Source organism: Sphingomonas faeni (genome assembly GCF_003053745.1).
Lineage (GTDB): Bacteria > Pseudomonadota > Alphaproteobacteria > Sphingomonadales > Sphingomonadaceae > Sphingomonas > Sphingomonas faeni.
Genome location: NZ_QAYE01000013.1, coordinates 1 through 53,985, shown reverse-complemented (window position 1 = coordinate 53,985; position 53,985 = coordinate 1). Strand labels below are relative to the sequence as shown.

Genomic DNA, 53,985 nt, shown 5'->3' with positions numbered 1-53,985 from the left:
CCACTGCCGCCATCAATCCGGTCGAAGCCCGCATCCGGCTTGATGCCGGCAACACCGGTGACCGTGACGAGAGTATCGTCGCCCGCACCACCTGCGATGACGTTATTGCCGGCATTGCCAAGTATATAGTTCGCACCGTCATTGCCGGTCGCATTGATCGCCGCAGAGCCGGTCAGCACCAGGTTCTCGAGATCGGCACCGAGCACGTAACTGATACTGGACATCACTGTATCGATACCACCACCGCCGATTTCGCTGATCTGATCGCCGGCATTGTCGATCACGTAGATGTCGTCGCCCGCCCCGCCATTGAGCATATCGCGGCCCATGCCACCGTCGAGGAAATCGTTACCTGAACCGCCATGGAGGGAATCGTTGCCGTTGCCGCCATAAATCCGGTCGTCGCCGCCATAGCCCCATAGCGTATCGTCGCCGGCCGTGCCGTACAACGTTTCCGCCCTGCCCGTGATGTCGATGATCTGCAGAAGGCCGGTGTCTATGTCAGTCGCCACAAGATGGCGTCCATCCGCGGCGACAAGCATTGCATTGCCGTAATTCGCCGTACCGCTGTTGATCGTGGTGGTCGCCGCAGCGAAACGATCAACCTCGTTAAACGTCACGGAATCGTATTTGACGACCGCTCCGCTGGCCAGATATCCATAAACGAACTTGCCGGTCGGATCGAAGGTCATGCCCGCGATCGGCTCACCGATATTGACCGTCCGCTGATACTTCAGCGTGAGATCGTAGATGTTGATTGCGCCATAGTAGATGAACTGAAGGACTTTACCGGCAGCCTCGCTGATTGCTTGGCTTCCATAATTGAACCCAGTGCTGCTCGATCCTCCACCGCCTATCGTCTGATAATTATCGCCCCTGGCGACGATCCGCCCTAACCGATCGTCGTAGATCGCAAGCGGACCATTTGAGATCCCCGTCTCACCAAGCAGCGTAAGGTGGGTGTCTTCGGTTAGAACTGAATTTCCGCTGTAATAAGCACCGTTCGTCAGCGGCGTACTGGTATTTGTCTTGAGGTTCAGAAGGACGGGATTGCTGCCGGTCAGGATCGCCGTGTTTTCGTCAACGATCTCGATGTCACGAAACGCGTTGCCGGTGCCGATAAACGTGTTGATCACCTGACCGGTCGCACTATCCACCCGGTATAGCAATGGCTGGCGAGGGTCGGATACCAACAGGTACGATCCGTCAGCCGAAACCGACACCGCGCCCAACGTGGTTCCGATATGCCATGTCGCAATCTTCTGCTGCGTCAACACGTCAAAGACGTCAATATCACCGGTCGTGAGTGTCGCATACACACGTTGCTGGTCAGGACTGAACGCAACGTCCGCCGTCTTGCCGGTTTCGATCACAACCGTCTTGTCGCTCTTGTCAGGCATCCGCTTATCCCCCTTTAAGTCCTTCTTCACGCCATTCCGTAAAGACCGTTAGCATCTATGGCTAGCCGTCGAAGCCAACCTTCCCACCCGAGCTATTTTGAATCACACTCAATCGCGTTCGTTTTGAGCATAATTTATACATACGCTTAAATTTATATCGACGGTCATTGTTTTCCGCCAGGGCTGGGCAACCATCACATAGTGTAAGCGGTCAACTTTTACAAAGTCCTACTGGCAAACCGACCGATCGCGTACACAGTGCTGATGGACGCGTGCCATTTTCGACGCAGACATGACCACATGTCTGACGCCTTGATATCTTGTGGTAAATTATAAATCACGTATCGACAGCAAAACCGTCGTCAAAACACCGCAATCGGTTTTGGACGCCAGCTTTATGATCCGGGTTCCGCAACAAAGCTTGCATTTGACGCACAGCGCACAATGTTGGTATCATTGGGCGTTAGCTTGGTGTCACGAACCATGACTTGAGTCTGGGTGTACCGCTTCTTCGTGACGGATCGCACAGCATATTCTACTTGGGGGTCCGTACCACTTGAAATGATATATTCATTTGTTGAACCGGATGTCGGCTGCACGCCCATTAGGCGCCCAATGCAGGCAGCCACAGCTGCCGGCTCTTGCTGTGTGAGCGCCACGGCCGAATAATTCGGCAACGGATCTGGGTAGCTGGCACCGCCACCGGTAAAAGGTATGCAGCCCGAGAGAGCTAGCACGGCGGTGAATCCGAGAGCGATTTTTAACATTTGACTCTGCTGCACGGCCGCGATGATTCTGGCAAGTCAGGGAGGACGTGCCGTACGATCCGGATGACGACAGGCGGATCGTACGGCAATCAACAGCACTAAAATGCCGCGTGTTTTACGTCACGGCGTCAACTTTTGAAGGCCGAGCCGCTTTGACCAGCCTCGAGGCCTGAGGAACGCTGACGCCAAGCCGGATAGAGATCACCTCGATCGTCAGTCCTTGATCTCGAAGATCACCGGCTCTTTTTGATTTATCCTCTCTTGGCATAGTGTGCCTTTACTCGTGCACCTGCCGCCCGCGACTGCAAATCGTCGCTTACATCATGGAAGCAGGCAAGCCGTGGCTGAAACGCCGATTTACGCACTTTGCGATCCACGCAGGCGTTGCTGAAGGTCCGCCCAGTCTAGCGCTGCTTGAGCTTCCTCAAGACGTCGTTTCTGGCTTCGCTGCAACTGCATCTTCTGCTGTCGTCGTGAACGTATCACGATCAGACCCAGCCCAACAATACAAGCAGCACTCACCCCCAGTGCAATTTCCAACCAAGGCATCAAATCCCCCCGCGCCTGAATTTCGCAGCCGCGGTAGCAGCCATGCCGCCCTAAATCATCGCTAAAGTAAGGAAGTCGATCACGGCAATCGTACCGTCGCGAGACGTAACAGGCGCTGGAGAAGGGTTGAATGCCCCCTGCATCTAGTCGGATCTAAGGCGCCCACGCCCCATACCTGATGCACGCGCGTTCTGGCGTTTGGGCGGAGCGTTCGTGATCGCCTGGTTTCCAAGGTCGTGGTCATCGCCTTGGAATGGCCCGGCGCTACGGGCTCGTTCGCATCCTACGTTACCATGCCGAAACAGCGCGCATCGCCAATCGGGCACTATTACCTCGTGATTTTCGAACACGTCCTGTCCCAGCACGTCGAACCATATCTCGCCCTCGATCGGCATCCCCCCCCCCCTCGTTGACGGACTTTAGTGTCCATCGCAAAATTCGGTGAGCGGGATCAGCCATGGTTCTCCGGCTTCGCCGCGAGCGCCTTCTATTGCGCGAGAGCCAGATTGCGCACGTTCGTAATAGGTCAGGGCGCGGCACCTGCGGTTACGCCGCAGGTCATGGCGTTGAGGCTGCGCCCTACCCCGGTCCGCTTCCTGCACAACATGGCCCTAACACCTGGGCCAGACCTCCGTCGGGTTGAACCAGTTGTTCCCCGGCTTTGGAGTTGAACCACCCTCGATGATGGTCTCGGTCTCACCGCCGAGTCCGCAAGGGTAGGCGTCAAATCAGCAAGATTAACCAAGCTCTACTACAGTCCTGCACAGCAAGGTAATTACCCATAATATATTACCAGCGATTTTTCCAAATTACTTACTATGGTAGTCCTTATACCATTGTACAAAACGCGGAACACCATCTGCGATAGTTGTTCGTGGCGCGAAACCCAGATCACGCTGGATCGCGTCGATGTCTGCAAACGTATCGCGCACGTCACCCGGCTGCATCGGTAGCAGGCGGCGTTCGGCGGGGCGGCCGCACGCCTGTTCGATCAGCGCGATCATCTCGCCAAGATCCTCCGAGCGGCTGTTGCCTATATTGTAGATCCGGTGCGGGCTAACGCTGCCGCCCGCCTTGATCCTGCCGTCGTCGATGGGCGGATTGTCGAGGCACGCAATGACGCCGGCAACGATGTCGTCGATATAGGTAAAGTCGCGCCGCATCCGGCCCTCGCCGAACACCTTGATCGGCTGGCCATCCAGAATGGCTTTGGTGAACAGCCACATCGCCATGTCAGGCCGCCCCCAGGGGCCATAGACAGTGAAGAACCGCAAGCCGGTCTGCGGCAGGCGGTAGAGATGCGCGTAGGTCTCGCTCATCAGCTCGTCCGCCTTCTTGGTGGCGGCGTAGAGCGACAGGGGCTGGTCGACACGGTCCTCGACACGGAACGGCAACGTGTCGTTGCCGCCATAGACCGAGGACGACGACGCGTAGACGAGATGCTCGACCCGACGGTGGCGTCCGATCTCGATCATGTTGAGGTGACCGGCGAGATTGGCCTGGAGATAGGCGCGCGGATTCTCGATCGAATAGCGGACGCCGGCCTGTGCGCCGAGATGGACGATGCGGTCGAACTGCTCCGCCTCAAGCGCGGCGTCGAGCGCGACGTGATCGGAGAAATCCACCTGCTTGAAGGTGAAGCGCCCGTTCGAATTGGCACCATCCTTGGCGAGCTCGGCCAGCCGCGCGTGCTTGAGTGTGACGTCGTAATAGTCGTTGAGGCTGTCGATACCGAGAACCGTGTCGCCGCGGGCAAGCAGGTGACGACTGACATGGAAGCCAATGAACCCGGCCGCGCCGGTAACGAGAACGCGCATAAGGTGTCTCCCTGTATCACCCGGGCCTTACGGAAGGACCGTGTTGCCCGGCAAGGCGCATCGACAGCATCCCAAGCAAAAGAACCGTTTGGTCAACCTGCCTTGCCAAGGCGTGGGGGCAAGGCTCAGGCGCTGCAGTATATTGTCTCGATCAAAATTGCCCCAATCCAAAGCGCGAAAAACTCGCCTGCCAAAGAGCGAGGTATCCCGTGCGACTTCCGGGTTTGTTGTCGACGCTGTCAGGACCCGTTTGCCGACGCCCCACCCCGCCCCTTCTTAAAAGGGGGCGGCTAACGGATAACCTTGGCACGCCAGGTGGTAATGTAGTCGATGTTACCGCGGCATTCGCTCATGTCCGCTTGCTCGGAGAGGCGAAAGCGCGTGGCGTCCCAGACGAAGCTCTGGCGCGAGCCGCAGTCACCCAGGCCGCGGCCCTTGGCATAGCTTGTGAGGACGCCGTCCTTGAACTCGCCGTTGATGACGCTTTTCACAGAGGTGCCAGTGTCCGCACCAGTTGCTTCGAAGCCTGAACGGGCGTCGAGTTGGGCGGGGGTGATCTTGGTGCCGTCGACGATGAAGAGCGCGCTAATCAGATTGTAAGCGCCGGTCGAGCAAGGAAGGATGACCAGCGACTTGCCACCGCCGAGGGCGTACGTTTCGGGAGTGGTGATCGACTCATCAGCGCCGTGAGAGAAGCTGTCGAGACCGCAGGTAGCGCGTTTGCGCATCGTTGCGACTTGGGCACCACTGAGCTTTGCGGGGGTGCCGGAGGGAGCGATCGCGGTGATGATCGGCAGCGACGGTATGGGCGCGCTCGAGGGCGCGGGGCCCTTAGCGACGATCGCGTCAATGCTGCCGGCGCGGCCTTGTTGCGCATCAATGTAGCGGAGCGCAGCGGCTGCGCCTTTCAGCGAGAGGGTGGCCAGCGTGCCACCCTTCGCATCGAGGATTTTCAGCGACTGGGCATTGGCGATGGCTGCAGCGAGCGTAGCGGCGTCGTGCAGGGCTATACGCTTGCCGTCGACCGCAAAACTGGCGGGCGGGCGCTTGGTGGCCTCAACGTCGTTGCTGGTTTCCAGCGCCAACGAAATCTTGCCGCCACGAGCTGTCACGGGGCCGGGCTCGCGCGACAGGTTGAGTGTAATCATGTCTTCACCGCCCATCTCGGGAAGAAGCGAGCCAAGCGTACAGAGCCGCGTGTTGTCGCAGCCGACGGTCCAGTCAGTGAACGTTTTCAGCTCGCCTGGTTTTGGACGCGTATGAGAGTCGGTCGCGGGCTTTGACTGGGACGTTGCCGAGACGACGACCGCTGGCTCAGGTTTTGGTACCGTCTTAGCCCGGGGCTGAGGTGCGGGCTGGCTTGGCGAACAGGCTGCGAGCGGTAGCATGGCGAAGGGCGCGAGGGCGGAAAAGATCGGTTTGCACAGCATAGTTGCAGCCTAGCGGTCTGGCAGCGCGGGGAAAAGCGGCTAGGGAGAGGCAACAAATCAGGAGAGTGATGTGCAGACGATCGGCGTGATTGGTGCAGGGCAGATGGGCGCAGGGATCGCGCAGGTATCGGCGCAGGCGGGGTACCGCGTGCTGTTGGCGGACGTGTCGCTGGACGCTGCGAGCAAAGGCAAGGCGGGGATCGCCAAGGCGCTCGCACGGCTGGTGGAGAAGGAAAAGATTGCAGGCGACGTTCGCGATGCAGCCCTTGCGCTGATCGAGCCGATCGCAAGCGTGGCAGACATGGGCGACTGTGCGATCGTCGTCGAGGCGGCGACCGAGCGCGAGGGCGTCAAGCGCGCGATCTTTGCCGAGGTCGGCAAGGTACTGGGAGGGGACGCAATCCTGGCGTCGAACACGTCGTCGATCCCGATCACCCGGCTGGCGCAGGCTGCCCCCGATCCGGCGCGGTTCATGGGCGTGCATTTCTTCAATCCGGTCCCTGTGATGCGGCCGATCGAGCTGATCCGGGGTCTCGCGACATCGGATGCCACGGTAACGGCTGTCGAGGCGTTTGCGGAGAAGCTCGGCAAGCAGGTGGTGCATGCGAACGATGCGCCGGGATTCATCGTCAACCGCGTGCTGATGCCGATGATCAACGAGGCGTGCTTCGCGCTGGGCGAAGGTGTGGCTAGCGTACGTGACATCGATCTGGCGTGCCAGCTCGGGCTGAACCATCCGATGGGGCCGCTGACGCTGGCAGACTTTATCGGGCTCGACACATGCCTTGAGATCACGCGCGTGTTGTTCGAGGGAACGGGCGATCCCAAGTTCCGGCCGGCGCCGGTACTGGTGAAGTATGTCGAGGCCGGGTGGTTCGGGCGGAAGACAAAACGCGGCTTCTACGATTATTCGGGCGCGGAACCTGTGCCGACCCGGTAATCATCGCAGGCACCCTGTATCAGGCGGGTGAACCCGCCCTACGATCCAAACCCATGTCCCAGGCCGTGCTGCAGCCTGGGACGTGCGATCGACGATCAGGCGTTGGTACCCCGATGGCGATGACGGGCTATTCCGACCGGATCGGCGATGTGGACCAGCTACGGCGACTTGAGCCGATGATGATTGGCGGAGTGTGGCACCGCTGCTGACGTTGCACCCGCCTCCCCTCGGCTTCACTGCTACAAAATTCAGTAATGGCAGCGAGTTGCAGCAACGACACGACTAGGTCGCTTACGGTTTGGACGGACTGCCATTTAAAACAGTACGTCCGGAATAAAGTGCAGTCATTGCTACCTATTGCAACAAGCAAAATGCAAAGCGCCATACCACCTGTTAATTTTCGAGATATTGGTATTGTTTTGATATTGCGGACGTGACAGCATGTGCCTGTCCGAGGGTCCGGATGGTACTGCCGAACAGTGTCGACAAGGTCACGGGGCAAAAGATCCCGATGAACGAGCGGCATAGCGTTCACCGATTGCTTCCGAACAGGGTCGGCAGCATTCGATATCGCGCGGCATCATCCATGCGACCCGATCGGCAGCACAGGGGGTGATCGAATGGTGTTGTTCAAGGGGTTGATGACCACGACATGTTGCGTGGCCGCGTTGGTCGCGTTGCCGGCTCAGGCCAAGGCTCAGTCGTCGGATACGGGAACGTCGAATACGGGCGTGAGCGACGTCACGCAGGACGGCCAGACCGCAATTGGTGATCCCGTCGCCTCCGCCAAGCTGGCTGCAGACACGGCACGCACCGGAGAGCGCGAAGGGTCGGACATCGTCGTGACCGGCACGCGCATCACGCGCCCGAACAACCGGTCCGCCGCGCCGATCGTAACCACGACCGCCGCAGAAATCGCAGCGCAAGGCGCGACGACGATCGAGGAGGTGCTGAACCGCCTGCCGCAGGTCCAGGTGAACTCGGAACAGAATTTCAGCGATTCCGAAGGTCGCCAGCGGATCAAGCTCCGCAGCTTAGGGTATGAGCGGACGCTGACGCTGATCGACGGCCTACGGGTCGGACTTGCCAACACGGTCGACGTCGGCATCATTCCCAACGCGCTGGTCGAGCGGATCGACGTGCTGACCGGTGGTGCCTCGTCCGTCTACGGCTCGGACGCGGTGTCGGGCGTCGTCAATTTCGTCCTGAAGAAGAACTTCGAGGGCATCCGGGTTGACGCGAACTACAGCTTCTTCAATCACGACAATGACAGCAATGCCGTCACCGACGCAGCGGGTCGCGCCGGGTTCAACGCCAAGCGCGGACTGACCAACGATGGCGGACGCTCCGACGTCAGCCTCGCGGCAGGCACCAACCTGTTCAACGACCGGGTGAATATCACCGGATTCGTCAATTATCGCCAGTCCAATCCGGTCGAGTTGGTCGATCGGTCCTATTCTGTCTGCGAGGCGGTCCAGCCGACCAACACCTCGCCGCTGGGCTGTTCGCGCGCGAGCTTCACGCCAGCGGGCACGATCATCCCGCAGTCGGGGCCGCGCGCCGGGCAGATCCTGGTCAACAATCCCAATGGCAATGGTACCTTCATCCCGATCAACAGCGGACCACCGGGGACGTCGGCCAACCCTTATGACAATTGGGCGGTGCAGCGCGCGTTCAACCGCATCAACGTTGGCGGTTTCCTGACCGCGAAGATCAGCGACGACATCGAGCTTTACGGCAACGGGCTGTTCTACCGCGACAAATCCTACAATACACAGCTCAACCGCACCTTCAACTTCGGCGCGTACGGCACCGATCCGTTCCGGGTGAATTGCGACAACGCGTTCCTGTCGGGCGCGCAGGCACAGGATCTGTGCGGCGCCAATGCCGGCGTCGCCGGGCAATATGCGCCGATCGACGTACGCTATCGCTTCGACGGACTGCCGCTGGTCCAACAGCGCTTCACCAACGAGGGGTATCGCATCGTCGCGGGGCTTCGCGGGCGCGGGCTGAACAACGTGTGGTCCTACGATGTCGCGGGCATGATCTCGCGCGCGCGGCTCGACACCATCGACGTGCCGTTCGCGCGCTACGACAACATCAACCGCTCGCTCGACGTCGTCCGCGTCAACGGCACGCCGACCTGTCGCGCGGTCGTCAACGGCACCGATCCGTCCTGCGTGCCGTTCAACGCGTTCGCCCCGTTCAACCAGGACGCCGCGCTCAACCAGTATCTCTATGGCGGCGCGACCGGCGGGATCAGCACGCGCATCCCGCGGCTGTTGCAGTTCGTCGGCACCGTCAGCGGTGATCTGGGCAAATACGGCATCACCTCGCCGCTCGCGGAACAGGGCATCGCGATCGCCCTCGGGGCGGAATATCGCGAGGAAATGGAACGGACGATCGTCAACGAGATCTTCCAGCAGAACAATGGCGGCGAGAACCAGCGTTTCACGCAGAGCATCCTGGAGGCCAACGCCGAAATCCAGGCGCCGCTGATCGAACACCGCCCGTTCGCTGAGCTGTTGCAGGTCAATGCCGGCTACCGCGTGTCGAAATACAACCGGCTCGACGGCAAGTTCGATACCTGGAAGGTCGAGGGCCTGTGGGCGCCGATACCCGACATCACGCTGCGCGCGTCCTACAACAAGTCGCAGGCCGCACCGGGCGTCAGTACCGCACAGGGTGCCGCCAACATCTTCTGGAACCAGGGATTCTATTCCGATCCTTGCGCACCGCGGGTCGATCCGTCGAACCCCAATGGCGGGCGCCTGGCGCCGTCCGCAACGTTGCAGCAATGCCGCAACACCGGGCTTGCCGACAATCTGTACGGCAGCGCCTCACTCATCTGCCCCGACGATCGGTGTACGGTGCGCGAAGGCGGATTCGAACTGAAGCCGGAAAGCGCCTATACCAAGACGTTCGGTGTCGTGCTGCGTCCGCGCTTCCTGCCCGGCCTGACGGTGTCGATCGACCGTTGGCTGATCGACCTGAAGGACCAGCTCGACTTCCTCCAGCCGCAGAACATCATCGGCGAGTGCCTGGCCACCGGGAACGATTATTTCTGCCGAGGCATCGTCCGCAACCCCGGCACCGGCACGCTGTCGAGCTCGCCGGCGACCAGCCCGGCGACGGGTTGGGTGGCTCGCGGCTCGGCCAATGGCTACAAGTCGCAGTCGCACGGCTGGGATTTCCAGGGGCAGTATAACGTTGGCCTTGGCGGTGCCGGGCGGCTCGACATGAGCTTCAACGGCACGCTGATGACCCGCGTCGGTTCGCAGTCGTCGCCGACCATCGAACCGCGGAACTGCGTGGGGTATTTCGGCAACCTGTGCGGCGAAAGCATGCCGCGTTGGAAGCACCAGCTCCGCACCACCTGGACCGCGCCTGACCGCTCGACCAGCCTGTCGGTCAACTGGCGTCACCGCGGCGCGATGCCGCTCGACAACTATGCACCTACGGACACCGGCATCCCGGCGCAGGATGCAAGCGCACTGCGCGATCAATATCCAGGCGTCGGCTCATACAATTGGATCGACGTCGCGCTCAGCTTCGACATCAACAAGCAGATGACGTTCCGGCTAGCCGCGAACAACGTGTTCGACCGCGATCCGCCGCTCATTCCGGACAGTCGTTCGCGGATCGGGCTGCTCCGCGGCAATACCGTGATGGGGTATGATCTGCTCGGACGGCAGCTCGTCGCAGGCGTCTCGCTGCGGCTGTAACAACAGCGGGTGCCCGATACTGGGGTCCGGATCCATCTCGATCGGGACCCCAGCTATATTTGATCTTTCGCTGTGGCACTCACCGGCTACCCACGCATAGATGCGACGCGTAGGCGCATTGCGGGTTGTAACAGCGAAGACCCCGGAAAACGGGGATGGCCGCGTTCATCAGGTCATCCCAGCATCGCGAGTAGCACAAGGCCGGGCGCCAAGGCATGGGCTGCGTCACGATGCAACGGTCGAGACGGACGCGTATAGAGAGCGTCAGGACGCTAGGTTTATAGCCAACGCAGCCCCACAATGTTCGAACGGGACGATTGCCGGCAATTCGACCGGCAGCATTGTCGTCAGCTCCGGCCAGATCCTTTCGGTCTCGGCTACCGTGAACAGCCGGCTGGCCTCGCCCTCGTCGACGTCAAGCGCGAGCACGAACATCTCACCACCGCCGCGCGCTGCCATCCGCGACGACAGAGCCGATCGTCAACCAAGATGCCGCGCGATCGCGAGTAGCAAACCGGCTTGGGACACCGCTTTGACAGCGTTGTGCGCTGCCACCCCGGGCAACGTGCGGTGCACTAACACAGCGTGACGCCGCGGAACGTGGCGTCGCCAACGATGATCTCCACGACACCGGCTCCGACGATGGGGTTCGTGCGACTGAGCGCGGTTTCAATCGCGTCACCGGGGAAAGTGATTTGACGACGTGCCTATCAGCGGCTGACCGACCGTCGGCCTCGAGGACGATTGGCTACCGGACGATCGACGTAATAGAGAATTACGGGTGCTAACCCCGTCTCCTACATACGACAAAGGACATTATAGTATGTAATTTCCGTCACTTTGAGGTGAAATGCCAGCCCTTCCAGGCCTGCCGTTTTCATCGCTTGGAAAGAATGAACGTGCGCTTCATTGTGCAGATGCAGCATATACGCGTTGACGGGCCTCACGGTAATGCAGATGACAACGCTACAAGGCGGCGGGGGCCAAATGACGAGAATAAGCGAGAGATCGGGGACACGACAAAATACATTCCCGCCATCCTTCCACGATCAAGAATGGGTCAGATCGCTATGAAGATCGCAGTCTTTGGTCTCGGTTATGTTGGTCTCTCCAACGCCGTTCTTCTGGCGCAGCACAACGAAGTGATCGCTGTCGACATTACGGCTGCGCGCGTCGAGATGCTTAACGCGCGTAAGTCGCCAATCGTCGACGCGGAATTGGAGGATTTTCTCGCCACCAGACGGTTGAACCTCACCGCCACGGTCGATGCACAGCGGGCACTTGCCGAGGCCAACTATGTGATCGTCGCCACGCCGACGAACTACGACGCGGACACCAATAAGTTCGACACGTCCTCGGTGGAGGCTGTGATCCAAACGACGATCACCGCTAACCCCGAAGCGACGATCGTGATAAAATCCACAGTCCCAGTCGGTTTCGTGATTGATGTCCGAAAGCGTTTTGGCACCGATCAGGTCATCTTCAGTCCGGAATTTCTTCGCGAAGGCAAAGCCCTCTACGACAACCTGCACCCCTCCCGGATCATCGTCGGCGAGCGTTCGGAACGAGCACGGATATTTGCCGACCTGCTCTTGGATGGCGCGATGAAGAAGGATGTTGAAATCCTCTTTACCGATGCCAACGAGGCGGAAGCAATCAAACTATTCGCCAACACCTATCTCGCCATGCGCGTTGCTTTTTTCAACGAACTCGACAGCTATGCGATCGCTGGAGCTATGGACACGCGCCAGATTATCGACGGCATCGGCCTCGATCCGCGCATTGGCAGGCACTACAACAATCCTAGCTTTGGCTATGGTGGCTATTGTCTACCTAAGGATACGAAGCAGCTGCTAGCAAACTATTCCGAGGTGCCTCAAAACCTGATACGCGCAATTGTCGATGCCAATCGGACACGTAAGGACTTCCTGGCTGACCAAATAATTGCAAGGAAGCCCAATAGGGTCGGGGTTTTTCGTTTGGCAATGAAAGCGGGTTCCGACAATTTCCGCCAGTCTTCGATTCAAGGTATCATGAAACGAGTTAAGGCTAAGGGTATCGAGGTCGTGATCTACGAGCCGACAATGGGGAACAAAGAGTTTTTCGGCTCCAGCGTGATTTGTGACCTCGATGCTTTCAAACAAAATTGTGACGTTATAATAGCAAATCGCATGTCGGACGAGCTCGACGATGTGATGGGAAAGGTCTTTACGCGCGACTTGTTTGGTTCAGATTGAACATTCAGCCGACGCGAAACCAGAAGAAGGGTAAGAACAATGAGCGAAAAAAAAGTAGCCCTGATCACCGGCGTCACAGGTCAAGACGGGTCGTATCTGGCTGAGTTTCTAATAGAAAAGGGCTATGAGGTTCACGGCATTAAACGCCGGGCTTCGCTGTTCAACACGCAGCGCATCGATCACATCTATCAGGATCCGCACGCGCCGCACCCCAACCTGAAACTGCATTACGGCGATCTGTCGGATACCTCAAACCTCACGCGCATCCTGAGCGAAGTGAAGCCCGACGAGGTCTACAACCTCGGCGCGCAGAGCCATGTCGCCGTTAGCTTCGAGGCACCCGAATATACCGCCGACGTCGACGGCCTCGGCACGCTGCGCCTGCTCGAAGCAATCCGCTTCCTCGGGATGGAAAAGAAGACGCGCTTCTACCAGGCCTCGACGTCCGAGCTCTACGGCTTAGTTCAGGAGACCCCGCAGAAGGAAACGACGCCGTTCTATCCGCGCTCGCCCTATGCGGTCGCCAAGCTCTATGCGTACTGGATTACGGTCAACTACCGCGAGGCGTACGGCATGTACGCCTGCAACGGCGTCCTGTTCAACCACGAGAGCCCGCGTCGCGGCGAGACGTTCGTCACCCGCAAGATTACCCGCGGCCTCGCCAACATTGCACAAGGGCTGGAGACGGGCCTGTTCATGGGCAATATCGACTCCTTGCGCGACTGGGGCCATGCCAAGGACTATATCCGCATGCAGTGGATGATGCTGCAGCAGGAGCAGGCGGAAGATTTCGTCATCGCCACCGGCGTGCAATATTCGGTGCGCGAGTTCATCACCTGGTCGGCTGCGCACCTCGGCATCACGCTGCGGTTCGAGGGCGAAGGCGTTGACGAGATCGGCATCGTCGACAAGGTCGAGGGCGACGATGCACCGGCGGTGAAGGCCGGCGACATCCTCGTTCGGATCGACCCACGCTATTTCCGTCCGGCCGAGGTGGAGACGCTGCTCGGCGACCCGACCAGGGCGAAGGACCGGCTTGGCTGGGTCCCCGAGATCAGCGTGCAGGAGATGTGCCAGGAAATGGTCGCAGCCGACCTTCACACGGCCAAGCGTCATGCCCTTCTCAAGACCCATGGCTACGATCTTCCCGTTTCGGTCGAAGGCTGATGGAGCAACATCCGATGCGCATCTATGTGGCTGGTCATCGCGGGATGGTCGGCGGAGCGATCTCGCGCAAACTGCGCGAGCGCGGCGCCGACGTGATCACGCGCACGCACGCCGAACTCGACCTGACCGACCAGGCGGCCGTGCGTGCCTTCTTTACAAGCGAGAAGCCTGACGGCGTGGTGCTGGCGGCTGCCAAGGTAGGCGGCATTCATGCCAACAACACCTACCCGGCCGACTTCATCTACGAGAACCTCATGATTGAGGCGAACGTGATCCATCAGGCCTACGTCGCCGGCGTGCAGCGCCTGCTGTTCCTCGGCTCCTCGTGCATCTACCCTCGCGCCGTCGAACAACCGATGCGCGAAGACGCACTGCTCACCGGCGTCCTCGAGCCGACCAATGAGCCGTATGCGGTTGCCAAGATCGCCGGCATCAAGCTGTGCGAAAGCTATAACCGCCAGTATGGCACTGACTACCGTAGCGTGATGCCGACCAACCTTTATGGACCGGGCGACAATTTTCACCCGGAAAACAGCCACGTGATGCCGGCGTTGATCCGCCGCTTCCATGAAGCGGCTGCAAGCGGCGCTGAAGAGGTGGTGATCTGGGGTACCGGTACCCCGTACCGCGAGTTCCTACATGTCGACGACATGGCTGAGGCCTCGCTGTTCGTGTTCGATCTCGACAAGGAAACGTACGAAGCGAACACCGAGCCGATGCTCAGCCATATCAACGTGGGCTTTGGCGAGGATGTGACAATTCTGGAGTTGGCTCGGCTGATTGCCCATGTGGCAAGATTTAAAGGAAATATTGTCTTCGATGCCAGTAAGCCTGATGGAGCCATGCGGAAGCTTATGGACTCCAGCCGCCTAAGATCGATGGGTTGGAAGCCGTCCGTTTCCCTAGCCGAAGGGATCGGAAAAACTTGCAAATGGTTTTTACATAACGTGGCGTCATTAGAACGACTTGGGCCCGGGAGGCACTAAGCTAATGAAAGCCGATCTACCAGGCAGAGTGCGCCACGCCATACAGGCCAAGATTATACGACTTGAGATAAAACAATGAACGTTCTGATTCTTGGAATCAACTACTCTCCTGAGCTGGTGGGTATCGGTCCGTACACCGCCGGGATGGCACAATTTCTTGCTGCAGCGGGCCATGCGGTTAGCGTAATCTGTGCCAAGCCCTATTACCCGCAATGGAAATCTGATCCGGTCTTTGCTGGTGGTGGAAAGCGGGTCTCGGTTGAACAGAACGTCCGTGTTGTTCGTGTACCAACTTACATCCCAGCCAATCCTGACGGCAAGCGGCGCTTGATCCATCACATGAGCTTTGCCGCTCGCGCAGAAATAGCAATGTTGGAGGAAATCCGTAGGAGCAAGCCGGACGTAGTTATAGGTATCGCGCCCTCCCTAATTTCTGCTGTCGTTGCCCGCAATGCTGCGCACCGGACAGGTGCAAAGTTGTGGCTACATATTCAGGATTTTGAGGTCGAGGCGGCTTTCGCCACCGGATTGCTTAAAGACGGCGGCATAATAGCTAAGGCCGCACGCCAATTTGAAACATGGGCGCTCAAAGCGGACCGGGTAAGCACAATATCGCCTCAGATGTGTACGAAACTTGTTCAAAAGGGAGTGCCGTCGGAAGCCATAATAGAGTTTCGCAATTGGGCTAATGTCGACGAGATCATTCCTCTTTTAAAACAATCGACTTATCGGTCACGATGGAAGATAGACAGACGTCACGTAGCGCTTTATTCCGGTAACATTGCTAACAAACAAGGCATTGAGATCGTTGTTAACGCCGCATACATCCTCCGAAATCGGAAAGATTTGACGTTTATAGTTTGCGGAGATGGACCTAACCGGGAGAAACTTGTACAGCAGGCTGCTGGACTAGATAACATCCAGTTCCACGATCTTCAACCACGCGAAAGTCTTTGCGATCTTCTGGGTTTGGCGTCAATACACCTCCTTCCTCAAATCGGTGGAACAGCCGACCTAGTGTTACCATCTAAGCTAACTAATATGCTTGCCTCTGGAAGATCTACTGTAGCTACAGCATTGCCAGGAACAGGACTGGCGCAGGAGATTGAAGGCTGTGGTTTAGTTACCCCCCCAGGTGATTCCAAAGCCTTCGCGCAAGCTATAGAATCTCTACTGGACAATACTAGTTTAAGACAAAGTACAGCTCATGAAGCGCGTGAACGCGCAGTTCAGCGATGGAGTAGAGGAACAATCTTACATCAGTTTCACAAGGAGTTAGACAGAATGCTTTCGCTGTCTGAAGAGACATAGAGCATAATATTCAACAGAGTTAAATTGAATACTGGAGTTTTGTCACGCACCGCACAGACTAGATGCTGCTGACAAGCACTTCTGTTAGCCGGCGCGCGGACTCCTTCCACTTGAACTTCGCGACGCAAGCTAACTTGAATTTTTCAAACCGCGAGATCAACTCTAGCTGATCCATTTCCGCAAGCTCTGTCCGAATTGCCTGAATTTCGATAAAGGAACTAACTCGGCGAATAAAAATACCGTGATCGGTCAGGTCACAATAGTCCTGCCCTACATCTGACATACTCAAAACTACGCAATTGTTAGCTATGTAGTAAGTGACTTTAAGCTTGAAGCCTGACGAGAATGTGTCGGGTACTAGGCCGAATCTCAAAGCCGGAAGCCACTTTGAAGGATCAACATTCTGGCCAAGCAACAATGGCGAGACCGATGCATGCGGCGGATGATCCCAACCAACCTTCCATTCCGAACTTTTCTCAGAAAGTAATTTAACCGCAGCAGCGGATAGGTCTCGCCTCTTGGGATACCAGTCATAGGTGCCGGATATGAATATCTCTGGCATGATCACTGACATTGGCATGGGGGCAAGCGGAGGGGCACCAGGACTTACTATTTCAACTCGTTTATTAGGCACCAACGCTTTTATAATCCGAGCATCGCGCACAGAAAGGGCTATTATCGCGCTAATTTGGGGAAGATTGTAAAGGCGGCGCTCAAAGCGGCGCACGTACGAAGCGTAGGCCCGCGCAATACGCGTTTTATTAAACACCTCAACCACAGCATCGCTTGTAATGTTGTGCAGCAACAAGACAGTCGGCAATTCGATTTGCTCAGCGAGAACGTCGAACGGTTCCCATGAGATAACCACCACGTCGGGCAGCGTAGTGCAAATGGCGTTATGCAGATTGTCGGTATTATTGCGTGACCAATACGTTGCTCGATACAGCGGCACGCCACGAGCAAGATTCATCAGCTTCTTAGTTCGGCTGACTGGAAGTGGTACGAATTGAATAATTTCATGCTGCGGGTCAATGCATTGTAAAAGCTTGCGGTCGTATACCTCATCACCGCCTAAGGCTCCCGTTCCGCCGCCTTTGCCGATCCATAAGATACGCATTAGTTATTCTCGCTTGTTTCTTACGTCGCCATACTACAAATCGATGTGAAAGTCATACCGCGCGGCATTAAACAAGCTACGCATATCGTTGACGTGGTGACAGCACCAATTGCTCAAACATTAGGTCACCTTATAGGGGCGGTCGCTTACTGGGCGGTTTTAGACCGGATCGCCATGATATCATGCAAGATAGTATTGATTGCCAAACGGTAGTCGCGTTGCGTTACCTTGCCTTGCATTGCATCCGGAGATATGGGTATACCATCCCAAGCACGTTGAAGTGCAGAGACCATCCCACCGTTTGACAAATTATGTGCGAAAAGCAGACCTGTTTTGTCATTTACAACCGATTGCCTTAGCCCCCCTACGCTCGCGGCAATTACAGGCAATCCGTGCTGGTAGGCCTCTACTACAACAAAAGGGTTTGGGTCCGGCCAGATCGACGGAACCACCAAAGCGTCGACGGAGTCGAAGAAGGCGTGGGGCTTCATCACGCCAGCGTAGCGCACCCCAGACATGCTATCTACTCGAGCAATTTGTGCGTCGAAGAAGGGTCCTTCACCGCCACCGGCTATGATCAGTTCCGCTGACGAAGCGTCGTCTGCCGACAAGTTGTGCCGAAATCTCGCGAAGCCGTCAAGCAACTCCGTAATACCCTTTTCTTTTACAATACGGCCTAGGAAGCCAAAGCGCCGAATTGGTCGTTTGACATATGGGCGCTTGATCTGTCCGTCCAAATCGAGCGGGGGCTCGATTACCTTAGCAATTGCCCGCGGGAAAAAACCACGGCCAATATGATAATCCAAGATATATTCACTAGCACCGTAGACAATGTCTACATTTGCGCTCATGCGGCGCCGACCGTCAGTTAACAGGCGGCACGACGCGCAAGGCGTCAAACATTCCGTTCCGTTGCGCATGATCGAGGACGCTGTGCACGCGAGCTGGTAGTCATGAATATAATGCGCTTTGATCAGATCAGCCGACCGGTTCTGTAACGACCAGACGCCGGTGGAAAATCCACGCAGGTTATGTGAAAAGAGTACAGTTGCGTCATCAATTAAACCGATACGCCGTGTGCGTTCAACAGCAAGTGGATTCCAGTTCTCAAGAATATGAAACGCAATCTTAGACATAGTGCGATGGTTACGTTCTGGGTATGGGAAATATACGCTTGAGCTTCGTATCTGCTGCGATGTTGTTTCGCTGGTTTGCGTATGGGACCCTGGGGGTAGTATCGACAGCATCCGTGTAGCAATCTCTTCAGCCTCGAATCCCTGCCGAAGCAGACGAACTACCTTCTCGGCGCCAGCGTCGAAGCGTGTCGCGTTCAGAGTATTCAGGAACGCTACAACTTCCGGCATCATTATCCCTCGCAGATTTACGATTCAGCATCACTGACCGATGCTGACTTCACTAGCCATAGCATGCGGCGGTGGCTGTATCATATAAAAAGCGCCGCTGCATCGCACGGCAGGACACGTTATTGTCTATCGTGCTCCAATCCGGCAAAGCCTCATTATGGATCGTCGAACTGTCGTATCGCTGGCGCTTGGCGCTCTTCTTCCCAATGCGGGCGCGATTGATGCCCGTGAGGCGGGGACGCAGTCTCCGAAACGCAATCCGGTCGACACAACCTGGCTACCTTCAGGTTGGGTTTCGCCAACCCAATTTTTCAAGGGTAATTGGTCTAGTCCAGAGGCGGACCATACCGAGGCTATGCAAGCGGCATTCGACAGCGGCTCGTCAGTTTCGCTTCCCAGCGGAGATATCAAAATCAGCCGAGAGCTTAGAGTAAGGAAATGCTCCGGCATTGTAGTCCGTGGGGCGGGCCGTGGCGCGACACGGATTGTTCAGCATACTATTGGAATGGGGGTACTACTTATATGGGGAACTCGACTGCGTTTCGAGGATTTTGAAATCGGATGGGCAACGCCGCAACTTCCGATTCATAATTCCAGCTTCGGTCTAAAGGCTTGGGAGCGTGGCGATGGCGCAATTCTTGCAACAACGCTCTTTCGAAACATACAGATCAGAGGCGCTGGGATCGCGATCGATCTACGCAACTCGATCGGCTACTCAAATAGCTATGAGGATATAGGAATTTCGTCCTTTGCCGTGGCAGCTTTGTCTTGTGACGATCGTACAGCACATACGCAAAGTCGATTTGACGCTTGGCACGTCAGCAACCAGCCCTTCCCGTATAGGTCGGGACGATCGGCGGGCGGAAGCACTTCCACCGTTCGCATCGTGGAGCCTCTCGACACCGGGAACAGCTATCTCGGCTCTGCGATTGTCTTTACGAGCGGCGAGGATGATACCTCTAGGGGCGTGGTACAGTGGATCATTGGCCATGACGCCGTAAGCGGGCTTTTAACGTTCTATCCTCCGCTGAAGCATCCAGTTAAGGCAGGAACCCACTTTGAGATATCGTATCTCGGACAAGCTACGAAAGAGTGCATAGCCTTTCGGGGCTTTACTGATTTGCGAATCGGTATGCTCGCGATCGAGTTCCATAGACTTTCATCGACGGTTCCGGCACCGATTTTATTTGAGAATTGCAACGTCGTCTCAATTGATTTACTTCGCTTCGAGCGCATCTCCTTCGGTGCATCTTCGTCTGCGTTAGTAAGCGCCGCCGGTCGCTGCACGGTCCGTATAGGAGCTATGCAAACGCAATACATCGCCGCTTTAAAGCGGCTGGGTTGCCTCCATGTTTTTATTGGTCGAGTTTTTAATGAGGCACGTATCAGCGTTGACGCGATCGAGTGCGATCGCTGGAATGCGACCGCGTCTACGAGCTGGGCACATAGCACTGGCTTGAACCGTGGCGAGGGGACGAGTGGCATCGATTTCCGCCAGCAAATTACAGGTGATCAGAGCTTTGTCCCTAACGGCCAAGCTTACGACCGCTTAGGAAAAGCTCGGCAGACCGCGATCGTGGGGAGACCGCCGCGTGAATCCCGCGGCGCGAGTTTGGATGAAGGCGCACCGGTATCTTATATACACAATCTCATGCGATCGCCGGACGTAGTACGTTTCAACAGTTCTCTGCCGAACAATATCTACTTCGACCTAGATATAATTAACCAAGTCAGCGGTGCAGAGGTTGTGGTAGTACGTGGCCCCCACGCCGGCGGAAACGGTATAATTACTATCCGGGCTGGACTTGATACTTTAATGCTAATGACACATCAAAACGAATCTGTGCGCCTAATATGTAATGGTGAAGGTTATGCTGTCGTTCGCCCAACATCAGAATGTGCAGACGAACTCGGATTGATGGTTCGGTGACCCGCGCGATTATATGATACCGATCTCGGCGGATCTTGAGGTATCTGGCAAGCCCCACGGTATTATAAACAATATTACGAGCATTGCTTGGAAAGGGCTACCTTGAAGACCGATCGACGCCATGCAGAGAACTGCGGCCATGACGTCGCCGCCTCCGGAACGCGAACGCTTCATCAGTGCGATAATGATGAAGGCATATATGCCTATCCCGACTAACCCACTTTCAATAAAAACATTTAAAGGGAGAATTGCGGCCCCCATGCGACCAATTAAATGCTCAGTGATATACGATAACCCCATGCCGGTAAGTGGTGCCCTGGTAAATGTATCACGCAGATACGTGATTGGTGCCACAAAGCGCGACATGCCTGAGCCATAATCTGTCGGGTTAAGAATTTTCTGTAATTGACTGTCCCCTTGGATGTCTAGCGCAAAAGGAAGCGCAAGATAGATTAGAACGCATAGGACAAGAAGAGCAATAAATGTCGCCCGCCCGGCTAAGCTACGGGTGCTTAAGAATGTCAGTCGAAAGAAAACAAGACATGCCATCGCTAGTCCTATCGAAGAACCACTTAAGACGCTCGATAGGGCAAGTAGAAGAGCCATTATCTTTGCAGCGATTGACTTGCTTTTTGCTAAGAAGTAGGCGAGTGCCGAGGCTGATAGCGCATGCCATGATGGCTCAGAGTAGATGCCCGATGGTCTCATATCTAACTGCGCTTTGAAACCAGCTGTTTCGAACCAGCGAACAAAACCGATCGTTTTCAGCGACAACACGCCAGTGTAGTCTAACATAAATGCAATGATGATGCCCGCGCCAATCGCATGTAGCACCCACGGCATCCGCTCGCTAAGTTGGCGAATGCTCGTCGGGGCAAATGCCATTGTTAACAGAAAAAGCAGTGTTCCTACCGCAGCTTTCAATATCTCCGGCTCGGGCAAGGCGACCGGTGAAAACAGGCTAGTTGTAAAAAGAAGCATTGATGCCGCGATTGCAAATATTCCCATCAAATATTCGCTGATATTACGGCGGTCAATTACAATTTGTAAGCTAAAACCTATACCCGCTAATAGACAAACCGGCAAGCTCCCAATGAAGGTACTTGCAAGCAGGCTTACTACTAGGCTGATGGCGCCGATGCAGTCGCCGGCACGGGTTACCAGACTACCTCTCGTAGATACAGGATACTGGACGACATCAATCAACTGCCATTTTCCTTAACCTGTACTATCCATTGACGCGTCCGGAGCGCAGACAAACCAATTAGAGCTGAAGCTCCAGCCACTATCGTAAACCAAGATATACTTACATAACGCTGCGCAATCATAATCATTACCCATGCAACTAGCAAAATAGCTAGCTCTCGAATAATGATGTTGTATGCGCGTAGCGCGGTCAAAATGTTTTGCAGCACAGTGCGATACCCCCAAACGAAGAAGATAAATGCCATGGCGAGCGCTGCGGATGTTACGTGGCTACCAGTTAGTCGAGTCCAAAGAGCAATTCCGCCGGCTGCCAATATCAATATAATTGCCGCTGTTGCGGGATAATAGCGGTCACTTAATCTTATTACGTGTCTAGCCGCTTTCGGATTACTAGCGATCGCACGGAAAGCAAGAGTGTTTACGACTTGAACGATCATCTGTAATCTATCGAATATAGCCCAGCAAACTGCCAGATCAGCCGCAGCAACCCCTTGACTCCCCTGAAACATCGATAGCATTAGGCGATATACTATTATGTAAAGCGTACCAGCAAGCCAGCTTGGCCCTCCGAAGCGCCTAACAAGTGGCAAACTAGGTAGATAGCGAGATGGATGACTTTGCCAGGACCAACCAGATTTAGCCTTCGACATAAGACCGGACATTACGAGGTAGGCTAAGAACTTGACGAGGGCTATAAGCGCGTAGGTCAGGTTAAGGTGAAACGAGTCATTCATGTGGTCAGGAAAGGAAAAAACGATAATAAGGAACGCGAAAGCGCCGCTCACCTCGATGACGGTATAAAGCGAAAAGCGTCCTTGACCTAGCGCAAGACCGCTTATTGATGTCGACAAGGTAAAGGATAGTGCGAAGAACGCGAGCCACAAGGATCCGACTGATGGCGTCCAAGCTTCTGCGATAGCTGATCCGAGAAGACATATCCCAGCGCTAATCGGTGTCCACGCGAGCATTTGCCACAGCGACCATCGAGCTAATCTATTTGACCTGCTCGCATAAAACATTAATATTGAATAAAACCCGATTGAGGCAAATCCAGATATAATGTAGCAAAGATTCTGAACTTCTACAAATCCAGCAACTACGAATTTTCCATCTAATGTAAGAATAAGTGTAATTGTTAGAAAATATAATAACGATACCACTCCAGTTCTGAATAACAGCAGAGCTGCGCGATGACCGCCGTTAATCGCCCTTATCAATTTTTGGCTGTAAGACTTTGCGGTCATACGGATAACGTGCCTCGATACTGCGCCTCTAGCTCATCAATTCGACGCGGCCAGGATAACCATTTCGGCGATTGCCGCTCTCTGGTGCCATTCTCGATTGTTGGAACCAGCGCTGCAATGTAGGGTTCGATCTTTGCTTCTGTACGGTAACGCTCTTCCTCGACTTCAAACATTCCAGGCTCGCCAAACCTGCTTACCTCGACCCTGCTGCCGAGGTAATTATCCGAGAAATTTGTCGAGGGCACCAAGATATGCGCGCCACATGCGAGGGCCTCCCAGTAGGAAAGAGTAAACGTCGTAAATATAGAGCAATCTGCGGCATTGTAGAGCGCTGCCATGTCTCGCTGGGGCAATTTGCCAAGGTAACGTATATTGGGCTGTCCGTGTACCAACGGGCGAACTTGTTCGGATATGTCGCCCACCAAAAATAGAGTTTTATCATGGTGCGCCAAGGCACGCGCGACCTCGTCAACGCGCTTTTCCAGTTCGATTTTTCCCGACATCAACCACATGAAATCGCTTGGTAAGAGTCCTAGATCGGCCCTCTTCTGCGCTCGAAGATCTGCGTTGACATGGAAAATCTTCTCGTCCGCACCAAGCGGTGAAAGTGCGAATGGACCGCTATAGCGAGGTGCCGTCTCCTCGAAAAACACGCGGTTAGATGTTACTGTATGCCGTACAAGTGATGGCGCTCTCGCTCCATAACGAATGAAAGCGCGGCGTACGCGGTTGTCTAGAGTGTGCAACGGGCTACCCGATCGATCGCCGCGTTGCTCATGATCGTAGATAACTTTGATACCCGCAGAAGATGCTAAGCGGGCGGCGAATGCAGTGATGCCTTGTCTGAAATCGAGCACGTGGACCACGTCAGCGTCCTTAAGATCCGATCGGCGAAGCCGAAAAAGTACAAGATCTCCGATCCGAAGAAGGGGCTTACGCCGGATTAGCGTTACATTCGGATTGTTTGTGTACCGTGCATCATTTTCAGATGGATTATTCGTTGCTGCGCCAGCACGATTCCAACGCCAACGTATGCTCGCCGTTGAAGTTATAATTCGTACCTTATGGCCCCGTTCCGCCAATCTATACGCGAACTGATTTTCGCGAAAGCTTTCTATTGTCGAGTCAAAAAATCCGCAGATAAGAACAACGTTCAAAAAGCGCCCTCTTTCATCTTTCATGATATCAACCACAGAGATTCCTCAACTAGAATTTGGTACGGATTGGCCAACGCTATCCGCGTGAAAAATCCCGTAGACGATCTATGCTCACCCACCCGATGAGCGGGACTTACTTACAGATGTGTTATAGCTAGTCCTTCTCGAACGTACTAGGTCAAACACTTCCACATACGTGGCGGAGCGGCTATCATAATGAGCGGACAAAAAGGATTTTCCGAATGATACCAGTGATAATATGCGCCGGAGGGTAGGTGAGCAGCGAACCACCGGGTTGCTCGACGCTCGCGACGTGAGCTCGGGGGGGCCAAGTTTCTCGTTACGCAATCGAGTTCAGCGTGCCAGTTTCGCGCTATGTTGGACCATTATGGCCGCTTGGACGCCGCCCGCACTTCATCGCTGGCGTTGCTTAATATTGCGCTTGTTCGGCGCACGCGTAGGGATCGGCGTGAGGATCTATGCTTCAACTAAGATATGGCATCCGGCCAACCTAAATATCGGCGATGCCGCAACAATTGGTCCGCGGGTTCGCCTGTATAATCAGGGGCGCATCGCCATCGGATCACGCGCGGTAATTAGCCAAGGTGCTCATATCTGCGCTAGCACTCACGATGTAACTGATCCCTTTTTTCAATTGATGTTACGTCCGGTTACTATTGGAGATGACGCCTGGATCGCTGCAGACTCTTTCGTGGGTCCTGGGGTCGAGATTGGTACGGGCGCGGTACTTGGTGCGCGTGGTGCAGCCTTCCGTAGGTTGGATGCATGGACTATCTACGGCGGCAATCCCGCCACTCGGCTCAAAGTTCGGGTGATGAATACATGACAGCTTGATTGGACCTGCAGAGACGCGCTGCGATATCATGAGGTAGTGAACTGCTCCAGGCGTTGGAGATCTCGGTAATTGTCCGAACCGAGTATCGTACGGTTGCCAACAAGCGGTCCCGCGGGGGCTAGTTTCAAGGAAGTAATTCATCGAGCCGCTGACTGGGTGGCCGACGATGCGGATGGCAGCCGCGCATCACGATCAACAACAACCAGCCTCGGCGAAGACTGGGTCAGGTGCTACGCGACGACCGGTCGGCCAACCTTAAGACGCAGCTAGAGCAGCGACGTTGGCACGTCATTGCGGCGAGATGCCGGGGCCACGCATTCCCCAGCCGAAAATGCCTTTGACAGAATCCGCATACGCTCTTCATCACCCCGGCAACGACACCACTCCCGACCCGACATCACCGTGACCTGCGCCATCCATCACTCCGGAGCACGCTCGTAGAGAGCACGCTTAAGACCGGTCGCTCAGCCTCTTAGCGGCGCCCACTAAATGGATACGGTCTGTGCTAGGTGTTTAGTCCCGGCATCTGGTGGATCGGATCGACGATGAACCTGTCCGGCTCTGACGTCCAGATTTTAGCGATGTATTTGTAAGGCGTGAGGCCACTAAGTGTCTTGAGCCGACGAGCGAAATTATAGGCTGCCATGAAGTCTGCGAGGTGCTCCCGTAACTGGTCTTGGCTCTCGTAGTGGAAGCGTTTGTCAGTCGCTTCCTTGATGGTGCGGTTCATTGGCTCGACCTGACCGTTGGTCCACGGGTGGTTCGGCTTGGTAAGCCTCTGCTCTATGTCGTTCGCCTCGCAGATCATGTCGAAGCGCATCTGACGCGACTAGACGGTGTTACGGTTGCGCGGCTGCTCGGCAAACTGGATGCCATTGTCGGTCAGGATTGTGTGAATCGGTGAATCCGGTAGAGCACGGCTTTCAGCAAGTGCTCCAAGAACTCCCGCGCGGTTCGCCTGTCAGCCTTGTCGACGAGCTGGGTGACCGCAAACTTACTGGTGCGTTCGGTGCCGACGAACAGGTAGAGCTTGCCTTCGGCAGTCTGCATCTCGGCGATATCGATATGAAAGAAGCCGATCGGGTAGCGCTTGAAGCGCTGTCGCTTAGGCTTATCGCCCTCGATGTCCGGCAGACGGGAGATGCCATGACGCTACAGGCAGCGGTGCAGCGCTGACCGTGTCAGATGCGGGATCGAGGGCTGCAACGCATAGAGGCAATCGTCGAACGGCAGTAATGTGTGGCGCCGGAATGCGACCACTGCCGCCTCTTCGGCTTCGGTCAGGGGCGTTGAGTCAGGGGCCTTCGGCCCGGTCTTCAGATCCTCGACCGTCGATCGCTTACGCCACTTCGCCACTGTCTTTGGGTTGATCCCGAGCTCCCGGCTCAGCGTCGAGAGCGAAGCTTGCGATCGCTGTATTGCTGCTCTGACAGCGTGCGTGGTCATGGCGCTCCCGTGACGTACTGAGGTGGCCCCCTAAATGACCTGACAGGGCCCCGCTCTTAGATAAGAGTGAGGCATATGACTGACGGTACGACCAGGCGTTACAACGATGGCGGGGTTCTCTCCGGTGTTCAGCGCCGGAGGCGGTGGACACCGGAGGAAAAGGTCCGGATCGTCGAGGAAACGTATCTGCGGGCATGAGCGTGTCGCTCGTCGCCCGCCGGCACGGCATTGGTGGGAATCAGATCTTCACCTGGCGGCGCCTGAGGCGAGGAAGTAGTGCCGGCGTCCGAGTACCGTGCGCTCGAGGCGCAGGTGCGCGAACTACACCGGCTGCTAGGCAAGAAGGCCATGGAGAACGAGCTGCTCCGCGAGGCCGTGTCCCGGGCCGCAGGCCCAAAAAACTGCTGTTGCGCTCGACCTCGTTGCCACGGGATGGACGGTGAGCGCGGTCGCAGGGGCGGTTGGAATTGCTCGCCCACACCTGTCCGCAATGCGCCATCGCCCGTCGCCCCGACCACGCGGACGACCGCCGCTGCCGGATGCCGAGCTGGTCGCTGACATCCGCCCGCTCATCGCCGCGTTCATGCTCTGCTGCGCCGGCAGGTCGAAAAGACCGGGCGCAAAGCGCCCAATCCGAAACGCGTCTACCGCGTCATGAAGGTGCACAGGCTACTGCTACAGCGGGACGGCGAACGCCGCGAGGAACGGCGTCACGACGGCCGCGTCGCCGTCGATCTGCGCAACACCCGCTGGTGCTCCGACGGGTTGGAGATCACCTGTGACAATGGCGAGAAGGTACGTGTCGCCTTCGCGCTCGACTGTTGCGACCGCGAGGCGATGGGCCGCGTGGCGACGACGGGCGGCATCACCGCCGAGGACGTCCAGGACTTGATGGTCGCAACCGTCGAGCATCGCTACGGACAGGTGAACCGCGTACCCGAACCCATCGAGTGGCTTACCGATAACGGCAGCTGCTACACTGCTCGCAACACACGCGCCTTCGCCCGGGGAATTGGACTGATCCCGCGCACGACCCCAGTCAGCAGTCCTCAATCGAACGGCATGGCGGAGGCGTTCGTTCGCACCCTCAAGCGGGATTATGTCCGCGTGAACCCCAGGCCAGATGCGCAGAGCGTTATCGACCAACTGCCCGGCTGGTTCACCATTATAACGAGGTGCATCCTCACCGCGCTTTGCGCTATCGATCTCCACGCGAGTTCATCGCGCAAACCTGCGAGGCTCTGTCAGGCCTTCAGGGGGCAACAACACGTACCTGTCCCATACTGCCTTCTTCCATTCCAACGAAAGGATCGCACGATCAAACACCTAGAATGTTGATGTTGGTCATGGACTCCTTCTTCGGCAGCGCAACATCGCGCCATTCTAGCGTCATACGATGCCGAACGAAGGAGGCATCCACTTCATCAGTTCACGCCGCGCGCTCCACTACCTTTAAGCACGCGCCGAGATCTAGATCTTCGGTTCGCTCGCTCTGCTCCTACCGTTACAATCATTGCTAGTGCAATCATAAGAAAGGTTTGGCCTGGGGTGTCCCGGGCAAGCAGGGTAGTCTCCATCATGTTGTCGCCAAGGCAGAAAATTAAGATCGCAGTTACCAACCCACACTCACCCGGAGAAGAAGACAACAGCCGGCTTAGCATGATGACAGGCCATACTACGACGGCAACCAGTGCGAATAGCAGGCCCGGCAAGCCAATCTGTACCAGAAGGTCAAGATAACCATTATGGCCTTGATATACCTGACGCAGCCAGCCTCCGCCGTACTCCCTTGCCGTGCTCTGAGGTTGTGTATCCCAAAAAGAACCGAAGCCAGCGCCCAAAACCGGGTGGTCGATGTAGAAACGCAGTAGCGGCTGCCATATGGTCATCCTCTTAGATAATGCATTGGCATCTCCGGTGTATGCAAGTAACGCGTCTTGATTTATTGTATAGTATACTAAAATACCGAATATAATAACGCATAGTGCCAATCCTATATTGATAATGATACCTCGGCTAGGTCCATCTATTGATTTAGCAATTGCAGAATGAAAATATGTTACTATGAATCCGACGGTGGCTGCTAAAGCTACCATTGCTAAGGAAGTTCTTGAATTGGTATAAAATAGAAATATTCCTGCAGCCGCGACTACCGAGTAACGAAGTGCGAATGAAATCCGACGCGAATCGAATGCATAGAATAGCATTGTTATACCGCAAAGAACTCCGGCAACGTTCTTATGCCCCATCAAACCTCGCCACTGGCCTTTAGACCAACTGATACCGTAATCGTGTGTGCCGACCGATGGAAACAGAAATACAACCAGAAAATTAATGACAAGAGCTCCAAGCAGAACGCTTCGGACAATTAACAGACTTCGAGTATACCCCGCTGTGCGAATGCATAGAAATGCAAGTGCTGTAGCGATGGCAGTTAATAATAATCGCTTTGCTGCAATGTCAGGAACTGCGGACCATGTTAAGCTCAGCAAGCACCATATAAACGTTATGATAAGAGGAATTGGTATTACTTTGAAATAGTTGTGATCACGCCATAACTTAAGCGATATCACCACAGTTAATAAGAGTAACGGGTATACAACTTGCCTAATATTTCTTGTCACATCGTGGGGTAGGATCGTCGTCATCTCCATCCCAGGTCCAAGTATCGTTAGGAGTAACAAGCCAATGAAGGCGAGTGCAACGGGAATGTTAGTGATCCGCACAGACAATGCAGATTTTCGACTGACCACGTAGTTCGTCTCCATCTTAACGTCAGCTCCTTATGCCTCATAAAACGGGTCGGTGCTATGAAAGCGCGGTGGCCTGCGGATTACGAATGTAGGAAGGTTGCCGTTAGGACGAGCTTGGCGGATCATTGCCAAGCTCGGCTGATCTGGGCGGGGTGTTTGACGTGATCGGTGACGCGCGACAGTTTCAGCGGTCCATTGCGCACTATGCCGATCGTGCGCTTGGTCTATCCGTGCAGCGCCTGCTCCGAGCCTGACGAACGAACCGTTGATAATACATCCCCTTACGCGCAGCTGTCGCCTTCACTGCATGGGGGCACTGCACGAAAGTCAAGTTTACGTACGCTAGGATCGAACGAACGGCGAACGCTGACGGTGCTAACGTCGAAAGGGTATGACGACAGCCTGATCGAGGAAGGCGCACATAACTTCTTTATCGACGGTCTGACGGAAGGCGGCATGCGCGGCATCGTCAGTCGCGAACAGGTCGTCCCAGACCGTAGACGTTCCATGCTCGTTTTCGAGTTCGAGCGACCAGCCCGGCTCATTTTCCAACCGGATGATGTTCACTCTCACGGTGACGCCCTGCTCGGTGACGAAACCAGACAGGTTCGAGGTGACGATGTTGGGATCGCGTTCGTGCATCACTATTTCCTCATGCTTGACTGCGGTTTTAGCAGCGGTGCCTTCGAGCGCCTTGTAGAGCACGGTTTAGCCGACCTTGAGGCGCGTTGCCGCCTCGCGAACCGTCAGCCCTGCCGCGATATTATCGCGCGCCTTACGTAATTTGTCAGGCGTGATGACCGGACGCCGACCGCCAAGGCTCTCCCGTTCCCGCGCAGCCTTCAATCCGGCGTTGGTGCGGTCGCAGATCAGGTCGCGCTCGAGCTGGGCGAGCGAGCCGAAGATGTTGAACACGAGCATTCCGCCCGACGTGGTGGTGTCGATCTACTTGGTGAGCGATCGGAAACCGACACCGCGCACGGCCAGTTCGCCGACCTTCTCGATCAGGTGGCTCATCGAGCGGCCAAGGCGATCGAGCTCCCACACGACCAGGGTGTCGCCAGCGCGCAGATAGGCCAGTGCCTCGGCTAAGCCCGGCCGATCGGTGTTTGTGCCGGACGCATGGTCGTCGAACGTCCGCTCGCATCCGGCCGCGTTCAGCGCATCGTGTTGGAGCGCCAGCTTCTGGTCGCCAGTCGATACCCGCGCATAGCCGATCAGCGCCACGGCCGGTCCCAATCTGTCCGTTTCCCCATCGATTTGCATTCTCGTCCGGATCGCCATCGCGGGTCCAGAGTTGACGGACATATTCATGCTGACCGCCAGAGGACCGTTTTCTGGACAGCTTCGTTCGGCTCAGTCTCCGTACTAACCTATACAGGTTAGCTTGGCTCCGGTGCTGGCGAGGCATGCGAGAAACGAGGTAACGACTTGAAACCCGAACTGCCAGAGGCACGAGTGGCAGCCGGATCACATGCGCTTGGCCGTATCTGCGGCAGGCGTCGCATTATGGGCTTGGAACGTCGACATCCGAGCGTTTGCTGTCTGCAGATTCACGCTGCGAGCGTCGCTTCTGTTCGATCCCGCCGTTCGCACGCGAAGCCTTTAGTGACCGCTTTGTCCTAGAAGGCATCGATGACGGCGGAAAACCCTGTCGGCATTGCAGATGTACTACAAACGAGTGTTTCCGCCGCCTGAGCCGACCCGCCAGCGCGTAGCGTATATCTGGATCCGTTCTATGTACTGCCCCCGGGAGGAGCCTGCTACCCCGTGGTTGGGGCCTCCTTGGATATCGGTGCGCCGTCCATTAAGGTGTCACAAGATGGGCACGGACTAGTGGCCGTGATCGCGCCGGCACGAGACCTTTGAATGACGACAAGACTTCACCTGGAGGACATCATCCAGCCGGCCGCGCTTGCCTTCGGAGCGCGCGTCAAGGCGCGACGGAAGGTGCTTGGGCTTACCCAGACCGACATCTATACGCGTACGGGGATCGGGATCGGCTACCTGTCCTCGATCGAGAGGGGCCGTGCGAACCCGACGCTGGACATGATGATAAAGCTCTCGGCAGCGTTAGGTCTGGAGATCTGGGACTTATTGCGTCCTACCGACGAGTAGCCAGTGGGCTGGGCGCGCTATGAGGCTGAGCATCTTGATCTCATCTCGTTGAAGGTATCCGGGAAAATGTTGACGATGTTGGTTTCGCTAGAGTCCCGGCGAAAGGTCTTCGGATCGATATAGGTATCGGCGAAACACGGATGGATCGCCCGGTCAAAACACTAACGGACCCATTTCACTGCCGCAAGAATGGCTGGGGATGGCTTAGCCTTGGAACGATATCCGAGGCGGAGCTCCCGTCGTATTCTCAATTCCAGAGGTACGAGAGCCGCAGCACTTGTGATTTCGCTGACAAACGTCGGCAGGGCACCGATACCCCCCCCAGTGACCGACCAAAGCTGAGATAGCGACGAGTTGGTTCGCATCGCGATGAAGCCTTGGGGACGTTCCGTACCGATCAGGACGTCGAGAAGTTCCGAGCGCACACTTGGACTGATATGCTCCACGAAGCGATGATTTTTGAGCGAGTCCATCGTTGATGGGATGCCATGGCGCTGAGTGTAGCTCTGGCTCGCATACACAGCGAAGTAAATCGTGGCCAGTTTCGAGGCGATGAGATCCGCCTGCGTTGGCTGTTCATACGTCAACCAGATGTCGGCCTTGTGGGTCCGGTCGCGCTCGAGGTTGTAGTCAAAATCCAGACCAATGGTCATTTCGGGGAGGACCGCCTGCAGCCTCGACATCCGCGGCGTGAGCCACAATGTCCGATACCCTCGGTGCAAGCGATGGTGAGCTCTCCAGGCTTCACAAGAACGTCCTTGCTACTCGCTGCAAGATCCCACTCTGCGGCGTGGCCCATCGCCTCGCCAATTCTCAGGAGCTTTTCTCCGTCCTCGGCTAGCACGATCCCGTTGGCACTGCGATGTACCAGTGTCAGACCGAACCTTGCCTCAGTGCGCTCGATTCTCCGCCGTATCGTGTTGACCACGACCCCATGATCTGAAGGAACCTTTCGCATGCTGCCGAGCCGCAGGGCGGCCCGGAACAGCCTCACGTCGTCCCATTGCAGGTTGGCGAACTCGGCATGGTGTTTAGTGTTCCCCCCTGGAACACGTGGCTCAACTTTTGTGAGCCTGTCAGTCAGACGCCTTCGCAATATCACCTCCGCTACGCGACAGCCCCGGGGATATCGAATGTTTCAAGACGTTGGCAGTCCGATAGGCTCCCAATCGACCTCTTTCTGGGATGGTTGCTTCAATGAGCGCATGAGTGCGCTCATTGCGCGTAATCACTGTCGGCAAGTCCGGCTACAGCGGCTCCCTCCCGGTAGCACCATGAGGATGATCGATGAGGTGCGCGCGCTGCTTCCTCTGGCGGACGGCGTCCATGTTGCCCGAATGCTCGAGAAGGACCCTGATATCGTCCGATCCGTAACCGTGCCTGGGGAAGATGGGGCAGCGGGCATCTTCGCCTACCTCCCGCTCAATGCGTACGGAGCATGGGCGCTGATGACCGGCCGGTATGATGGCAGCAGGCCCGACCCGGCATGGATCTGCTCGGCAGGCGAAAAACCGTCGGCTATCGCGATCTGGCTGATCGTCGCGCCGGGGCTGTTGATCCGCATGTTCGAGCCCATAGCGCGGCTCTTTCGCGACCTTTGTCCGGAGGGCTGCGCCATATTCTCGTACGGAGCGACGGATGCTTCGGCGAGCATCCAACGTGCTGTCGGTTTCCGTCCGGCTCAGGAGATGTTCCCCGGGGCCTCCGCCCATTTGGTTGCGGCATGCCCGCACAATGCCGTACCGATCGATATCGCCCGGACCATCGAACGGGCACGTCGGGGGCATGTGCACGTCGGCGTGGCACGCTCGATCGAGGACATGGCCAAGGTCTTCTCGGTCCGCTCCGCCACCTTCCAAGCTGAACAGGCATGCCCTTACGAGGAAGAGTTCGACGGCAACGATTTTTGTGCGACACAGCTTCTGGCTTATGTCGGTGACGATCCGGCTGCGTGCATCCGCATCCGCTATTTCGGGGATTTTGCGAAGCTCGAACGCCTTGCCATTCGCCGCGAGTATCGAAGCCGGAGCTTATCACGTCCTTTGGTCGGAGCGGCGCTGGCTCACTGTGCGCGGAAGGGCATCCGCCGGATATACGGACATTCACGCTCGGACCTAGTCGGATTTTGGCAGCGTCTGGGTTTTGATGTCATCCCGGAACGCCCGCCCTTCTGGTTCTCAGACGTGGAATATGTCGAGATCGTCGCGGAGTTGACCGCGGATCCACTCGAAATCCGGTTCGGGATAGATCCGCTGATGGCGATCAGACCGGAGGGCCGTTGGGACGAGCCGGGTCCCCTCGACATGTCGCTCGTCCGTTCGTCGTTAGCGGCATGACCAGGGTGTCGAGCCGCCCTCAGACGGAACCCACCACGGCATCGGGGGCAGAAGGGATAGCTGTGCCGGATAGCGCAGAGGTGCGATCGCGTTTTGCGGACAGAGTTCAAGCTTTGCTTGGCGAAATGGGGCTATCGAAGGACGAGCTTGTGGAGCGGAGCGCGCTGCCGTCAAGCCGGGTCGATCGCATCCTAGCCGGCAGTCTCGTCCCGGTCACTTTCCGCGACATGACTGTCATCGCCGCTGTTCTCGGGACGCCGGTTCACGCCCTTCTTCTCCCTACCAACGCGGCGGTCGAGGTCGTATCGCTCGAGGTAGTTGAAGAGCGTCGACCGGGCGACGCCTAGCTCCTGAGCAACGTCCGTGGCGGTCGCACCTGGAGCGCTCAGTCGTTCACGGATTTCCGGTAATTTATCGGGACCAAGCAATTGCTTGCGACCTGGGGACGACATCTCGGCAGGATGCGTCTTAATGCCGTGTAGGTGCCGGTAATGGCTGTCGAGTGCATCGAGCATCGCGTGGAGTTTATCATCGGCGCCGGGCTCAACAATAATCCGGGGCGTACAGATTTCAAAGCTGACGCCATTCCGAAGCAGCTTGGCTATCGCCCGCACGAGCATGGGGGTTGCAATCGCGAGGCATGAAAGATCATGGACTTTGACGCGATCACCGGCCTCAAGGCCGATGCCCTTGCGCTCCAGCAGCTCGCTGAGCTGACTGAACGTCTTGCGGCCCGCGAGGACCTCGATGTCATCAGGGTTGAGCCACGATTGTTGGTTTTCGATCGTCGCCGAGCCCGGTGTTTGCGCGAGGAAAGCGACGCTTTTGCCCAATCTTCTGCCCTTTACGCGAAGCGCATTATCCGGAGACCGCGACGACGCTTCGCGCCGTCACGTCTAAAAAGAGATTTTCTACGCCAGGCTACCCGGATCGGCAACCAGGCGAGAGCGTGGCAGCGGAAGCGATTTCGAAATCGCAATAACCAGATACGTCATTGCCACCTTGCGATTGCATGTTGCCAGATTTGTCAGTTATAGAATAAGATCAAATTTGTACTAAGCTTACGGAAGGCGGTCATGCTTCCAGTGGGTCTCACGGCAAAGGCGATCGAGCTCTGCGCAGCAGGGCTTGGAGGTGGTGTGACGCCGCTGCCAACGCCTTATGCGATCTCGGTACATGCAGGCGCGGCGCTGAGCCGTGAGCCCGTTACCGAAGCGGACGCCGAAGCGACTGTTCGGGATCTCATCACGTTGGGCGCGGATTTCGTGGCGGGACCACTTGCGATTAGCGGACGCGACTTTGCGACCTACGGCGTTACGCCGGCATCAGTTTTCGATGCCTGCTCGCTCGCGCATATCGATGATGGGGCGGCTGACACGCCAGCAAACGATGCGCCGACGGTCTCGAATGTCGCCGCGCTGGTCCGGCGCGCCTTCGGCGCCCGGATCACCGACACGATCCGCCCTATGAACGCGAGCTACGGCGCGCGGTATAGCTGGCACAAGGTCGGCCAGGCGGTCGATTTCGTGCCGGCAGGCGGCGTCAATTCGATCAACCGCGATCAAATTCGCGCGCTGATGGGACAGAGCGGGATCCACCTGATCGAGCTGCTAGGCCCGGGTGATCGCGGGCACTCCAATCATTGGCACATCGCCTTCGCGCGTCCGGGTCAAGTGATCGACCGAACACCGCCGGTCGAGGAGGATGAAGACTGGATCGTCAACGTCGCCAGCGCTGATGCGTCGGCGTCGGCGCCGGTCGCGACAAATGCGCACACCGCGCCGGCCTCGGTCCTGCAAACCGCAGCAAAGGCCCCGCCACAATGGGACGTCTTCGCCAACGTGGCTTGGCGCGCTTCTCAGGGAGGTGGTTCATGATGCGACGTGTTCTGAGTAAGCTGAGCGATGCCACGAGAGCGGTCGCGCTGTGCACGGGCGGTTTGGTCGCCGTCGCGGCGCCCCAACCGGCATATGCCTCGGATTGGGGCTGCCAGGTGGTCCTGTGCCTCGCAACGCCGGGGTCGCCGACAAAGTACGCGGAGTGCGTGCCTCCGATCACGAAGCTGTGGAACGCGCTGGCGATGGGCGGCCGGTTTCCGTCCTGCACCGGGGTCGGCATAAAAACGAAGTCGGCGAAGCATGGTTATACCATGACCGTGACCCAGCCCGACGGCAGCACGTCGCGCTACTCGCTGGATACGCGCTACCAGACGGTGACGCAGCAATGATGCACGCCGTTGCCGCCCTCACCGTGCTGGTGCAGCAATGCGCGTCCGAGGTCGCGACCGAAGCGGTCGTGCCGCTCGTCGTTACGGAGAGTGGCGGCGACGATCTTGCGATCAACGTCAATCGTGGCCCGCGCGTGCGCGCCGGCTCTATTGCCGAGGGTGCCGCGCTGGTTCGGCGCTATATGGCGCAGGGCTACACAGTCGATGTCGGCTTGGCGCAGATCAACTCGGCCAATTTCGCGCGGCTCGGCGTCAGCGTCGAACAGGCGTTCGATCCGTGCACGAACCTGCGTCTCGCATCGTCGCTGCTGCAGGAGGGCTATGGTCTCGCCAGCCGCCACTACAGCGGCCTCGACGCGATTTCCGCGACCTATTCGCTCTACAGCACCGGCACGCTGACGCGGGGCTTTCGCAACGGGTATGTCGGTCGCGTGTGGTCGGCCGCGAGCGGCATGGGCACGATTCAGGCCGCGCCGCCTATTCCGGGTGCGCCCGCTGTGACGGCCGCTGCAACCAGCGCGGCCAAGCCTGCCAGTAGCGGCGATAGCTGGGTGGTCGGTCAGATCGCTTCCAACTCAGTCGAGGTCTTCAAATGAGCGTGGATAATATTGTTGCGCGGCCTGGGCGGGACGTGGATCCGGAAGCCGCAGAGGCTGGCTTCAGGATGCCGCCCGATCTGGCCAAGCGGTACGACGTTCGCGTTGTCCCGGCAAAAGACCCCAACGAAGTTCGTATGGGCATGTTTCGACCGGGTGATCGCGGTGCCCCGTCGATCGAAGTCCTGGGCAACGGGGATCGGATCGTTGCTCGGAAGGAGGATCCGGAGACCGTCGCGGCGCTCGTGAAGATCGCCAAGCATAATGGTTGGGAGGGGATCGACGTCGATGGATCGCCCGAGTTCAAGAAGGCCGTATGGGAGGCCGGATCGCGGGAGGGGCTAACGGTCCGCGGCTATGAACCGAGCTTCGTAGAACAGGAGCGGATGGCGGATATCCGACGTGCTGACGAAGCACGGCGCGAACGCGAGGCGGCTGCAAAGCCGGCGCCGGTCGTGGAACAGGTTGCGCCGGTCGCCGCGGTTGAAGCGACGGTTCCGGCGCGGTCGGCCGATGTCGGTCGGGAAGCCGCTGCGGAAGCAGCGCCAGCGCATGGCAGCACGGCGTTGTCGGATGCCGACAAGCGTCTGCTGCTGACGCTGAGCGTCTATACCCAGGACCATAAGGCGCTCTCCGAGAGCCTCACACCGAACCTGGAACCGATGGAACGGGAGTTCCGGTACGAGCGCCTCGATGTGAACAAGGAGGCGCTCAACGGCGCGCTAGAGCAGGCGTTGGAAAGCCCGACGCTGGTCAGCTCGTTCTCCAAAGCGGGCTATGAGCACGACGAGCTGCGTCGGATGGGGCGTGACGGGAAGTGGGACGGCGAGGTTGCGGACGCGATCTACCTCGTTCGCTCCGGGCTTAATCGTCACGAGGTGGCGAAAGAGTTGGTCGCGTCGTTTGTAGAGTCGGAGCGGGCGGACGAACGGGCTGGGACGCTGATACCGTATCCGCATCAGCAGCAGGAACCGGCAACTGTTCGCGAGGAGCGGGTGCACGGCGCTGACGCCGCGCGAGACGATAATGAGGAATTGGCGGAGCTGTTCCTGCGCGGCAACGCCGAGCGGATTGCAGCTGACCCACGCCTTGCCAATGCGGTCGAAGCGCAGGTGGCAATGGAGCAGCATATTAGCGCGGCGTTCGAAGGAGACGCGGACCGGATCATGTCCGCCAACCTCGAGAGCCGCGATTTGATCTCGGCCGCGCTGTCGCGCGGCTTGGATGTTTCGGTGCGTGAGCCAACCCCCGTTCGGCAAGTCGAACCGATCCAAATCACCCCCGACCTCGAGAGGTAAACGCAAGCCATGGAGACCCGTATGAAGTTCACTCAGCCGATGGGCCGGATGATGTCCGATCGCCGTGCACGCCAAATTATGGGCATCGCCGGTGTGGTTGTCCTCGTTGCGATCGCGCAGCCCGCCCTCGCACAGAGCGGTGGTACGTCGATCGAGACCGGGCTCGGCACGATCAAGACGTGGATGACGACGGTCGCCTCGGTCGTCGGCGTGATTGCCGTGATGGCGGTCGGCTATGCCAAGCTGACCGGCCGGATGGACTGGGGCAAAGCGGTCACGGTGCTGATCGGTATCGGCATCATCTTCTCGGCCGCGACGATCGTCGGCTGGATGGGCGGCTCGGCGTAAAGTGGAAGACAAGCTCGCCGAGGATAGAGTGTTCCTCGCCCTGACCAGGCCATCGGTGTTCATGGGATTACCGCTCGAGGCGATCCTGCCGATCATCATGGTCTGCATGGTGTTCTGGGGGATATTCCATAATCCCTTCTACCCCCTGGCCTTGTTCGGGGCGCTCTACCTGCCGGCACGCGCGATCTGTCACTACGACTTCAACGCGTTCCGGCTGTGGGGCCTGTGGTTCCAGACGGGCTTTCTATCCAAGAATCGCAAGTTCTGGGGGGGCGGAAGTTACTCTCCCGTTCGCCTCGCCAAAGGCGTGAAGCGGAAGCATTTCGGCAATGACTGATTCCAAGCTGAAGCATAAGAAGATCACGCTTCGTGAGGCGGATGACATCAAGTTCATCCCCTATACGCGACACGCCGACGACACACTGGTCGCGCTCGAAGACGGCTCGCTCATGCGCATGTACCGCGTCGATGGACGGCCGTTCGAGACCAGCGACATCTCCGACCTCAACACCTGGCATAGCAAGCTCAACATCGCGTGGCGCTCGATCGGTGATGATCGCGTGGCGATGTGGACGCATCTTGTGCGCACTGCGACCGACCCGGTTCTCGAAGGCGATTTTCACTCCGCCTTCGCGCGTCAGTTGCAGGACAGGTACGCGGAGACGCTGCGCGAGAAGGTTCTCTACCATAACGAGTTTTACGTCACGATCCTCGTGCGCCCGTCGAGCATGGCTGGCGATCAGGTGGGGCGCATCTTCTCGAAGCAGGCCGACACCGAGATCGATGATCGCGCGATGACGCTCATGGCGGACAAATGCCGCGATTTTGAATCGCTGCTCGCCGACGTCGCGCCGGAGACGTTGTCGCTCTACGAGCATAACGGCGTCATGTTTTCGGAACCGATGGAGGTATTGCACTTCATCCTGACCGGCGATCGCATTCGTATCCCACTGCTCAACGGCAGGCTCGGTCAGGCGCTCTATTCCTCGCGCATCGTGTTTGGCCGTGAAGCGGCCGAGATCCGCTTGCCGCACATATCCCATTACCTCGGCATGTTCGGGGTCCGCGAATATGTCGCCAGCACGCGGAGCGGGCAGTTCAACAGCCTGCTGACGCTCGATTTCCCGTTTGTTCTGACCCAAAGCTTCGCGCCGCTGGTGAAGTCGGTTGCGAGCGATCGCTTCACGAAAAAATACAAGCAGATGGTGTCGTCGGACGACGCCGGTGTCAGTCAGGCGGAGGAGCTGCTCGAGGGTGTCGACGATCTCATGGCGAACCGCTTCGCCATGGGTGAGCATCATCTGTCGATTTCGGTGATCGACGAGGATCCGAAGCGGTTGCTGGAACGGCTGTCGATCGCCCGATCGGCCGCGGCCGATACGGGCATGGTGATGGCGCGCGAGGACGTAGCGTTGGAAGCTGCGTTCTGGGCGCAGCTTCCCGGCAACTTCCGGATGCGCGCACGCCCTGCGGTCATCAACACGCGCAATTTTGCGGCGCTCAGCCCGTTCTACACCTTCCCGGCCGGTCGCAAGTCTGGGAATCACTGGGGCGAGGCGGTCACGCTGCTGAAGACGCGGGCGGGCTCGTCGTTCTGGTTCAATTTCCACCGCGCCGATATCGGCCACACGCTCATCATCGGCCCGACAGGCGGTGGTAAGACGGTGCTGCAAAACTTCCTGCAAGCGCAGCTCGAAAAGACCGGCGCCAAGCAGGTCTTCTTCGACAAGGATCGCGGTGCGGAGATCTTCGTACGCGCCTGTGGCGGCACCTATCTGGCGTTGCGTAATGGCGAGCCGACCGGCTTTGCACCGCTGAAGGGGCTGACCGCCAGCCCGCACAACATTGCGTTCCTGCGGCAGTTCATCCGCGTGCTGGTGCGCCGCGATAACCGCCCGCTCAGCGTCGCCGAAGAGCGACTGATTGATGAGGGTATCGACGCTGTGATGCGCCTGCCGGCGCCATCGCGCTCGTTCAGCGCACTGCGCGAGATGTTGGGGTACTCCGATGCCGAGGGCATCGGGGCGCGGCTCGAGCGCTGGTGCCTTGGCGGACCGCTCGGCTGGGCGTTCGACGGACCGGAGGACGAGGTGTCGATGGCGGCGCAGTTCGTCGGGTTCGACATGACGGACTTCTTGGAAAACCCGGAAATCCGCACGCCGACGATGCTGTACCTGTTCCACCGTGTCGACGAGCTGCTGAACGGGCAGCGTGTCGTGGTCGACGTGGACGAGTTCTGGAAGGCGCTTGAGGATGATGCGTTCCGCGCCTTTGCGCAGGACGGCCTGAAAACCTTCCGTAAGCGCAACGCCTTCATGGTGTTCGGCACACAGTCGCCGGCCGATGCGCTGCGCTCGCCGATCGCGCACTCGATCATCGAGCAGACGGCGACCAAGATCCTGTTGCCCAATTCGGACGCGAAGCGGTCAGATTATTGCGACGGCTTGGGCCTGACGGAGGCGGAGTTTCGCTTGATTCGGGAGGATCTGACCCCGGAGAGCCGCACCTTCCTGGTCAAGCAGGGGCATACCTCGATCGTGGCGAAGCTCGATCTGGGTGGGATGCCGAACGAGTTGAAAGTGCTTTCTGGCCGCGAGGAAACGCTCGTCGCCATGGAGGACGCCATTGCCCATGCGGGCAACGATCCCGTGGCGTGGCTGCCGCATTTCTACGCCAACCAAAGGAGAAGCTGACATGTCGCTAAAGCACATCGTCATGGTTGCAGCCGCGCCGGTCGCGCTCGCTGCGTTCGCGTCGCCGGCTGCTGCCCAGGGTATCCCCGTGTTCGATACCTCGACCTACGTGCAGGCGCTCGCGCAGGTCCAGAATACGGTCAAGATGATCGACCAGGGCAAGCAGCAAATTCAGCAGGCGCAGGACTCGTTCAATTCGCTCTCGAAGCTGACCAACGTCAACAGCATCGCGCCGCAGCTCCTCAATTCGCAGGTGCGCAACCTCCTTCCGAACACGACGATCGATGTCGCGACACTGACGGGAGGCGACTTGACCAAGCTTGGATCACTGTCCGGCTTGGCGAGCAACATCCAGTCTCGCTACGCGCTCTCGGCAAGCGGATCATCCGCTGACGCCGCTTACGCGCAGTCTCTCAAGGACGCCACTGGGTCGGCTGCGGCGACTGCCGCTCTGGGCGAGAACACGCTTAGCGTCGCGCAGACCCGGATGCAGGGCCTCGACCAGCTCCGTGAGCAACTGTCGGTAGCGAAGGACCCAAAAGACGTCATGGATCTTCAAACGCGGATCTCGGTCGAGCAGGCACAGCTTCAGAACGACATGCTCAAGATGCAGGCAATCCAGATGGCACAAGCTGGTGAGGCCAATCTGGCAAATAGCGGCGCAGAAGCCGCGGCAGCACGTAATGCCGCCGCTTTCTACGATGCGAATACGATCAGGAAGTGAAAATGAAGAAGTTCTTGCCATTTTCCGCAGTGCTCATTGTTTGCGGCTGCCAACAAGAGGTCGCCGTACCGACAGCACAGGAGCTGATCGCCAACCGCCCTTTGCTCAAGGAGTGGCAAACGAAATGTGATACGGGTCAGTATAGCCACCTCACCGCTGAACAGAAACCCAGGTATTGCTCCACAACCGAGGAAGCCAACATATCTGTCACCGAGGCAGCCGCCGCGAAAAGCGCGAGCGATTTCTATAATGCTAATACAAGAAGAAAGTGATTTTTCGGTGTAACCCCGCTTCTGTATCTTAAGGTATAGCAAATATGCCAGCCGCCACTCCAATCAATATCATGACGTTGTTTACGACGATGTATTCGTACGTGGAGACGGCTATCACGACGTCTGTTGCCTCATTTGGCTCCGGGCTCGTTATATTCGTTGCTGCGCCACTTGGGCTGGCCGCAATAATCTATTTTCTTCTGCTAGGCTTTGCAGTTCTAAGGGGCGCGATACAAGCCCCCCTACGAGAGCTGGTCTTTCAAGCGGGCAAAGTCGGGTTCGTGCTCGCCGCTGCGGGCGCCGTCGGCTACTCGGCGTTCGTCGTCAATGTAGTGACGAACCTGCCAAGTGAGATCATCGCGGCGGGGTCGGGCACTCCTGTCACGAACCCTGGCACTACTTTCGATACGTATGTCTCCGATACTGGCAAGCTCGCAAGCAAGATGAGTTTGGCTAACGCAAAGGTACAGTTGATGCCTTCAAAGGGTCTAACCGATGTACGTACGCCACTTATTCAGCTTAGGTGCTGGGTAATCACTTATTCTTGCATCGGCCTTCTTTACGTTTTTGCATTTCTTTCCGCCTCGATCGGTTTTTGTATCGTTATCTTCGCCAAACTGTCGGTTGCAATTTGCGTCGCCCTTGCGCCGCTCGCGCTTGCTTGTCTGCTGTTCAACTCGTCTCGCTGGCTGTTTGATGGTTGGCTGAAGCAGACCGTCAACTTTATTCTATTGATGGTCGTCATGGCGATCATGACGAATTTCATTACTGGCCTTCAGGAGGCAGCAATGGACGGTATAATGAACTCTGTTGGGGACGGCTCCGGCTTCGTGACCATCGAGGGTACGACCTTTACTTTATCAGCCGATCTCATCCTTGCTGCGAGCTTGGTTTGTTGCGCAATATACATTGTCGGCTCGATATTCTTCTTCCAGTCGCCAGCAATTGCTGCTGGCATCGCAGGTGGCGCCTCCTCTGGTGGCCATGGCTTCCTGCAAACCGGCATGAACATGGCTGCGAACCGGCTCATGTTTAAGCGCGCCACGCAGGGGAACAAGCCAGGCGCAGGACGCGGCTTAGGCGGATCGGCAAATCGCTTGTCGTAGATCGGCTGATTAGCCGCTTTCGGGCCATGGATCACGCACACCGCCCGCGCGGCAAAGATACGAACGGAGACCGTATGAAAAGGCTCACCATCGTGGCGTTAGGCGCCGTCGCGCTTAGCGGCTGCACCGGGACTCACATTAAACCGCCATCGGTTTGTGACGGCAAGCATCGCCGCCCAGCGAACCTATACGGGACGATCCTGCCCAGCCTGCCGGTGCCGCTTCCGGCGTCGCAGCAAGGCACGAATCAGTCGATGGTCGCGCCGCCAAGCAGTGCGACGACACCGGCGCCGGCTCCTGTCGCACCGTCGGATCCCGTGTTGCTGCGGGATGACACGCCCGCTTCGGCACCCACGCCTTCCCCGTCCCAGACGCCTGACACAGCACCGGCTACGCCGATCGGCCCTGGGACGATGAATGTTCCGCGACCAGCGCGAGGTACGCCCCAGCCGGGTGTCGCGCTGTCCTACTCCTCCTGCTGAAGGGATCGACGCCATGGGCGCGGTGAAGTCCGAAGATAAAGAGAAATACTTCGAGACCTCGAGGACGTGGGAATACGACCGTATGCGGGCGGCGATCCAGTCCAGGAAGATCGCTTGGGGTGTTGCCGCGGGGGCCTGCACCCTCGCCGTAGCGTCGGTTGCAGCCGTGGCGATGCTGGCCCCGCTGAAGACCGTCGAGCCCTATGTCATCCGGGTCGATAAGTCGTCCGGCGAAACGCAGGTTATCACGGCCCTGACGGGGCCGCAGCCGCGCACCTACGACGATGCGGTCAACCGCTACTTCATCTCGCAATATGTGCGGATGCGCGAAGGCTGGCTGAACGACGCTGCACGCGAGAACGCCTATGCCGTGATGCTGATGAGCGACCAGCTTGAGGGCGCGCGTTACCTGAACGGTGTCTCGGCGAACAACAAGAACGCGCCGTCCAACATCTACGGTGAGAAGGGCTTCGTCTCGATCTCGATCCGGACGATCAGCTTCCTCAGCCCGACGGTCGCGCAGGTCCGCTACACCAAGATCATCACAATCGGTCAGAACACACCGGTCGCGCAGAATTGGAACGCGATCCTGACCTTCCGGTACACCACGGCGCCCGAGCATGAGAAGGATCGCAACATCGATCCGCTCGGCTTCCAGGTCGTCAATTATCGTTCCGATCCGGAGGCGTGAGATGAGCGATCGGCCAACAATTCCGGACGATGGCGAGCGCGTCGTCGTCCCCTTCATGCCAGAGCTTCGCAAGAAGCTAGCTGTTCGCCTGTCACCATCAACCACAGAATTGGTGGTGACAGATACCGGCTCGAAAAGCTGGTTCTGGCGCTCGGTTGGTGCGGTTTGGCAACGCCTCATCGCGCTTTCGATCGTCGGGGCCGCTGCGGTCACGTTGATGCCAAAAGCGGCGTTTGCGTCGGAGACTCCCGTCCCAGGCGGGAAAGACGCGCGCGTCCGCAACGTCAATTACGATCCCGACCAGGTGGTGACGATCGTCGGCAGTTTCCGCCACGCGATCGAGATTCAGTTCGGTCCCGGCGAGACGGTGACGCAGGCGGCACTCGGCGACACGGTGTCGTGGCAAATCGCCCCGGTCGGGAACGTCGTCTTCCTGAAGCCGCGTGAGAAGGCGGGCGGGACGAACCTGATCGTCATCACGAACGCGGGCGGAACGCCGCGAACCTACCATTTCAATCTATCGCTCGGAACGGGCGATACGATGTACGGTGTCCGCTTCCATTATCCGCGCGAGGAACGCGCCATGGCGGCGCTCCAGGTGCAGCTCGCCCAGGCGCAAACCGCCAAGGCAATCGAGACGAACGTCGCCCAGGCAGCGCTCGACCATGCCGTAATCGAGGGCACTCGGAACATGAATTATACGGTGCAGGGCGACTCCGCGCTGCAACCGACCGAGATCTCCGACAATGGCGAGTTCACGGTACTGCGCTATCCGGGCCACGCCGATATCCCCTCGCTCTTCGCGGTCGACGTCGACGGCATCGAGACCATCGTCCCCTACGATGTTCGCGAGGATTTCGTCGTGATCCATGCGGTCTATCGTCAGATCCGCCTCCGGCGCGGTTCGACGGTGCTGTGCATCTACAACGAGGCGCCGCTGCGCAATGATCGCGGCGATCGCACGGGCACCGTCTCCAATGTGGTCGAACGTAAAGTGAAGGGACAGTAACATGGTCAGCACCGTCATTGACCGGGGCGGCGACGTCGCTGCGGATACCGTCCCTTCGAGCGACATCGATAGCCCGGTCGCACGCAGTGGCGGGTGGGGCAACATCGCCTTGATCGGCGCCGGGGTCGGTCTCCTCGGCACGATGGGTGGCCTCATGATCGGCTATAGCGCGTTCCACCAGTCCGCCAGCACGGCGTCGGCAGCTCAGCCCGCTAAGGCCAGCGAGCGATCTGTGGACGATGTGATGGGCTCTGCGAACGCGCAGCGGGCGGCGTTGGCGGGCCAGCTTGGGCAACCTAACGCTGTGCAGACTGACGTGTTCGGGCGACCGATTACGCCAGCGGCCGGCACCCAGGTTGCGGATGCGAACGGGAACCCCGTCTCGACAACCACCACCGCGTCAAACGGGCAGCAGTCGCCGGCGCAGCGACGGGCCGAGCAAGCTCGCGCGATGGCGGATGCGGCGCGGCGATCGCCGATCATGGCCTTCGGCAATACCGGCACGGCATCGGCCGTGCCTGGCGCGGGGATGGAAGGGCAGCAAGGGGCGGGCCAAGGCGATGGGTCGCGTGGCGGGCAATCCACAGTTGCGCGACAAGGGTTCGGCGCAAGCGGGTTCGGGCCGTCGGGTGACGATGCGCCGGCTGCGCCGGCAAAGGGCGCGACCGATTTCAACGACCAGCTCAGCCACTCCGCGATCCAGACCGTGCGCGCCACCATGGTCGCCGATCGGAACCTGCTGCTGAGCGCCGGTACGGTGATCCCCTGCACGCTTCAGACCGCGATCAATTCGACGCAGGCCGGGTTCGTGTCGTGCGTCATCAATCACGACGTCTATTCCGAGAACGGTCGCATCGTCCTCATCGACAAGGGGACCAAGGTGCTTGGGCAGTATTCGGGCGGCATCACGCAGGGGCAGGCTCGCCTGTTCGTGCTTTGGACCCGCGCTCTGACCCCCCGTGGTGTTGCGGTCGATCTCGGTTCGCCCGCGGCCGACAGTCTCGGTCGCGCAGGGCTTCCGGGCGGTGTGGATACGCAGTTCTGGGCGCGGTTCGGCATCGGGCTCGTCATCTCGGTGCTGGAGGATGCCTCGCAGATCGCCGGTCGAGCACTTGCCAATGAGGGTAGCAATACGACCCAGGTTCCGGGGCAAACCGGACAAACGGTGCTTCAGAATACGATGAACATCAAACCGATCCTGAAGAAGAACCAGGGTGACACCGCTGCGATCTTCGTCGCCAAGGACTTCGATTTCCGGTCGGTCTATGACGTGGGGCTAAGGCGCTAAGCCGATGGCATCCAGCCCTACGTCGCTCATCTACGAGCATAATGCCGAGCCGATCCGACGGCATCTTCTTCGCGACGACGTGACCGAACTGGTTATCAACGAGCCCGGGGTGATCGGTCTCGAGACGCGCAACGGGTGGGAGTGGCATGACGAGCCGGCACTCGACAACGCCGCTCTCATGACGCTGGCCAAGCTGATCGCCGGCTTGACCAAGCAGGACATCAACTCCGAATATCCGGTCTGCTCCTCGGTCCTGCCGGGGGGCGAACGCGCACAGGTCGTCGTTCCCCCGGCCGTCGAGCAAGGCTTCATCTCGATCACGATCCGCAAGGCGTCGGGCGTGACCATGAACATCGACGATTTCGAACGTGCCGGACTGTTCAGCGAGGTTCGCGCGCACGGTCTGTACGGAGATGTCGATGCTGATCTGCTGCGCTTGCGCGAGGCGGGCGACTGGCGCGGCTTTTTCAAGCTTGCGGTCGAGGCGCGCAAGAACATCCTGATTTCCGGCGCTACCGGCTCGGGCAAGACGAGCTTCTCAAAGGGGCTCATCAAGCTGATCCCCGACTATGAGCGGATCCTGACGATCGAGGACACACGCGAGCTCGTCGTGCCGCAGCGCAACCACGTCCACATGATGTACGCCAAGGACGGGAAGAGCCTCCAGAAGGCCGGCGCCAAGGAGTTGCTGGAGTCGGCGCTGCGTATGCGGCCCGATCGCATCCTCCTGCAGGAGCTGCGCGATGGCACGGCGTTCTTCTACCTGCGCAACGTCAACAGCGGCCATCCCGGCTCGATCACGACTGTCCACGCCAATACGGCCGAGGGCGCGTTCGAGCAGCTTACGCTGCTGGTCAAGGAGTCGGAGGGCGGCAACGATCTCGATCGCCACGATATCCGGTCACTGCTGCGCTCGCTGGTCGATATCGTGGTGCAGATGCACCGGCTGCCGCCTGGTGAGGGTCGGCCGGCGCGCTATCGCATGACGGAAGTTTGGTTCGATCCAGCGAGCAAGCCGAACGATTAGGGAGACTATGGCGTGAGCGGTAAATGGATGCGGAGCGACGAGGGGTCGCAGCCGGCAGCTATCGCGTTTTTGGCCCTGATTGGGTTGGTGATGAGCGCGGCGATCGGCGCGGTCGCCGTCCTGTTCAAGGCGCACTTGCTCAGTGCACATACGCCGTGGCGCAAGGTGCCGGGCGCGCTTTGGGTGCTCAAGGGCTATCCCATCGTCTATGTGCCGTTCCTGATCGGCTTCGGGGTCGGCATGGTGCTGACCGTCATCATCATCATCTCGACGTTGTTCACCCGCCAGAAGCTGCACGGTGAGGCGCGCTGGGCGCGCGTCAATGAGGTCAAGAAGGGCCTGTTGCTCTCCCAGACCGGCATCGTGCTGGGCAAATTCAATGGCAAGGTGATGCGTTTTGGTGGCCCCGAGCATGTCATGCTCGAAGCACCGACACGCGCGGGTAAGGGTGTCGGCGTCATCATCCCCAATCTGCTCGACTGGCCGGACTCGCTGGTCGTTCTCGACATCAAGCAGGAGAATTACGAAAACACCGCCGGCTACCGGAAGGAGGTCCTTCGGCAAATTGTACTGCTGTTCAATCCGCTCGATACGGGTGGACGCACCGTGCGGTGGAATCCGCTGGGGTACATCAACCGGCGAGATCCGGTCGAGGTCGTCAACGAGCTGCAGAAGATCGCGGCGATGCTCTACCCCGATCCGCTGACTGGCGAGAAGTTCTGGGCCGAGGGCGCGCGCACCGCGTTCCTCGGCGTCACAGCGTATATCGCCGCAACCGTCGACGATGGGGAGAACGCCCTCCCCTTCACGCTCGGCGAGGTTTATCGCCAGTTCGCGGCCGTCGATGCCCAACGCCGTTTCCCCAAGATCATCGCTGCGCGCGAGAAGGCTGGTAAGCCGCTCTCGACCGCGTGCGTCTCGGCGATCCAGGATTACACCGGCTCGTCGGCAAACACCTTCTCCGGCCTGCGTCAGTCCGTCACGTCGAAGATCAATGCCTGGCTGAACCCGTATGTCGATGCGGCGACGTCAGAGAGCGATTTCGATCTGAGCGAGTTCCGCGACAGACGGATCTCGCTCTATCTCGGTGTCTCGCCGGACGATCTGGAGCGCGTCGCGCCGATCTATGGCCTGCTCTTCCAGCAGCTCATCGACCGCAACGTCCGCGAGTTGCCGAAGGAGGGTCTGCACCAGGTCAAGGTGCTGCTCGCACTCGACGAGTTCGCCAGCCTCGGCAAATGCACCGTGCTGGCGAACGCCTTCAGTTATGTCGCTGGCTATGGATTGCGGATGCTGCCCGCGTTCCAGTCGCTCGAGCAGATTCAGGGCGTCTATGGCGACAAGGTCGCGGCCGATATCGAGCGCAACTGCGCGGTGCGGCTCGTGCTTCGTCCGGCCGCCTTGTCCGAGGCGAAGAAGATCTCTGACCAGCTCGGCAGTTACACGTACAAGGCGCAGTCGCGCTCGATGGGAACCTGGGGTGGCGGAGGCGGATCGACGTCCGAGTCCGATCAGCGCCGGCCGCTGATGCTCCCACAGGAAGTCGAGCTGCTGCCGGAAAACGATCTGATCGTTTTCCGGCGCGGCATGTACGCGACCTACGGCAAGAAGGTCCGCTATTACGCGGAGAAGCACCTGATCGAGCGGACCAAGATTCCGGCCCCGCAAATGCCCCCGATCCGCGTCGACCCCGCGATCGCGGCGAATAGCTTGCGCGTGATCGAGGCGACGCAGGCCGAGGATGACGCTGCCGCTGCCGCAACGACGGCAGGCACGCCGTCTGCCTCCGAGGCTGCCAGCCCGACGGGAAGCCAGGTGAAGAAAGGGCGGAGATTGAACCGAGCGGCGATCAGCGACTGTCTTGCTGTTCCGCCAAAGCAGCAGGTCCGCAAGCTCTTCGACGGTGTTTGCACGGTCGGAGAGAAAGCTGCGTAACTCGGGGTGTAGATATCATCGCTAATTGGCACGGTCTGTCAGAGCTATTTGTCACCTGTCTCGACCTTACCGCCCTTTAGAAAATGACGAAATGGTGGAGACATATCGATCACAAAGGTGTCACGGCCGATCCGGCTCGCCTAAAATAGTTCGTCGATATTGGTGATGGCGGAGAAGGTGTCGGTCGCGGGGCGGGTCGCATCGAAATTCCGGTGCATGTCGTCCGTCGCGCCTGGTTCTGGCGCGATCTGCCAAACGGGCCGGTTGCCGGCATCGAACAGGAACACCTCTCGCCCCCAGATTTCGCGGTGAATGCCATCCCTCGTCGGATACGCTTCGAATAGAACCAGACGCCCCGAGCCTGGCACCGGTAAGATCATGCCGATAGGGTAAGACTGCACAGCCTGATCCGATATTCTTGTTCCACACACCACAATACGAGGCAGCGGTTAATTCCTGAAACTCGATCTTATTTCGAGAATCAAAGCTGGCACGGGCCGCGTTGCAAAAGGGGTCCCTTTTGCGACGGCAGGGGCACCCAAACATAGCCATTCCCCCAGCGAACCGCGCCACCCGAAACCGGACATTGCTTAATGACGGGATTTTTCCCGAACTTGGTGCGTGCCAGCATGACGGAATTGGTAGACGTATCGCTACAGCGATCTCGGCGACGGGTGCGGGTTCGATTCCCTGCCGTTGGCAACTTTGCCCAATATCAGTCGGCAGTGGGAGCGGCTAAGCAGCGGTATGGATAGCGTCAGGCCCGCGCTTCGCTCTCTGCAACGTAGCGGCGCAGCACGCGGTTGATTTCGGTCTGGTAGCCACGATCATGGGCGTGCTCCTTGAACCAGCTCACGATATCGGCATCGAGCCGGAGCGTGACGGGCTTTTTGATAGGGCGATACAGACCTGGCCGGCGGGCATGCTGCCACGCTTCGGCCGATGCTTCGGGGATATCGATGGTGTCGATCTGATCGTCCGGCAGAGCTGCGAGCCGATCGAGCTGATCCTGCAACTCGGGACTAAGCGCTTTCTTGGTCATAGCGTTTCCTTTCGTGTGCCGTTGCTTTTCGGGCGCTGATGATCCGGACCCGGTCTTGGTTATCCGGTTGCGGATGGCTGTGAACGACCACCAGGACGACAACAGCACCGATCATGCCGATAGCGTGCCAGCGCTGCTCGCCGCCTTCCATGCGATCAGGAAGGACTACGTAGAGCGGATCGCTCCAAACCTCGCGCGCCAGCTCGGAAGAGACCCCGTGCTTGGCGAGATTCGATGCGGCCTTCTCATCGTCCCACTCAAAATCACGGCCGCTTCTGTATTTACGAATATGTCTGTACACTATGCGGCTGTTTTCCGCAAGTGAGCAGCGGCAGTTACGCCCAATTGTCGCCGTTCAAGCATCTGGTGGAGCTGCCCGAAACTGGACGTTGATTGATCGGCATCGATTATGGGAAGAAGGAGCATGATAGCGCCTTTCCACCGATACCTCATCACCGCTTACAGCGAGTGGGAGACATTCGATATTCAGGCCGAGTGCCCCGATGATGAAAGAGCTGTCGATAAAGCACGTCGCTATGGATCACTCCAACACGTCAGCACGAACTTTCCATCAGTGATTTTTGCTCATGTTGCTGCTGATGAGTCAGACGGACCCCGCGACGTGGGAACTTGGGAATACCGAGTGAGACATACGAAGAAACCAGGCTTTATCTGGCACCCTGGAAAATGGCCGCAGCGCCCGATGCCGGAAGATCGACCGGCTATCCGACGTTGGACGGTTGGCTTTGTGGGCGGCAGCTAACCACTGTTACATCCCAAAAGCAGTAATTCCGCTATCCTCTCCAACCCGGCCATTCGAGCGTCGTTCGTTTACAGACATCGGCGCGGCAAGGTATGTAGCGCCGATGCATCATTCCACCTCAACGAAGCAGCGGATCAAGGCCAGGGCGTGGTTAGGAGCGGGAATAGGCGCAATCATCGCAATTCCTGCGATTTTTGCAGCGATTGTCTCAGGTGGCGCCGGGCACGGCACCTACATCGCGGCAAGCGTGCTGTTCCCTTTTTCAATGCTGCTCACAAGGCTTGAGGGATCGATCGGCCTTATTGGAATGGCTGTGGGGGTGCTCCAGTTTCCCTTATACGGGGCAGTGGCTGCGCGGGCCGTAGCGGTGCGGGGGAATTCGTACTTCCTTCCGTTGACAACAGTGCACTTGGTTGCTGTCCTCGCCTGCTTTTCAGGTCTGCTGCCGAACTTATCGTGAAGGACGAGTGACTGCTATTAGTACTCGTCCTCTCGAAAGCCGCCCGTCCGCTTTCCTTCCCATCTCGAACGTTCCGCTTTCGCTCAATTGCTGACATCGCGGATTTAGGCGGCGTTGCAATGAAAGCAGTTGCTCGCCAGTAATGTTCCCATGCACGACGAGCGCCCTGAGAAACTAGCAGACAGCCTTACCGAAGCGGTGGAGGCGATTTATCGCACGTTCGAGATGCGGCCACCCTTGTCGATTGAAGGCTGTCCTTGCTGCATCGATACCCGCGGGACGGACGTGTTGCTCACAGTGCCGCTACGGCAGATCACCGGGCAGGATCTTTGGCGTTATGTGTCGGGGGCCTTCCTGACAGTCGGCGGCAAGCATGATTTTCGGTATCTTCTACCTCGAATTTTGGAAGTGTCAGTCTTCGAACCTGCGAACGCCAACGATGCTGAGATTGTGCTAGGCAAGCTTTCTCTTGCGACTTGGCGCTCATGGGCAGCAGATGAGCAGCTTGCGATCGAAGCGTTTATTGGAGCGTGGTTCGAACAAGCACTTTCGGTTGACCTGTCCGAGGCGGATGAGTGCTGGATCGGTCGGGATGCTGAAAGTGTGCTTTGTGGCGCCGGAAGAGGAGGGGTTCCCATGGAACGATTGCTCGCGCGCTTGGTCGAGCCGGACGCCGCACCGGTTCTAGCCGATATGAGAGAAAGGTTTCCGAGCAAGCCGTTCGGCTTTTGGAAGGACGCGCCAGATGCCTTCTCCAAAGTACGCGCGTTCTTGAATCAAGGACGGACGCAAGTCGCTAACCTTCCATCTGTGCCATTCGACTAACGCCCAAATGCGGACATTGCGCGGGGTAGGACAGTAATCTAATTCAGCTCATGGCATGTAAAACATTAGGTAAGCTTGCGTTTGCGCTAATTTCGGCATTGCCGATCCCCGTGTTCGCCGACGCGTACAATTTCGGTCCTTTCTACGTACGCTTCGATGATGCGACAAACGCCGATGATCGAGATAGCGTGATGGGTTTCGCCGCTCAGTCTTATAATCGACTAAGTCCAATGGCTGTAACGGTTTTCCTTTGTGCAACTACGTCTTCATTAATGTTAGCGCGATCGCGCCAGCATTCAGTTCGACTGAAATTAATTGATTCGGGCGTTCCGAGTGAAAGGATCAGGATTGGAACTCGATGCAGCAAACGCCTTCGCGTCGCTAACGATGATGAAGACGCCGTTGTCGTCATCGTTGGCCCGACTGGCAGCTAACCTCCCCATTCCGGTCATTCCGCTTGCCGGTTCGAGCCGTAGCACGGGGTCAACGAACCGCGCTTATAAGAGACGAGCGCCTTGCCAACCATCTAGCAATAGCCGGTAAACCAAAGAGCAACGGTGACAAGACAGCAAGCTTCGAAATCGTGGTTTGCGGGGGATTAAAGATCAGAAATGAAATAGGAATGATATACGCCGCGAGCGTCATCAACCAAGCCAAAGCTGGTCGAACGCCGCCATCTAACGCGCGTTGACCAAACAAAATACCAGTACCGATTGGTAGCAAAATAAGTGAATAATTGAGCAGGGCATTTTGCAAATCCTGAAATGACGAAAGTATCAATGATGCCTGAAAAAGAAGCATTATAATAACTATTGGAATGAAATGTTTTGAGATAAGAGGAGTATTTGGTTTAAATGCCCCAGACCCACGGACATCAAGAAAAACAGAGTAGATGAGTGCGCAATCTACGACAATGCCCAGGCAAGCTGGGACAATCAGCCAGCCGGGCAGGGGATGATTAGTTGCAGGCTCCAAAGCGAATATAAAAGGCCCCACAATCCCCAAAGCCAAAATTACACCACGGACAACGTTGGATCGCTTTTCTGTTTGCATTTTAGTCGAATTAGTGGCGTTTCTCGAACAGATCAACTTAACTTTTGGTCTCATGCGTTCGTTCGCTTTCCACTCTATCTCAGAAATTCCATCGGCCAAGAGTCGATTAAACTCGAACCGAGGCCTAGCTAGACAGAGCTAAGTGTCTGATTGTTGCGGTTAGACAATCTGAAGGCCCAGCCGGGCCTTGAGTAAGTAAGCGTGGCCGGCAGGCCGCAGATTACGCGGCTTGCGCCACTCGCTCTGCGGTTTGCGCGGACCAGTTCCAGGGCATGAGTTCGTCCCATCGC

Annotated in this window: 45 protein-coding genes and 5 pseudogenes; 30 read left to right on the top strand and 20 right to left on the bottom strand. The window is 57.9% G+C overall.

Going from position 1 to position 53,985, the window contains the following annotated elements; genetic code table 11:
- The 3 genes and pseudogenes from C8J25_RS18565 to C8J25_RS18555 form a co-directional block, all read right to left on the bottom strand.
- A pseudogene (locus C8J25_RS18565) lies at window positions 1–1,400 on the bottom strand (calcium-binding protein); the annotation flags it as partial.
- A 2,125-nt stretch (window positions 1,401–3,525) separates the two neighbouring features.
- Window positions 3,526–4,533, bottom strand: coding sequence for an NAD-dependent epimerase/dehydratase family protein (locus C8J25_RS18560; RefSeq protein WP_107955842.1), 1,008 nt, complete (start codon window positions 4,531–4,533; stop codon window positions 3,526–3,528).
- Window positions 4,534–4,823: 290 nt separating this feature from the next.
- Window positions 4,824–5,921 (bottom strand): DUF1176 domain-containing protein, encoded by a 1,098-nt coding sequence (locus C8J25_RS18555; protein ID WP_244187217.1) that lies wholly within the window; start codon window positions 5,919–5,921, stop codon window positions 4,824–4,826.
- Window positions 5,922–6,033: 112 nt separating this feature from the next.
- Between C8J25_RS18555 and C8J25_RS18550 the strand changes: the two genes are divergently transcribed.
- A complete protein-coding gene (locus tag C8J25_RS18550; RefSeq protein ID WP_107955840.1) occupies window positions 6,034–6,903 on the top strand; it encodes a 3-hydroxyacyl-CoA dehydrogenase NAD-binding domain-containing protein in 870 nt (289 codons plus the stop codon).
- Window positions 6,904–7,544: 641 nt separating this feature from the next.
- Window positions 7,545–10,628 (top strand): TonB-dependent receptor domain-containing protein, encoded by a 3,084-nt coding sequence (locus C8J25_RS18545; protein WP_107955850.1) that lies wholly within the window; start codon window positions 7,545–7,547, stop codon window positions 10,626–10,628.
- Between the two features lie 264 nt (window positions 10,629–10,892).
- Here the strand turns inward: C8J25_RS18545 and C8J25_RS18540 are convergent, their stop codons facing one another.
- Window positions 10,893–11,087, bottom strand: coding sequence for a hypothetical protein (locus C8J25_RS18540; RefSeq protein WP_107955839.1), 195 nt, complete (start codon window positions 11,085–11,087; stop codon window positions 10,893–10,895).
- Window positions 11,088–11,698: 611 nt separating this feature from the next.
- Between C8J25_RS18540 and C8J25_RS18530 the strand changes: the two genes are divergently transcribed.
- From C8J25_RS18530 to C8J25_RS18515, 4 genes are all read left to right on the top strand, one after another.
- Window positions 11,699–12,865, top strand: a complete 1,167-nt coding sequence (locus C8J25_RS18530) for a nucleotide sugar dehydrogenase (RefSeq protein ID WP_107955849.1) — start codon at window positions 11,699–11,701, stop codon at window positions 12,863–12,865.
- A gap of 39 nt (window positions 12,866–12,904) precedes the next feature.
- On the top strand, window positions 12,905–14,032 hold the full coding sequence (gene gmd / locus C8J25_RS18525) for a GDP-mannose 4,6-dehydratase (protein WP_107955838.1): 1,128 nt from the start codon (window positions 12,905–12,907) through the stop codon (window positions 14,030–14,032).
- Between the two features lie 14 nt (window positions 14,033–14,046).
- Window positions 14,047–15,018, top strand: a complete 972-nt coding sequence (gene fcl / locus C8J25_RS18520) for a GDP-L-fucose synthase (protein WP_107955848.1) — start codon at window positions 14,047–14,049, stop codon at window positions 15,016–15,018.
- 75 nt (window positions 15,019–15,093) lie between these two features.
- Entirely contained in the window at window positions 15,094–16,329 is a 1,236-nt protein-coding gene (locus tag C8J25_RS18515) for a WcaI family glycosyltransferase (protein ID WP_107955837.1), read from the top strand.
- Window positions 16,330–16,387: 58 nt separating this feature from the next.
- Here the strand turns inward: C8J25_RS18515 and C8J25_RS20430 are convergent, their stop codons facing one another.
- Together C8J25_RS20430 and C8J25_RS18505 are read right to left on the bottom strand one after the other, a co-directional pair.
- Window positions 16,388–17,446 (bottom strand): hypothetical protein, encoded by a 1,059-nt coding sequence (locus tag C8J25_RS20430; protein ID WP_146173398.1) that lies wholly within the window; start codon window positions 17,444–17,446, stop codon window positions 16,388–16,390.
- Between the two features lie 146 nt (window positions 17,447–17,592).
- On the bottom strand, window positions 17,593–18,582 hold the full coding sequence (locus tag C8J25_RS18505) for a glycosyltransferase (protein ID WP_167397765.1): 990 nt from the start codon (window positions 18,580–18,582) through the stop codon (window positions 17,593–17,595).
- Window positions 18,583–18,967: 385 nt separating this feature from the next.
- Here C8J25_RS18505 and C8J25_RS20425 point away from each other — a divergent pair, with 385 nt between their 5' ends.
- Window positions 18,968–20,740, top strand: coding sequence for a hypothetical protein (locus tag C8J25_RS20425; RefSeq protein WP_146173397.1), 1,773 nt, complete (start codon window positions 18,968–18,970; stop codon window positions 20,738–20,740).
- Between the two features lie 9 nt (window positions 20,741–20,749).
- Here C8J25_RS20425 and C8J25_RS20420 read toward each other — a convergent pair whose 3' ends face one another.
- The 3 genes from C8J25_RS20420 to C8J25_RS18495 all read right to left on the bottom strand — a co-directional run bounded on the left by C8J25_RS20420 (window position 20,750) and on the right by C8J25_RS18495 (window position 24,383).
- Window positions 20,750–21,946, bottom strand: coding sequence for a hypothetical protein (locus C8J25_RS20420; RefSeq protein ID WP_146173396.1), 1,197 nt, complete (start codon window positions 21,944–21,946; stop codon window positions 20,750–20,752).
- Window positions 21,943–22,383, bottom strand: coding sequence for a hypothetical protein (locus C8J25_RS20415; protein WP_146173395.1), 441 nt, complete (start codon window positions 22,381–22,383; stop codon window positions 21,943–21,945). The genes C8J25_RS20420 and C8J25_RS20415 overlap by 4 nt, the downstream gene beginning before the upstream one ends.
- Before the next feature lie 803 nt (window positions 22,384–23,186).
- Window positions 23,187–24,383: a glycosyltransferase gene (locus tag C8J25_RS18495; RefSeq protein WP_146173394.1), complete on the bottom strand. Its 1,197-nt coding sequence runs from the start codon at window positions 24,381–24,383 to the stop codon at window positions 23,187–23,189.
- A gap of 433 nt (window positions 24,384–24,816) precedes the next feature.
- Here C8J25_RS18495 and C8J25_RS21225 point away from each other — a divergent pair, with 433 nt between their 5' ends.
- A complete protein-coding gene (locus C8J25_RS21225) occupies window positions 24,817–25,194 on the top strand; it encodes a putative colanic acid biosynthesis acetyltransferase (protein ID WP_244187215.1) in 378 nt (125 codons plus the stop codon).
- Between the two features lie 514 nt (window positions 25,195–25,708).
- On the opposite strand, the pseudogene C8J25_RS18485 reads toward C8J25_RS21225, so the two are convergent.
- Window positions 25,709–26,649: pseudogene (locus tag C8J25_RS18485) on the bottom strand (IS481 family transposase).
- Window positions 26,650–26,724: 75 nt separating this feature from the next.
- On the opposite strand from C8J25_RS18485, the pseudogene C8J25_RS18480 reads away from it, so the two are divergent.
- A pseudogene (locus C8J25_RS18480) lies at window positions 26,725–27,872 on the top strand (IS3 family transposase); the annotation flags it as partial.
- A 201-nt stretch (window positions 27,873–28,073) separates the two neighbouring features.
- Here C8J25_RS18480 and C8J25_RS18475 read toward each other — a convergent pair.
- The 3 genes and pseudogenes from C8J25_RS18475 to C8J25_RS18465 all read right to left on the bottom strand — a co-directional run bounded on the left by C8J25_RS18475 (window position 28,074) and on the right by C8J25_RS18465 (window position 30,629).
- Entirely contained in the window at window positions 28,074–29,417 is a 1,344-nt protein-coding gene (locus C8J25_RS18475; protein ID WP_107955831.1) for an O-antigen ligase family protein, read from the bottom strand.
- Window positions 29,418–29,777: 360 nt separating this feature from the next.
- On the bottom strand, window positions 29,778–30,107 hold the full coding sequence (locus C8J25_RS18470) for a hypothetical protein (protein ID WP_244187214.1): 330 nt from the start codon (window positions 30,105–30,107) through the stop codon (window positions 29,778–29,780).
- A gap of 3 nt (window positions 30,108–30,110) precedes the next feature.
- Window positions 30,111–30,629 (bottom strand): annotated as a pseudogene (locus C8J25_RS18465) (recombinase family protein).
- Between the two features lie 642 nt (window positions 30,630–31,271).
- On the opposite strand from C8J25_RS18465, the gene C8J25_RS18460 reads away from it, so the two are divergent.
- Window positions 31,272–31,520 (top strand): helix-turn-helix domain-containing protein, encoded by a 249-nt coding sequence (locus tag C8J25_RS18460; protein ID WP_107955830.1) that lies wholly within the window; start codon window positions 31,272–31,274, stop codon window positions 31,518–31,520.
- Between the two features lie 161 nt (window positions 31,521–31,681).
- On the opposite strand, the gene C8J25_RS21220 is transcribed toward C8J25_RS18460, so the two are convergent.
- Together C8J25_RS21220 and C8J25_RS21215 are read right to left on the bottom strand one after the other, a co-directional pair.
- The gene (locus C8J25_RS21220; protein ID WP_244187213.1) at window positions 31,682–32,173 is read right to left on the bottom strand and encodes a LysR substrate-binding domain-containing protein; all 492 of its coding nucleotides are present in this window, start codon (window positions 32,171–32,173) and stop codon (window positions 31,682–31,684) included.
- Window positions 32,170–32,478, bottom strand: coding sequence for a hypothetical protein (locus C8J25_RS21215; RefSeq protein WP_244187216.1), 309 nt, complete (start codon window positions 32,476–32,478; stop codon window positions 32,170–32,172). The genes C8J25_RS21220 and C8J25_RS21215 overlap by 4 nt, the downstream gene beginning before the upstream one ends.
- 316 nt (window positions 32,479–32,794) lie before the next feature.
- On the opposite strand from C8J25_RS21215, the gene C8J25_RS18450 reads away from it, so the two are divergent.
- The gene (locus C8J25_RS18450; RefSeq protein WP_244187212.1) at window positions 32,795–33,856 is read left to right on the top strand and encodes a GNAT family N-acetyltransferase; all 1,062 of its coding nucleotides are present in this window, start codon (window positions 32,795–32,797) and stop codon (window positions 33,854–33,856) included.
- Window positions 33,857–34,047: 191 nt separating this feature from the next.
- Here the strand turns inward: C8J25_RS18450 and C8J25_RS18445 are convergent, their stop codons facing one another.
- Complete coding sequence (locus C8J25_RS18445) at window positions 34,048–34,689, bottom strand: recombinase family protein (RefSeq protein WP_244187211.1); 642 nt, start codon at window positions 34,687–34,689, stop codon at window positions 34,048–34,050.
- A gap of 243 nt (window positions 34,690–34,932) precedes the next feature.
- Here C8J25_RS18445 and C8J25_RS18440 point away from each other — a divergent pair, with 243 nt between their 5' ends.
- The 15 genes from C8J25_RS18440 to C8J25_RS18370 all read left to right on the top strand — a co-directional run bounded on the left by C8J25_RS18440 (window position 34,933) and on the right by C8J25_RS18370 (window position 49,552).
- Window positions 34,933–35,733 (top strand): lysozyme family protein, encoded by an 801-nt coding sequence (locus tag C8J25_RS18440; RefSeq protein ID WP_107955828.1) that lies wholly within the window; start codon window positions 34,933–34,935, stop codon window positions 35,731–35,733.
- On the top strand, window positions 35,730–36,083 hold the full coding sequence (locus C8J25_RS18435) for a hypothetical protein (RefSeq protein WP_107955827.1): 354 nt from the start codon (window positions 35,730–35,732) through the stop codon (window positions 36,081–36,083). The genes C8J25_RS18440 and C8J25_RS18435 overlap by 4 nt, the downstream gene beginning before the upstream one ends.
- The gene (locus C8J25_RS18430) at window positions 36,080–36,679 is read left to right on the top strand and encodes a lytic transglycosylase domain-containing protein (protein ID WP_107955826.1); all 600 of its coding nucleotides are present in this window, start codon (window positions 36,080–36,082) and stop codon (window positions 36,677–36,679) included. The genes C8J25_RS18435 and C8J25_RS18430 overlap by 4 nt, the downstream gene beginning before the upstream one ends.
- Window positions 36,676–37,977 carry an LPD7 domain-containing protein gene (locus C8J25_RS18425; RefSeq protein WP_341871547.1) on the top strand — a complete coding sequence of 434 codons (1,302 nt, stop codon included), beginning with the start codon at window positions 36,676–36,678 and terminating at the stop codon, window positions 37,975–37,977. Before C8J25_RS18430 ends, C8J25_RS18425 begins: the two co-directional genes overlap by 4 nt.
- Before the next feature lie 21 nt (window positions 37,978–37,998).
- Window positions 37,999–38,325: a TrbC/VirB2 family protein gene (locus C8J25_RS18420; protein ID WP_107955845.1), complete on the top strand. Its 327-nt coding sequence runs from the start codon at window positions 37,999–38,001 to the stop codon at window positions 38,323–38,325.
- A gap of 1 nt (window position 38,326) precedes the next feature.
- The gene (locus tag C8J25_RS18415) at window positions 38,327–38,662 is read left to right on the top strand and encodes a VirB3 family type IV secretion system protein (RefSeq protein WP_107955824.1); all 336 of its coding nucleotides are present in this window, start codon (window positions 38,327–38,329) and stop codon (window positions 38,660–38,662) included.
- The gene (locus C8J25_RS18410; RefSeq protein ID WP_107955823.1) at window positions 38,655–41,018 is read left to right on the top strand and encodes a VirB4 family type IV secretion/conjugal transfer ATPase; all 2,364 of its coding nucleotides are present in this window, start codon (window positions 38,655–38,657) and stop codon (window positions 41,016–41,018) included. The genes C8J25_RS18415 and C8J25_RS18410 overlap by 8 nt, the downstream gene beginning before the upstream one ends.
- Window position 41,019: 1 nt before the next feature.
- Window positions 41,020–41,742 (top strand): TrbJ/VirB5 family protein, encoded by a 723-nt coding sequence (locus tag C8J25_RS18405; protein WP_107955822.1) that lies wholly within the window; start codon window positions 41,020–41,022, stop codon window positions 41,740–41,742.
- A 2-nt stretch (window positions 41,743–41,744) separates the two neighbouring features.
- Entirely contained in the window at window positions 41,745–42,014 is a 270-nt protein-coding gene (locus C8J25_RS18400; RefSeq protein ID WP_107955821.1) for a hypothetical protein, read from the top strand.
- A 44-nt stretch (window positions 42,015–42,058) separates the two neighbouring features.
- Complete coding sequence (locus tag C8J25_RS18395) at window positions 42,059–43,120, top strand: TrbL/VirB6 family protein (RefSeq protein ID WP_244187210.1); 1,062 nt, start codon at window positions 42,059–42,061, stop codon at window positions 43,118–43,120.
- Window positions 43,121–43,537: 417 nt separating this feature from the next.
- The gene (locus C8J25_RS18390) at window positions 43,538–44,293 is read left to right on the top strand and encodes a VirB8 family type IV secretion system protein (protein ID WP_244187209.1); all 756 of its coding nucleotides are present in this window, start codon (window positions 43,538–43,540) and stop codon (window positions 44,291–44,293) included.
- A 1-nt stretch (window position 44,294) separates the two neighbouring features.
- Entirely contained in the window at window positions 44,295–45,302 is a 1,008-nt protein-coding gene (locus C8J25_RS18385; RefSeq protein WP_107955819.1) for a TrbG/VirB9 family P-type conjugative transfer protein, read from the top strand.
- Window position 45,303: 1 nt separating this feature from the next.
- A complete protein-coding gene (gene virB10, locus C8J25_RS18380; protein WP_107955818.1) occupies window positions 45,304–46,590 on the top strand; it encodes a type IV secretion system protein VirB10 in 1,287 nt (428 codons plus the stop codon).
- A gap of 4 nt (window positions 46,591–46,594) precedes the next feature.
- On the top strand, window positions 46,595–47,617 hold the full coding sequence (gene virB11, locus C8J25_RS18375; RefSeq protein ID WP_107955817.1) for a P-type DNA transfer ATPase VirB11: 1,023 nt from the start codon (window positions 46,595–46,597) through the stop codon (window positions 47,615–47,617).
- Between the two features lie 12 nt (window positions 47,618–47,629).
- Window positions 47,630–49,552, top strand: a complete 1,923-nt coding sequence (locus C8J25_RS18370; protein WP_244187208.1) for a type IV secretory system conjugative DNA transfer family protein — start codon at window positions 47,630–47,632, stop codon at window positions 49,550–49,552.
- Between the two features lie 140 nt (window positions 49,553–49,692).
- Here C8J25_RS18370 and C8J25_RS20835 read toward each other — a convergent pair whose 3' ends face one another.
- The gene (locus C8J25_RS20835) at window positions 49,693–49,839 is read right to left on the bottom strand and encodes a hypothetical protein (protein WP_167397763.1); all 147 of its coding nucleotides are present in this window, start codon (window positions 49,837–49,839) and stop codon (window positions 49,693–49,695) included.
- 336 nt (window positions 49,840–50,175) lie between these two features.
- On the opposite strand from C8J25_RS20835, the pseudogene C8J25_RS20830 reads away from it, so the two are divergent.
- Window positions 50,176–50,254, top strand: a pseudogene (locus C8J25_RS20830).
- 55 nt (window positions 50,255–50,309) lie between these two features.
- Here C8J25_RS20830 and C8J25_RS18360 read toward each other — a convergent pair.
- A complete protein-coding gene (locus C8J25_RS18360; RefSeq protein ID WP_107955814.1) occupies window positions 50,310–50,594 on the bottom strand; it encodes a BrnA antitoxin family protein in 285 nt (94 codons plus the stop codon).
- The gene (locus C8J25_RS18355) at window positions 50,575–50,895 is read right to left on the bottom strand and encodes a BrnT family toxin (RefSeq protein ID WP_244187207.1); all 321 of its coding nucleotides are present in this window, start codon (window positions 50,893–50,895) and stop codon (window positions 50,575–50,577) included. Before C8J25_RS18355 ends, C8J25_RS18360 begins: the two co-directional genes overlap by 20 nt.
- Before the next feature lie 123 nt (window positions 50,896–51,018).
- On the opposite strand from C8J25_RS18355, the gene C8J25_RS20410 reads away from it, so the two are divergent.
- The 3 genes from C8J25_RS20410 (at window position 51,019) to C8J25_RS18345 (ending at window position 52,642) form a co-directional block, all read left to right on the top strand.
- Window positions 51,019–51,357 (top strand): hypothetical protein, encoded by a 339-nt coding sequence (locus tag C8J25_RS20410; RefSeq protein WP_146173392.1) that lies wholly within the window; start codon window positions 51,019–51,021, stop codon window positions 51,355–51,357.
- A 103-nt stretch (window positions 51,358–51,460) separates the two neighbouring features.
- Entirely contained in the window at window positions 51,461–51,817 is a 357-nt protein-coding gene (locus C8J25_RS18350; RefSeq protein ID WP_107955813.1) for a hypothetical protein, read from the top strand.
- A 150-nt stretch (window positions 51,818–51,967) separates the two neighbouring features.
- Window positions 51,968–52,642, top strand: coding sequence for a hypothetical protein (locus C8J25_RS18345; protein ID WP_107955812.1), 675 nt, complete (start codon window positions 51,968–51,970; stop codon window positions 52,640–52,642).
- Between the two features lie 483 nt (window positions 52,643–53,125).
- Here C8J25_RS18345 and C8J25_RS20405 read toward each other — a convergent pair whose 3' ends face one another.
- The gene (locus C8J25_RS20405; protein ID WP_146173391.1) at window positions 53,126–53,695 is read right to left on the bottom strand and encodes a hypothetical protein; all 570 of its coding nucleotides are present in this window, start codon (window positions 53,693–53,695) and stop codon (window positions 53,126–53,128) included.
- Between the last annotated feature and the right edge of the window lie 290 nt (window positions 53,696–53,985).

Coding starts and splice junctions, on each gene's coding strand:
- C8J25_RS18405 (WP_107955822.1), top strand. CDS start 41,020: ATGTCGCTAAAGCACATCGTCATGGTTGCAGCCGCGCCGGTCGCGCTC.
- C8J25_RS21215 (WP_244187216.1), bottom strand. CDS start 32,478: ATGCGAAAGGTTCCTTCAGATCATGGGGTCGTGGTCAACACGATACGG.
- gmd (WP_107955838.1), top strand. CDS start 12,905: ATGAGCGAAAAAAAAGTAGCCCTGATCACCGGCGTCACAGGTCAAGAC.
- C8J25_RS18345 (WP_107955812.1), top strand. CDS start 51,968: ATGCACGACGAGCGCCCTGAGAAACTAGCAGACAGCCTTACCGAAGCG.
- C8J25_RS18545 (WP_107955850.1), top strand. CDS start 7,545: ATGACCACGACATGTTGCGTGGCCGCGTTGGTCGCGTTGCCGGCTCAG.
- C8J25_RS18450 (WP_244187212.1), top strand. CDS start 32,795: ATGAGGATGATCGATGAGGTGCGCGCGCTGCTTCCTCTGGCGGACGGC.
- C8J25_RS20415 (WP_146173395.1), bottom strand. CDS start 22,383: ATGATCGTTCAAGTCGTAAACACTCTTGCTTTCCGTGCGATCGCTAGT.
- C8J25_RS18395 (WP_244187210.1), top strand. CDS start 42,059: ATGCCAGCCGCCACTCCAATCAATATCATGACGTTGTTTACGACGATG.
- C8J25_RS18475 (WP_107955831.1), bottom strand. CDS start 29,417: ATGGAGACGAACTACGTGGTCAGTCGAAAATCTGCATTGTCTGTGCGG.
- C8J25_RS18430 (WP_107955826.1), top strand. CDS start 36,080: ATGATGCACGCCGTTGCCGCCCTCACCGTGCTGGTGCAGCAATGCGCG.
- C8J25_RS18385 (WP_107955819.1), top strand. CDS start 44,295: ATGAGCGATCGGCCAACAATTCCGGACGATGGCGAGCGCGTCGTCGTC.
- C8J25_RS18440 (WP_107955828.1), top strand. CDS start 34,933: ATGCTTCCAGTGGGTCTCACGGCAAAGGCGATCGAGCTCTGCGCAGCA.
- C8J25_RS18530 (WP_107955849.1), top strand. CDS start 11,699: ATGAAGATCGCAGTCTTTGGTCTCGGTTATGTTGGTCTCTCCAACGCC.
- C8J25_RS18400 (WP_107955821.1), top strand. CDS start 41,745: ATGAAGAAGTTCTTGCCATTTTCCGCAGTGCTCATTGTTTGCGGCTGC.
- C8J25_RS18505 (WP_167397765.1), bottom strand. CDS start 18,582: ATGTCTAAGATTGCGTTTCATATTCTTGAGAACTGGAATCCACTTGCT.
- C8J25_RS18540 (WP_107955839.1), bottom strand. CDS start 11,087: ATGGCAGCGCGCGGCGGTGGTGAGATGTTCGTGCTCGCGCTTGACGTC.
- C8J25_RS18460 (WP_107955830.1), top strand. CDS start 31,272: ATGACGACAAGACTTCACCTGGAGGACATCATCCAGCCGGCCGCGCTT.
- C8J25_RS18560 (WP_107955842.1), bottom strand. CDS start 4,533: ATGCGCGTTCTCGTTACCGGCGCGGCCGGGTTCATTGGCTTCCATGTC.
- C8J25_RS20410 (WP_146173392.1), top strand. CDS start 51,019: ATGATAGCGCCTTTCCACCGATACCTCATCACCGCTTACAGCGAGTGG.
- virB11 (WP_107955817.1), top strand. CDS start 46,595: ATGGCATCCAGCCCTACGTCGCTCATCTACGAGCATAATGCCGAGCCG.
- C8J25_RS18350 (WP_107955813.1), top strand. CDS start 51,461: ATGCATCATTCCACCTCAACGAAGCAGCGGATCAAGGCCAGGGCGTGG.
- virB10 (WP_107955818.1), top strand. CDS start 45,304: ATGGTCAGCACCGTCATTGACCGGGGCGGCGACGTCGCTGCGGATACC.
- C8J25_RS18360 (WP_107955814.1), bottom strand. CDS start 50,594: ATGACCAAGAAAGCGCTTAGTCCCGAGTTGCAGGATCAGCTCGATCGG.
- C8J25_RS18410 (WP_107955823.1), top strand. CDS start 38,655: ATGACTGATTCCAAGCTGAAGCATAAGAAGATCACGCTTCGTGAGGCG.
- fcl (WP_107955848.1), top strand. CDS start 14,047: ATGCGCATCTATGTGGCTGGTCATCGCGGGATGGTCGGCGGAGCGATC.
- C8J25_RS20405 (WP_146173391.1), bottom strand. CDS start 53,695: ATGCAAACAGAAAAGCGATCCAACGTTGTCCGTGGTGTAATTTTGGCT.
- C8J25_RS20430 (WP_146173398.1), bottom strand. CDS start 17,446: ATGCGTATCTTATGGATCGGCAAAGGCGGCGGAACGGGAGCCTTAGGC.
- C8J25_RS18425 (WP_341871547.1), top strand. CDS start 36,676: ATGAGCGTGGATAATATTGTTGCGCGGCCTGGGCGGGACGTGGATCCG.
- C8J25_RS20425 (WP_146173397.1), top strand. CDS start 18,968: ATGGATCGTCGAACTGTCGTATCGCTGGCGCTTGGCGCTCTTCTTCCC.
- C8J25_RS21220 (WP_244187213.1), bottom strand. CDS start 32,173: ATGACCATTGGTCTGGATTTTGACTACAACCTCGAGCGCGACCGGACC.
- C8J25_RS18390 (WP_244187209.1), top strand. CDS start 43,538: ATGTTCCGCGACCAGCGCGAGGTACGCCCCAGCCGGGTGTCGCGCTGT.
- C8J25_RS18515 (WP_107955837.1), top strand. CDS start 15,094: ATGAACGTTCTGATTCTTGGAATCAACTACTCTCCTGAGCTGGTGGGT.
- C8J25_RS18555 (WP_244187217.1), bottom strand. CDS start 5,921: ATGCTACCGCTCGCAGCCTGTTCGCCAAGCCAGCCCGCACCTCAGCCC.
- C8J25_RS18435 (WP_107955827.1), top strand. CDS start 35,730: ATGATGCGACGTGTTCTGAGTAAGCTGAGCGATGCCACGAGAGCGGTC.
- C8J25_RS18420 (WP_107955845.1), top strand. CDS start 37,999: ATGAAGTTCACTCAGCCGATGGGCCGGATGATGTCCGATCGCCGTGCA.